The following is a 44,257-nucleotide window of genomic DNA, read 5'->3' as shown; positions in this document are numbered from 1 at the left end:
GCAGCGGCACCGGTCGCGCCTCCTGCGGGGCTTTCTTCGGATACCAGCCAGTGGCCGACGGGTGGAAAAGCCACGTAGCAAAGCTGTTGCGTCGGCGCCTGACCCGCCCGCGCACCCCGCGCCCCGCGCCCGCGCCCCGCGCCCGCGCCCCGCGCCCGCGCCCCGCGCCCCGCGCCCGCGCCCCGCGCGCCGCGTCATGATCGTGCTCGATCGTGGATGTAGTGGCCTCCGGGCGCCAGGAGGCCACTACATCCTGGTTGCAGCGCGATCACGACGCACGAGGATGGGTCGCGCCCCGGGCCGCCGGCCCCACGGCTTGTAGGTGGACAGCACCGTCGCGATGATCATCAGGCTGGTCGACACCGCGGGTGCGATCACCAGGTCGGCGCGATCCCGCGCCGGCAGGGCGGCGCCCACCGCACCGGCGTGCCGCAGATTCGGGGTCAGCAGGAAGAGCACCAGCCCCACCATCACCGTGGTGAGCACCAGCTTGACCAGCACCCAGCGGTAGCGCAGCAGGCCCCACGGAGTGAGCAGCGCGCTGGTGACGCCGATCAGCCAGACCAGCACGCTCAGCGGCGCGAACAGCACGGTGCCGACCAGTGCCGCGACCGGATACATCACGGCCGGGTCGGCGCCACGCTGCACGGCGATGCCGAGGGTGAGCAGCACCAGGTCGGCGCCGAGCCAGCCGAGCGAGGTGACCAGGTGCAGGGTGAGCAGCCCCTTGCGGGCGGTGGGCGGGATCCGTCGCATACCGCGATGCTGCCCGCCGACGCCGGCCGGGTCGTCCGACGGCCGGCGACATCAGGGGTACGCCCTGTGACGTAGCCGTGGTCGGTGCCCCCCATGTGTGAGAGGCACCGACCACGGATGGGTCAGTAGACCGACAGGTGCACGTGGTTGGTGTGGTCGCTGGACGGGTCGCCACCCGCCCCGCTGTACGACTTCCACCCGCTGCTGGGCAGCCAGATCTGCCTGTACCAGATCACGTACAGCACGGCGAGCCGATCGGCGTTGCGGATGAAGTACGCGGCCAGGTTGTTGCCGTAGGTCTTGTCGCCGCCGGTGGCGTCGCCGCCGAAGCCACCCTTCTGCGCGGCGAAGTCGCAGGCCCGGCCCTTCGGGTGTTCACCGGAGCCGCTGGGGCGGTGGCAGGAGACGTACCGGGTGAAGCCAGCGGCCTTGGCCTGGTTGAGCGCGTGCAGGGTGCGCGGGGTGATGCAGCCGCTGGCCGGCGTGGGGTCGTTGACGCTGCACGACTCCGACGGCCAGGAGCCGTCGGAGTTGCGCGGCGCGGCCGTCGCGTTGGCGGCGGAGGTGCCCCGGTTGGAGCCGGTGTCGGCGGTGGTCCGCGGCTTGGGCGTGGTGGCCACGGTCAGGGCCCGTTCGGCCTGCTCCTTGCGCTTGGCCATCACCGCGACCTGCTTGCGCTGTTCAATGATCTCGCCGTCCAGGGCGACCCGGGTGCGGTTGGCCTGGTCCTTGGTGGCAAGCAGGTCGCGCAGCACCCGGTCCTCGTTGGCGGCCACCGCCTCCAGCGCGGCGGCCCGATCCATGAAGCCCTCCGGGGTGTTGCTGTTGAGCAACGCCGACATCGCGCCGAGCCGGCCGGTGCGGTACGCCACGCCGGCGATCTCGCCAACCTTGCCGCTGCGCTGGTCGAGCTCGGCCTCGGTGGTCTTCAGTTGGGTGGCGAGCTGCTGCTGCCGCTGCACGGAGGTGTCCAGGGCGCGCTTCGCGTCCAGATAGCCCTTGCTGGCCGCGTCGAGCTGGGCCCGCAGGGCCGGGGTGCCGCCCTCTTCGTCGGAGTCGGGTGCGGCGGCGGCCCGCAGGCCGCTCGGGGGTGCGGCCGAGGCGGCGCCGGCCGGGAGCGCGACGCCGAGGGCGAACATCGCGACGATCAGGGCCGCCAGTCGGGCGGAGGGTGGTCGTGCTGGTGCCACTGCGCATGTCCTTCCGTCAGCCGCCGACCGGGTTAGCTGACGGGTTCGGGACGGAAGATCCCTACCGCTGACGCGGATGCACCCCAGGAACGTGGTTCCCCGGTTCGCCACTCGGGCGATTAGGCGGCGACCACCACCGGCGCCGGGAGGGCGCCGCCTGGTGGAGGCCGGGACCGAGCCTACCGGTGCCGCTGGGGCAGGTGCAGCCGATGTGACGGACGGTGCGTACGTCGTCACGATGAATACCGACGAAGCCGAACAAAGCTCTTGAAAGCTACCGTCACCACTCGACCGGGCCGCAGGCCCCGGAGGCGGCGCTGGGCTCGATCTGCAACGTCGCGTGCTCGATCCGAAAGTCGTCGTGCAGGGCCGTACGCGCCGCGGTGAGCACCGCGCCGACCTCCGCGCCGGGCGCCATGGTCAGGTGCGCGGAGGCCACGTCCATGCCTGAGGTGAGCGTCCAGACGTGCAGGTCGTGCACCTCGACGACACCGGGCACCGCGGCCAACCGGTCGTGCACGGCGGTCACCTGGAGGTGTTCCGGGGCGGCCTGCACCAGGATGCGGACGGCGGCGCGTGCCAGCCGCCAGGTACGCGGCAGGATGAACACGCCGATGGCGACCGCGACCAGTGGGTCGGCCCACCACCAGTCGGTGGCGGTGATGAGCAGTGCCGCGCCGATCACGCCGAGCGAGCCGAGCAGGTCGCCGAGCACCTCCAGGTAGGCGCCCTGGAGGTTGATGCTCTCCCGGGCTCCGACGCGGAGCAGGGCGAAGGCGACGATGTTCGCGAGCAGGCCGAGCACGGCCACCGCGAGCATCGGGCCGGCGATGACCTCGTGCGGGTCGCCGAAGCGGCGGATCGCCTCGATCACCACGTAGACCGCGACGCCGGAGAGCAGGACGGCGTTGGCGAGCGCGGCGAGCACCTCGAGTCGGTAGAGCCCGAAGGTGCGTTGCGGGTCGCCGGTGGCGCGCCGGGTTGCGGTGATCGCGGCGAGCGCCATCCCGATGCCGAGCACGTCGGTGAACATGTGCCCGGCGTCGGAGAGCAGGGCGAGTGAGCCGGTGTGCAGGGCGGCCACCGCCTCCACCACCATCAGGGTGGCGAGCAGGCCGAACGCTGCCCAGAGTCGGCCTCTGTGCCGGTGTGCGGCATTGGCGACCGATCCATGGTGGTGGTCATGACCTGCGCCCACGAGATACACCCTCCGCTGCCAGTCAGGACCCGGTCAAATGTATGCTCACATCGCTATGTGTGCAAGTGTACGGCAGGCGGCTCTCGCCGGCAGCCACCAGCACGGATCAGCCGGTCGGGTCGATGGTGGTGAGCCGCTGAGTGGCCCGGGAGAGCGCGACGTACAGGGTGCGCACCCCGGCACCCGGATCGGCCCGGATCTCGCTCGGTGCGACCAGCACCACCGCGTCGTACTCCATGCCCTTGGCCTCAAGGCTGGTCACCACCTGCAACCTTGGTGCGTCGAGCGCGCCGAGCCAACCGACGACCTCGTCGCGGCGGGGGACCGGCGTGATCACCCCGACGGTGCCCTCCACCTCGGCCAGCAGGCCGGTGGCCGCCTCCACGATCGCCGTCTCCAGCCCCGCCGCGGGCACCACCAGCTCGACCGGATCGACCCCGGTGGAGCGGACGGCGGTCGGCAGCGGCAGGTCAGGGTAGAGCCGGCGGATCTCCGCCGCCGCCACCGCGAAGATCTCCGCCGAGTTGCGGTAGTTGGTGGTGAGCGTGAAATCGTGCCGCTTGCGCCGACCCAGCGCCTGGTCCCGGGCGCGGTCCAGCTCGTCGGGGTGGCCGGTCCACGCGGTCTGCGCGGGGTCACCCACCACCGTCCAGGAGGCCAGGCGGCCACGTCGACCGATCATCCGCCACTGCATCGGTGAGACGTCCTGGGCCTCGTCCACCACCACGTGCGCGTAGTCCCGGTAGTCCGCCGGGCGCTCCCGAGCCGCCGCACGCGCGGCCCGCTGCCGGTCGCCGAGGGTGCTCAGCTCGCGTACGCCGCCAGCGAGCTGGAACGGGTCGCGCCGGGCCCGGGCCGGCTGCGCCGGCTTGCCGAGCAGCGCGTCCAACTCGTCCAGCAGTGCCACGTCGGCGATGGTCAGCCCGGTCGATTCGAGACTCCGGTACGCGGCGTTGAGCAGCCGGATCTCCGCGGAGGAGAGGATTCCCGAGGCGTACCGGCGCAGCCGGTCCGGCTGCGCCAACCAGCCGAGCACGTGCCGAGGGTGCAGCCGAGGCCACCACGCCTTGAGGAACTCCCGAAACTCCGGCCGCTCGGCGATCTCGGCCTCGAAGGCCCGCTGCTCCGGCAGTCGAGTGATGCCCACCTCCCGGGCCTGGGCCCAGAGCGCGGCGAACACCCCGTCGAAGCCGGCCCGGCGCACCTCGTTGCGTCGGGCGCCCCGTTGCAGCGCGCGGTCCCGGACCCGGTCCAGCGCGGCCCGGTCCAGCCGCAGCAGCGTGCCCCGGTAGAGCAGCCGCAGCTCACCCGGGCCGCCGGGCACCGCGTCACGGGCCGCCCGTTCCAGCACCTGCCGCATCCGCAGCGACCCCTTCACCGCGGCCACCTCGGGCGGATCGGTGCGGGTGGCGGTCATTCCCGGAAAGAGGGTGCCCAGCGAGTGCAGGGTCGCCGTGTCCTCACCGAGCGACGGCAGAACCGAGGCAATGTACTCGACGAAGACCGATGACGGGCCGACCACCAGGATGCCGCCGCCCGCGTACCGGCTGCGGTCGGAGTAGAGCAGGAACGCGGCCCGGTGCAGAGCTACCGCGGTCTTGCCGGTGCCCGGGCCGCCCGCGACGATCGTCACTCCGGAGCCGGGCGAGCGGATCGCCTCGTCCTGCTCCCGCTGGATGGTCGCCACGATGTCCCGCATGCCCCGGCCGGTGGCCTTGGACAGGGTGGCCAGCAACGCGCCGTCGCCGACGACCGTCATCCCCTCCGGGGCGGCGGTCGGGTCCAGCAACTCGTCCTCGATCCGGGTGACCCGCTCGCCACGGGTCTGGATCGTGCGGCGGCGCACCAGATCCAGCGATTGCGCCGGGGTGGCCTGGTAGAAGGCGGCGGCGGCCGGAGCCCGCCAGTCGACGACCAGCGTGGTGGCGTCCTCGTCCCGGATCCCGAGTCGCCCGACGTGCAGCACCTGACGGTCGCGCAGGTCCATCCGACCGAAGACCAGCCCCTCGTGCTCGGCGTCCAGGGTGTGCCGCCGCTGCGCCGCGTGGAAGACCATCGCGTCGCGTTCGACCAGCGCACCGAACGTGCCCACCCGGGCCATCCGGTAGCCGTCGCGCTCGGCGCGGACCGCCGAGCGCCGCAGTTCGGCCAGTCGGGCGTACACCCGGTCGAGGTGGCGTTGCTCGGCGGCGATCTCCTGCTCCAGGCCGGTCTGGTCGGTCAACGCATGCTCCTTCGAAGATCGCCGGCAAGCGGCGGGAACCGCGCGGGCCAACGCAGAAGGGTACGGCCTCCGGCCCGGCCCGGCGCGCCCGAGGTGCGGGAACGGGGTCAGACACCCGTCGTGGCGGGGGTCGCGCCGTGTGTGCGGGGCGGCTGTTCGGCGAGCACCCGACGCAGGACGCCGGTCAGGGCGGCGTTCACCTCGTCCGGGCGCTCCATCATGAGCATGTGCCCGGCACCCGGGCAGACGGTCAGCTCGGTGGCCGGCAGGGCCGCGGCGATCGACTCGGCGCACGGCGGTGGGGTCAGCCGGTCCCGGTCGCCGACCAGGGCGGCGGCCGGCAGGTGGGCCAACGCGGCGAGGGTGTCCAGCCGGTGCTGTGTGCCGATGGAGGCGCGGAACCCGCCGATCGAGCGCAGCGAGGCACGAGCCACCGCCGAGGTCACCAGGCGGATGTCGGCCGGCTCGCAGCGGTCGCCGAAGAGTATCCACCGGATGCTCGGTTGCAGCGCGTTCAGCAGTGCCCGGGGCGCTCGCCACGAGCCGCACCGGGCCAGCACGCCGGCACCGGTCGTCTCGGCCAGCCGGATCAGTCGGGTGATCCGCGGCGAGAGCCCGTAGGCGGTGTGCGTGTGCCCCTCGGCGGTGGTCGAGACGAAGACCAGTCCGGCCGTACGGGCGGCGAAGTGCGCGGGGTGGCGGTGGGCGTACTCCATGATCGTCATGCCGCCCAGCGAGTGCCCGACCAGGAGCACCGGCCCGGCCGGCGCCACCGCGTCGATCACCGCGACCAGGTCGTCGCCGAGCTGGGCCAGCGTGGCCGTGGGCAGCGCCATGCAGCTGGACCGGCCGTGCCCCCGCGCGTCGTAGGTGACCACCCGCACCGCCCCGTCGAGCGACGAGGCGGTGAGCGCGTCGACCTGCCGGTGCCAGGCGCGTCCATCCAGTGTCCAGCCGTGCAGCAGGATGGCGGTGACCTGGGCGTCCGTCGGCCCCGTCGCCTCGACGTTGAGCCGTACGCCGTCCGGCAGACCGACCTCGAACCGCTCCGGCATCGCCACCTCCCCAGGGCCGCCCGGCACCACCAGCACCTCCGATACCCGGCGGTAACACCGGCTACCCGCCAGGACACCGCGCCAATCGCGCCGTGGCCAACATTCCCGACCCCGCCCGTGGTCTCCGACGGCGGGCCAAGCTGAACGGCATGGTGTCGTCGGGATCGCCCATGGGCGGGACGTCGGGGCAGGGGCGGCAGGCCGGCGGCACGCCGCGCGCCGCGCTGGCCGATCTGCTCGCCGGCAACCGGCGGTTCGTCAGCGGCCAGCCGGTGCATGGACACGACGTGACGGCCGCCGCTGCCGCCTCCGGCGACCAGCAGCCATACGCCGTGGTGCTCGGCTGCATCGACTCGCGGGTGCCGCTGGAGGCGATCTTCGACCAGACCTTCGGCGCGATCTGCGTGATCCGTACCGGTGGGCACGTGCTCGATCGCGCGGTGTGCGGCTCGATCGAGTACGTGGTCGGTCAGCTCGGCGTACCGCTGGTCATGGTCCTCGGCCACGAGCGGTGCGGCGCTGTGGGTGCCGCGGTGGACGCGCTGCGCACCGGGCAGCGGCCCGGGGGCTCGCTCGCGTACCTGGTGGACGAGATCGCCCCGGCGGTGACCGAGGCGGGGATCGACGATCCGGCGGTGCATCCGCTGGCGATCCGCCGGCACGTCCGGCGCACGGTGCACACCCTGCGCGAGGACGACCTGCTGGCCGGACCGGTCGCCGCCGGTCGGGTCGCCGTGGTCGGCGGCCTCTACGACCTGGCCACTGGCGAGGTCGCTCTGCTCGACCCGGGCTGAACCGTCCCGGAACGCGAAACCGCCCGCCGGATCTCCCGGCGGGCGGTTCAGGTGATGCGGTGGGGGAGGGCTCAGCCCTCGAAGACGCCGGCCGCGACCAGGCGCTTCTCGGTGGCCTCCCAGCCGTCACCCGGGTGGGTGGCAGCCAGGTTGTTGATCTCCGCCCGGATCTTGGTGGCGTGGCCGGCGGCGGCCAGCACGCGGATCTCCTCGACGAAGGCGTCGGAGTCCGTGCGCAGGTGCGCGGTCTTGCCGTTGGTCAGGTTCCGCACGTAGGCGTGCTTGCCGCCGTTGAGCGGGATGAGGTACTTGAACTCGCCCAGCACGCTGAGGGCGCCACCCTGGCCAGCCTGGCCGGCCCGGACGGACGCGCGCGCGGTCTTTGAGGTGTTGCTCGCCACGGAGGTACTCCTTGCAAGACGTACGGGAGGACTGGACGTCCGGGGGCTGTGTGCGGGCCCCACTGAACTCGGCCCGCGAAGGTCTAACGCGGCAGAAGCCGCCGGTGGAACTGTACAGGACCACGACATCATGCTGGTCGTCGCGGTGTCCTGAGAGGTAACGGCGACCACCCGTCCGGCTATTCCACCCGGCGTTTTTTCCGATTCCCTGGCGCACCACCCGCCACAGGAGTAATCATGTGTTGCAGTAACCACCTGGGTGGACGAGGTCGTAGGGGAAGACGCACCTCGCTCTCCGGGAGGTCACCGTGCCAACGCGTGGCGTCGTATACGTCCACTCGACCCCACTCGCCGTGTGCTCGCACGTCGAGTGGGCGATCGCGCGCGTCCTAGCCGCGCCGGTCAACCTGCAGTGGACGGCACAACCCGTCGACCCCGGCGCACGCCGGGCCGAGTGCGGGTGGACCGGTCGTCCGGGAACGGGCGCCGATCTGGCTGCTGCCCTACGGCAGTGGCCCATGATCCGTTTCGAGGTCACCGAGGAGCCGAGTCCCGGCGCCGACGGTGAGCGCTTCATGTACGTGCCGGCCCGTGGTCTGTTCCGGGCCACCGTCGGCGTGGCCGGCGACATCCAACTCGGCGAGGACCGGCTGCGGGCCCTGATGGTCGCTTCCCGGGCCCCGGAGGCGTTGGCGCACGCCCTGGACAAGGCGCTCGGCACCGCGTGGGACGCGGACCTGGAGCCCTACCGGTACGCCGGCGACGGCGCCCCGGTGACCTTGCTCACGCGGGTCGGCTGACCCGGCGGCGTGCGAGTCGGCCACCAGCCAGCACGCTGTAGCTGGGGGCGTGCGGGCGGTAAGGTCAAGTTGCCCTGATAAGGGGGAACTGGTGGGATAGGTGGCGTGTCGAATCGCCCGTGGCGCGCCAGTGTCGCTGCCGCCGCCCTGACCGCTCTGCTCCTCTCCGGCTGCTCGGGTGCCCCGGACCGCCCCGCCCCGACGCCCGACCCGGCCATCACCTCCGCCGGCCCCAGCACCAGCACCCCCGCCGCGCCGCCGGCCGGTGACCCCGCCGCCCGTGCCGCCGCGCTGGTCGCCACGCTGTCCGACGAAGATCTGGTCGGCCAGGTGCTGATGCCATACGCCTACGGCGACTCGGCGACGAAGGTCTCCGCCGGCTCGGCGGCCGGTAACCAGGCGCTGGCCGGGGTCGACACACCCGCCGACATGATCACAAAGTACCGGCTGGGTGGCCTGATCCTGGTCGGATTCAGCGCCGACGATCCGACCAAGGGCAACCAGGAGACCACCAACGTCGACAATCCGAAGCAGGTGCACGAGCTCACCGCCGGGCTGCGTGTCGCCGCCGGTCGGCTCGCCGCCAGCCCCGCGCCACTCCTGATCGGCACCGACCAGGAGTACGGCGTCGTGACCCGGGTGACCGACGGGGTCACCGTGCTGCCCAGCGCCCTCGCGGCGGGAGCGGCCGGCGACCCGAAGCTCACCGAGGCCGCCTGGCGTGCCGCCGGCACCGAGCTGGCCGCCATGGGGATCAACGTCGACTTCGCCCCGGTGGCCGACGTGCTGGCCACCCGCAGCACCGTGATCGGCTCCCGGTCGTACGGCGCCGACCCGCAGAAGGCCGGGGCCCAGGTCGGCGGTGCCGTACGCGGCCTACAGGCGGTCGGGGTAGCGGCCACCCTGAAGCACTTCCCGGGGCACGGCCACAGCGCCGACGACTCGCACCAGGACCTGCCGTTGCTCACCCAGTCCGCCGAGGCGTTGCAGAGCGGCGCGTGGCCCCCGTTCACCGCCGGGATCGACGCCGGGGCGATGGCGGTGATGTCCGGCCATCTGGACGCGCGCGCGATCGACCCGGGGACCCCGGCGACCTTCTCGCACAAGCTGCTCACCGACGTGCTGCGCGGCCAACTCGGCTTCAAGGGTGTGGTGATCACCGACGGGATGAACATGCCACCCGCGAAGCGCTGGGCTCCCGGAGAGGCGGCGGTCCGAGCGCTGAACGCCGGTAACGACCTGATCCTGATGACTCCGAACGTCGGCCAGGCGTACGACGGGCTGCTCGCCGCGTTGCGCGGCGGGTCACTGCCCCGGGCCCGGCTGGTCGAGGCGGTCACCCGGGTGCTGACCATGAAGTTCCGGCTCGCGGAGCTGCCGGCGGCGCAGATGTCCACGCTCAACACCCCGGCTCACCGTGCGGCAGCCGACGCGCTGGCCGCCGCCGCCGTCACCGTGCTGCGGGGCACCTGCGGTGGCGCCGTACGCGGGCCGGTCACCGTCACCTCCTCCGCCGGTCGGGACGGCACCAGGACCGCGCTCACCGCCGCTCTGACCGCCGCCGGGGTGCCGGTCAAGCCCAGCGGCGGCACGATCGTGCACCTGGTGGGCTTCGGCGACGGCGCCAGCGACCTGCGCGCCGACGCGGCGGTCACGGTTGCCATGGACACCCCGTACGTGCTGGCTGACGCGGCGTCACCGACGCTGCTGGCCACGTACTCGTCCACCCGGGCGTCGATGACCGCACTGGCTGCCGTGCTGGCCGGCAAGGCCCGACCGGGCGGCCGGTCCCCGGTGGCCGTTACCGGCCTGCCCGCCACCACCTGCGGCACCTGACCCACTCCGACCGTTCCGGACCCGCGCGCGGAAAACCCCTCGCCACGGTTGGCACCGGCCTGGCAGCCTCGGTGCCATGGCAGCGCCACAGGGCTTTCGGTACGACCAGCGCGCGGACGGCACGGTGGTGATCACCCACCACGGGCGGGTGGCCGGCACGCTGCGCGGTGCCCGGGCAGCGGAGTTCCTCGCCGAGGTCGACGACGACCCGCAGTTGGTGATGGCCCGCTGGACCGGCAACTACCGCCACGGCAACGAGCGCACCGCGAAGCGGCACCCCCGCAACCGTGCCTGAACGAAGGAAAGGCCCCTTCTCATCGCCAGGCGATGAGAAGGGGCTTCCTGACTTCTGGAGCGGGATCTCAGGGCCGCGTGAAGACCAGCGCCACGTTGTGGCCGCCGAAGCCGAACGCGTTGTTCAACGCGGCGGGGATCTCCATGTGGCGCGCCTTGTGGGCGGCGACCTCCAGGGTGAGGCCGGGCTCCGGGTCGTCGAGGTTGATCGTCGGAGGGACGACACCGTCACGGATGGCCAGGATGGTGGCGATCGACTCCAGCGCGCCGGCGGCACCGAGCAGGTGACCGGTCATCGACTTCGTCGCGGCGAGCACCGGGTGGTCGCCGAGCGCCTTGTGCAGCGCGCTGATCTCCAGCATGTCCCCGACCGGGGTCGAGGTGGCGTGCGCGTTGACGTGCACGATGTCGCGCTTGGCCACGTCCGCGTCCGCGATCGCCTTCGCGATGGCACGGATGGCGCCCTCGCCCTCGGCGTGCGGCTGCACGATGTCGTACGCGTCGGAGGTGATGCCGGCGCCGGCGAGACGGGCGTACACCCGGGCGCCCCGGGCGGCGGCGTGGTCGGCCCGCTCCAGCACGATGACGCCGGCGCCCTCGCCGAGAACAAAGCCGTCCCGGCCCTTGTCCCATGGGCGGGAAGCCCGCTCCGGGTCGTCGTTGCGGGTCGACATGGCCCGCATCGAGCTGAACCCGGCGATCGGCAGCGGGTGGATGACCGCCTCGGTGCCGCCGGCCACCACCACGTCGGCGCGGCCGGAACGGATGATGTCCAGGCCCAGTGCGATCGCCTCGGCGCCGGTGGCGCAGGCGCTGGCCACCGCGTGCACGCCGGCCTTGGCGCCCAGCTCCAGCCCGACCCAGGCGGCCGGACCGTTCGGCATCAGCATCGGGATGGTGTGCGGGGAGACCCGCCGCGGCCCGGACGCCTCCAGGATGTCGTCCTGGGCGAGCAGGGTGGTGGCACCGCCGATGCCGGAGCCGACGCTGACGGCCAGCCGCTCCCCGTCGAGGTCGGAGCCGGCGAGGCCGGCGTCCGCCCAGGCCTGCTGCGCCGCGATGATCGCGATCGCCTCGGAACGGTCCAGTCGGCGCAGTCGGATCCGGTCCAGCACCTCGGATGGCTCCACGGCCAACTGGGCGGCGATCCGGACCGGCAGTTGCTCGGCCCACTCCTGGGTGAGGGCACTCACCCCGGAGCGGCCGGCGAGCATGGCGTCCCAGGTCGACGCGACGTCCCCGCCAAGCGGGGTCGTCGCGCCGAGCCCGGTGACGACGACGTCAGGACGACTCATGATCAGGACTGCGCCGAGATGTAGCTGACAGCATCACCGACGGTCTTGAGGTTCTGCACCTCGTTGTCCGGGATCTTGACGCCGAACTTCTCCTCGGCAGCCACCACGACCTCCACCATGGAGAGCGAGTCGACATCGAGGTCGTCGGTGAAGGACTTCCCCTCGGCCACGTCGTCCGGGTTCACCCCGGCAACCTCTTCGAGGATCTCGGCGAGGCCGGTGGTGATCTCGTCACGGGTCATTGCGGTTGGTTCCTTTCATCGGGGGTTGTCCGGCGGACGGCGTCGCCGACCGCCACTCCTCGACGCGTACGCGCCCGAGGGGGTCATCAGGGGCAGCGGACGACCTGACCGGCGTAGGTCAGGCCACCGCCGAAGCCGAACAGCAGCACCGGTGCGCCCGAGGGCACCTCCCGGCGCTCGACCAGCTTGGACAGGGCCAGCGGCACGCTCGCTGCGGAGGTGTTGCCGGACTCGACGATGTCCTTCGCGATGATCGCGTTGGGGATGTTGAGCCGCTTGACGATGCCGTCGATGATCCGGGCGTTGGCCTGGTGCGGCACGAACGCGGCCAGCTCCGACGGGTCGACCCCGGCCCGCTCACAGGCCTGCAGTGCGAGCGGCGCCAGCGCGGTGGTGGCCCAGCGGAACACCGACTGCCCCTCCTGCTGGATGTACGGGCGCCAGCCCTCGATGCGGACCGCGTCGCTCTTTTCCGGTGCCGAACCCCAGACCACCGGGCCGATCCCGGCCGGCTCGTCGTCGGCGGTGGCGGTGACCACCGCGGCGCCGGCGCCGTCCGCGAAGATGATGCAGGTGGAGCGGTCGGTCCAGTCGGTGAAGTCGGAGAGCTTCTCCGCCCCGATGACGATCGCGTTGCGCGACGAGCCGGCCCGGATGGCGTGGTCGACGATGCTCAGCGCGTAGGCGAAGCCCGAGCAGGCGGTGTTGACGTCGAACGCGCCCGGCGCGGCGATGCCCAGCTTGGCGGCGACCCGGCAGGCCACGTTCGGGCTGCGGTCGATGGAGGAGCAGGTGGCGACCACGACCAGGTCGATGTCGGCGGCGGTCAGGCCGGAGTTGGCCAGCGCCTTGCCGGCGGCGGCGGCGGCCATGTCGGCCACCGTCTCGCTGTCGGCGATCCGCCGGGTGACGATGCCGACGCGGTCGCGGATCCACTCGTCGTTGGTGTCGACGAGCTGGGCGATCTCGTCGTTGGTCACCACCCGGGACGGCTGGTAGTGCCCCATCGAGACGATGCGACTGCCAGTCATGAGAGACCTCCGATGCGGGCGATCAGGTCCCGTGCGGCCGGCAGGTCGTCCGGGGTGTTCAGGGTGACGATCTCCGGGGCGCCGTCGCCCTTGAGGTCCCGTTTGACCAGCCCGGCGAGGGTGCCGGCCGGTGGTAGCTCGATCACGCCGGTGACCCCGAGGCCGGCCAGCGTACGCATGCACAGGTCCCAGCGCACCGGCGCGGTGACCTGCCGGACGAGGCGCTGCACCATGTCCGGACCGTTGTCGACCGCGGTGCCGTCGAGGTTCGACAGCAGGATCCGGGCCGGGTCGGCGGAGGTGATGCCGGCGGCGACGGCGGCGAGCGCGGTCTCGGCCGGGGCCATGTACGGGGTGTGGAACGCGCCGGCCACCTGGAGTCGGATGATCCGGGCCCTGGCGGGTGGCTCGGCGGCGAGCTTGTCGAGCCCCTCCAGCGCGCCGGCGGCGACGATCTGCCCGGCGCCGTTGCGGTTGGCCGGGTACAACCCGTGCGCCTCGATCGCGGCGAGCACGTCGTCGGGGTCGCCGCCGAGCACGGCGGCCATTCCGGTCGGCTCCAGCGCGCACGCGGCGGCCATCTCCCGGCCTCGTACGCCGGCGAGGGTGATCGCGGCTTCGGCCGACAGCACACCGGCCACGGCGGCGGCACCCAACTCGCCGACGCTGTGGCCTGCGGTGAGCGCGACGCCGTCCAGCGGCAGGTGCTCGACCGCGAGCAGCGCCGCGGCGACCAGCAACGGCTGGGTGCGGGCGGTGTCCTTGATCTCGTCGGCGTCGGCGGCGGTGCCCAGATGCATCAGGTCGACCCCGGCCAGCGCCGACCACTCGCGCAGGCGCGCCTCAGTGCCGGTCAGGTCGAGCCAGGGAGTCAGGAAGCCGGGTTTCTGAGAACCCTGGCCGGGACTAAGTACGGCGAGCACGCCTATGACTCTCCCGGATACGCGTGGGTAAAGCGGTGCCGCCTCCGACCAAACCACACTAGAACCTTTGGAGGTTTCCTACAAAGATCGGCGGGGATCGTCCTCGGTTTGGGTGGTTTTCCGGGTGGCCGGGGTCATTGTCTGAGTCGGGACAGGTGAGGTCAGCGGGGCAACCGGATCCAACCGGCCCACGGTCAGCGCGACCTGAAGGGCGAACGCGTCCCGGGGAACCAGCGGCGAGAAGCCGGTGACCTCGGCGATCCGCCGCAGCCGGTAACGCACGGTGTTCGGGTGTACGAACAGCGCACGGGCGGCGCTCTCCAGCGTGCCGCCGGCGGCCAGGAACGCGTCCAGGGTCGCCAGCAGTTCGCCACCGGCGCGTACCAGGGTCGCGTACACGTCGTGCCGCAGCCGCCGACGGGCCTCCGCGTCGCCAGCGAGGGCCCGCTCCGGCAACAGGTCCGCGGCCGGCACCGGGCGGGGGGCGCTGGGCCATGCCGGCGCCGCCCGGAAACCGGACAGCGCGGCCCGCGCCGACTCGGTCGCCTCATCCAGGCTGGGCACGGCCGGGCCGACCACCACCGGGCCGTCCCCGAACGCGCTCAGCAGCTTGGCGGTGGCGGTCAGCGGGTCCGCCGCGCCACCCAGCACGATCACCAACCGGTCACCGTGGACCCCGCCGATCACCTCCACGCCGATCCGGCGGGCCTGCCGGTAGACCACGTGCAGCACCGCCGAGACCTCCCCGCCGGGCGACCGACCGACCGCCACCGCCACCGGCGGCGCGTCCGCCCAGCCGAGCGCGGCGGCCCGACTGGCCAGCACGTCCGGCGAGTCACCGCGCAACAACGCGTCGACCAGCAGGGCCTGCAACCGGGCGTCCCACGCGCCGCGTGACTCGGCGGCCCGTGCGTACACCCGGGCGGCGGCGAACGCGATCTCCCGGGAGAAGCGCAGCACCGCTTCGCGCAGTTTCTGCTCCTCGCCCTCGACGGCCAGGTGCGACACCTGCTCCTCGACCACGTCGATGGTCACCTTGATCAACGCCACGGTCTGCTGAAGGGTGATCGACCGGGCCAGCGCGATGGGGGCGGCGGCGAAGACCTCGTCGGAAACCTCCTGGGTGCTGTCCGCCGTGCCGCCCCCGTCGCGCAGCCACTGCACCAGCGACCGGGCGCCCGCCTGGGCCACCAGCATCACCCAGGAGCGCTGGTCGGCCGGCAGCGCCCGGAACCACGGCAGCGTCTCGTCCATCCGGGCCACGCTGGAGGTGGCCAACGCTCCCGCCGAACGTTCGATCCGGCGCAGCGTGGCCGCCAGCTCTCCACCGCCCGGCGTACTCACCGCCCTAGCCTGACACGTCGTGAGCAGCTCATCCACGCCGGCACCGGTCAGCGGGGCCGGGCCGTCCGCCACCGTCGGCGAGCCCGCCGACCCGTCTCACGGTTGCGGGGGAGTGGGCAGGCCCAGCTCCTGGGCCAGGATCGCGGCCTGCACCCGGCTGCGCAGGTGCAGCTTCGCCAGGATCCGGCTCACGTGGGTCTTGGTGGTGCTCTCCGCCAGCACCAGCCGGTCGGCGATCTGCTGATTGGACAGGCCCAGGCCGAGGCAGGCCAGCACGTCACGCTCGCGCGGGGTGAGTGTGCCCAGCGCGGCCCGGGTGTCCGCCGACGCGCCCGGCGCGGTGGCCGCGAAGGCGGTGATCAACCGGCGGGTCACCGCGGGGGCGATGAACCCGTCGCCGCGCGCCACCGTCCGCACGGCGGTCACCAGGCCATCGGCGTCGGTGTCCTTCAGCAGGAACCCGGCCGCGCCGGCACGCAACGCGCCGAAGACGTACTCGTCGAGGTCGAAGGTGGTGAGCACCAGCACGTCGGCGAGCCCTTCGGTGACGATCGCCCGGGTCGCGGAGATCCCGTCCCGGTGGGGCATCCGTACGTCCAGCACCGCCACGTCCGGGCGCAACTCCCGACACAGCCGCACCGCCTCGTCGCCGTCGGCCGCCTCGCCAACCACCTCGAGGCCCGGCGAGCCGCGCAGGATCAGGGCCAGACCGGCCCGTACCGCGGGCTGGTCGTCCGCGAGCACCACTCGTACGCTCGCGTCGCCCGGCGAGCGCACCGGCCCGGTCATCCGCCCTCCCCGGTGGGCAGCACGGCGCGGACCCGCCAGCGGCCGTCACGCGGCCCGGCGGTGAACTGGCCGGCCAGCAGCGTGGCCCGCTCCCGCATCCCGATCAGCCCCGCCCCGGCACCCGGCAGCCCTGCCCCGCCCCGGCGTACGCGATTCTCCACCGTCACCACCACCTCCGCCGGCCCGTACGCGATCGTCACCTTTGCCTCACCCGTGCCGTGCTTGAGCGCGTTGGTCAGCGACTCCTGCACGATCCGGTACGCGGCGAGGTCCACCCCCACCGGCAGCGGGCCCGGCGTGCCATCGGTGCGGAGCCGCACCGCGAGGCCGGCGGCCCGGAGCCGCTCGACCAACCCGTCCGCCTCGGCGAGCCGCGCGATGACCGCCTCTGGCAGCGCCGGACCGTCACCCTCCGGGGCCGACCGGCCGCTGGTCCCCGGCTCGCGCAGCACTTCGATCATCTGACGCATCTCCGCCAGGCCCTGCACGCTGCTTTCCCGGATCACCCGCAACGCCGACTCGACCTGGCCGCGATCGAGCCCGGGTACGGACAGCACGGCCGTGGCGTGGATGGCGACCGCGCTGAGGTGGTTGGCGACCACGTCGTGCAGCTCCCGGGCCATCCGGGCGCGTTCGGCGCTGACCGCCTGCCGGCGGTCCAGCTCGACCAGCCGGGCGGTCTGCTCAGCCCGGTCCCGCTCGGCGGCGGCCTGGTCGCGGTACTGCCGCACGCTGATCCCGGTCAGGACCGGCACCAGCCCGGCGAGCACCACCGGCACCCCGACGGCGACCCCGCGCCACTGGTCGAAGACGAGCACGCCGACCACCGCGCCGACCAGGCTCAACCCGATGGTCACCCGCAGCAGCCACGGCCACAGCCGGGGCGGGCCGTACACGCAGGCGTCGTAGAGCACCTGTGTGTAGATCAGGATCGTTCCCAGGGAGCCGCCGAGCGCGGTGTCCACGACCAGCGCCACGGTGCCGACGGCCAGGCTGGTGCGCGGGGCGACGCGGCGCAGGCCCACGGCCACGCACATCGTCAGCAGTGGCGGCAGGAACAGGGCCTGCGGCACGTCCGGGTGTGGACGGATCTGCGGTTGCCAACCGAGGGCGTACAGCACCAGGCCGCCGGCCAGCGACGCGCCGGCCAGCGCGAGGTCCCGGCCGCGGGTGCCGGAGCCGAGCCACGGTGGCGGTCGCATGCCCCCGATCCCACCACAGCCGTCGACCGTCGGACTCCGCCCCCGGGAGGACCCCGCCGGACCCGGCATGCGCCGAAAGGGGTACGCCGACCGCCCGCCGAACCGGCAAGAATGATCATCATGACTCCCACCGAGACCATGGCCACGCTCGCCCGCGAGATCGACACCACCTGCCGGCTGACCGGCACGTTCGTGCTCCGCTCCGGCCGGACCGCCGACGAGTACTTCGACAAGTACCGCTTCGAGGCGGATCCCCGCCTGCTGGACCGGGTGGCCGCCCAGCTGGCGCCCCTGGTGCCGACGGACACCGAGGTGCTGGCCGGGCTCGAGATGGGCGGGATCCCGGTGGTGACCGCGCTGGGCCGGCACACCGGGCTGCCCTGCGCCTTCGTGCGCAAGACCGCCAAGCCGTACGGGACGGCCCGGCTGGCCGAGGGGGCAGAGTTGGCCGGGCGGCGGGTGCTGGTGGTCGAGGACGTGGTCACCTCCGGCGGCCAGGTGGTCATCTCCACCGGCCAGCTACGCGAACTGGGTGCCCGGGTGGAGCACGCCCTCTGCGTCATCGACCGCGCCGAGGGCGGAACCGAGGCGCTCGCCGGTCACGGCGTGGCGCTGCGGGCGCTCTTCAGCCGGGCCGACCTGGAGGCTCACCGCACCCGCTGACCGCCGGTCTCCGCCCCGGCCGCGACCCTCGGGGTGAACGGCGCGAAAAGAAGCTGTTAACTGCGCAACTGGATCCCGCGCTCACCGTCGTCTTCGGGAACTGGCCGGTCCCGCCCCCAGGTACGCTGCGCGCGGCCCGTCGGTCCCGGCCAGTACGGTGACAGGGCACGTCCGGGGGGGACCGGCGGGTGAGGCGAGCGTGAGGAGACCGGGGATGGCGCACGGGGAGGCCGAGCACGGCTGCGCCCAGGGCGAGCCCTGCCGGCCGGGGCACCACGACCCGCAGGCGGCCGGCAAGCACCGCCGGCCGGTCGGCGGAGCGTCATCGCACCCGGTGGAGCCGCTCGTCGGCCGGGCCGACGACGAGACCACGCTCCCGCGCCAGCGCTCCGCAGAGCCCTCAGCCCTCGCCGAGCCCGACTCGGACGACCCGGCTGGTTGCCTCAGCGCACTTCCCGGCTGGGCCGGGGCGCATCGGCACGGCCCGGTCCGGCCGCGTCCACGGGCCACCCGCCGGGAGCGCCCACCGCGCCGTTGGTGCTGACCACCGCCGCCCGGTAGAGCCGTCCGTGCGGGCTGCCTGGCCGGCGCGGCTGATGCCCGTGGCCGACGCGGCGCAGGTCAGCGGGTGCGACGGGTCAGCGGGTGCGACGGGTCAGCGGTGCGACGGCGAATCAGCAGGGCGATCCCGGCGAGGCCGACCGTGATGGTCAGCATCACCCCGACGTTGAGCAGCAGCAGGTGCTGCAAGTCGCCGAGGGCCTCGTCGAGGTCCTTCGCGGGGTCGAGCGTGTCCTCCGGGAGCACCCGCTCGCCGCCGCCCACGCCGCCGCTGACCGTGTCGAACTGCCGCTCCAGCGGCGCACCGGCGGCGCGCAGGGTCTCCGACATGCTGAGTCGACCCAGGAACCACGCGGCGCTGGTCTTGCGGGCATCGGGCTGCTTCGCAGGCCGGAAGATCCGCGGGCCGCCGGCCGCCTTGGGATAGAGGTCGTACGTCTGCTTCGGCGTCTCCCCGGCGAGCACCACGACCGTGTACTTCGGACCGAGGTCGGCCGGCTTCGGGCCTTTCGGCATGCCGGTGCCAGTGAGGAAGTTGACCTGGTCGATGATCGCGCCCACCTGGGCAGGCTGCGTGTCCGCGCGCAACCGCAGCGGCGCGGTCAGACCCACGCCGGTGATGTCGACTCCGGAGGGTGCCGGCTTCGGCGCCGCCGATGCCGGGCCGGCGGTGCCGAGCGACAGTAGCGCCGTCGCCAGGGTGCCCGCCAACACGGTGGCCAACCGCCTCATCTGTCGGACCATCCCGCCTCCTCGCCCCGTTCGATGGATGGCTTCGTTGTGACGTCTGGACCGGTCCACCCGTGCGGCATCGACCTGACGGTCGGTCCACTCTTACAGACTCCGCAGAACGTCGATGAGTTGCAGCTTGTGGAACAGTAATTGGAACTATCTGCGATCTCTGCTCGACTAATGAGGAGCGGTTTGATCAGCGGGCGGATCGTACCCTTACGGAGGGGTTCATGGGGGGCAGGGTTACACGTACGGCGCGGGTTGTGCCAGTGGTGCTCGGCGTGGCGTTCGGTGTGTCGTTTTTGGCGCCTGCGACGCCGGCCGCCGCGCACAACTCACTGACCGGCAGCGATCCGCGCGACGGCGCCCGGGTGGCGAAGGCTCCCGCCCGGATCGAGCTGCGGTTCCTGGCCAAGCCGGCGCCGGCTACGACGAAGATCACAATATCGGGACCGGACAATGTGGTCGCCGGCGGCCCACCGGTCTTCGAGGGCAGCCGCGTGCGTGTGCCGTTCAAGCCGGCCGCGGCAGGGCTCTACATCGTCGCCTACCAGCTCGCGTCCTCCGACGGGCACCCGGTGAAGGGCGAGGTGCGGTTCACCCTCACCACCGGCACGGCCGCCGACCCGTCCGCGAGCCCGTCCGCCCTGCCGTCGGGCACCACCGCGACGCCGGGTGCTGCGGCTGGCTCCCGGTCGGCGGGGCCGGCCTCGGCGTCACCCGTCGCGGAGGGCACCAGCCCGACGGCGGTCGTGCCGCTGGCGCAGGAGCGCGCCGACTCCGGTCACCGCTGGTGGCTCTGGGCACTTGGCGCCCTGGTGCTGCTCGCGGCCCTGGTGAGCGGGCTCCTGCTGCGCCGCCGGGCCACCCGCGGCTGAGGTGCGGATGGCGGCGTCCGGCTGACGCCGCCACGCAGTCGTCGAGCGGGGCGGCGTCGGCCCGGCGGAGGCGTTCAGACCAGGCGGAGTCGGGCGGCGCGCATCCGGGTCAGGGTGCGCTCGCGACCGAGCACCTCCAGCGACTCGAACAGCGGCAGGCCCACGGTGCGGCCGGTGACCGCGACCCGTACCGGCGCCTGGGTCTTACCGAGCTTGAGACCACGCTCGGCGCCGACCGCCTCCAGCGTCGACTTCAGCGACTCGGCGTCCCAGGACTCCAGCGCGTCGAACGCCGCGATGGCGGCGTCCAGCAGCTCGGCGGAGCCGTCCTTCATCGTCTTGGCCCAGGCGGCCTCGTCGATCAGCGGCGAGGCCAGGAAGAGGAAGTCGACGTTCGGCACGATCTCGCTGAGCACCGTGATCCGGGTCTGGGCCAGCGGCGCCACGGCGGCGAACGCGTCGGCGTCGAACTCCTCGGGCTGCCACGGGGGCGGCGCGATGGTCCCGGTGCCGGTCAGCCACGGCTGGCAGGCGTCGATGAACTCGGCCACCGGCAGCGCGCGAATGTACTCGCCGTTGAACGAGCGCAGCTTCTTCTCATCGAAGAACGCCGAGGAGAGATTGACCTCGTCCAGCCGGAACTCGTCCTCGATCACCGACCAGGGAACGATCTCCCGGTCGCCGGAGGGAGCCCAGCCGAGCAGCATGAGGTAGTTGCGCATCGCGCCGGCGAGGTAACCCTCGTCGCGGTACGCCTCCAGGGCGACCTTGTCCCGGCGCTTGGAGAGCTTCTGCCGCTTCTCGTTGACCACCACCGGCACGTGCGCCCAGACCGGCGGCTTGACCCCGAGGGCTTCCCAGAGCAGCTGCTGCTTGGGGGTGTTGGGCAGGTGCTCCTCGGCCCGGATCACGTGGGTGATCCCCATGGTCATGTCGTCGACGACGTTGGCCAGCAGGAAGACCGGCGAACCGTCGCCCCGGGCGATGACGAAGTCCTCGATGAGCTTGTTCTCGAAGGTGGGCTCGCCGCGGATCAGGTCGACCACCACGGTCGTACCCTCGTCCGGCGTACGGAAGCGCAGCGCGTGCCCCGGTCCGGGGCCGAGGTCGCGGTCGCGGTGGTAGCCGTCGTAGCCCTGGTACTGCGAGCCGGTGCGGGCCTGCACGTCCTCGCGGGTGCAGTCGCAGTAGTAGGCGCGGCCCGACTCGTAGAGCCGGGCGGCGGCGGCCCGGTGCTCGCCGGCGTTCTGCGACTGGAAGTACGGGCCCTCGTAGCTGCCCCGGGAGATGCCGATCCAGTCCAGCGCGGAGAGGATGCCCTCGGTCCACTCGGGCTTGTTGCGCGCCGCGTCCGTGTCCTCGATGCGCAGCACGAACACCCCGCCCTGCTGCTTGGCGTAGATCCAGTTCTGCAGTGCCGAGCGGGCACCGCCGACGTGGAACATACCGGTCGGGGAGGGGGCGAAGCGCACACGTACCGTCACGTCCCCCAGCCTACGGGCGGCGGCCAGCGCATTGTCCGGCGGGCCGGTCAGGGAACTGAGCGGATCTTGACGACCAGGGCGCTGCCGATCAGGGTGACCACGGCGGTGACCGCGTAGAGCGTGGGGTAACCGCCCAGGTACACCACGAGCGGGGCGGAGAGCGCCGGGCCGAGCACCTGCGGCGCCGAGTTGGCGATGTTGATGACGCCGAGGTCCTTGGCCCGGTCGGTGGCCCGGGGCAGCACCTGGGTGATCAACGCGGCGTCCACCGAGAGGTAGACGCCGTAGCCGGCGCCGAGCAGCAGCGCGGCGACGATCGCCATGGGCCAGACCGGCGCGACCGCGAGCAGCAGCGCCGCCACCGCCATGATCAGCCCGGAGGCGATCACGTAGATCTTGCGGCGCCCGGAACGGTCCGACAGTCGGCCGGCGATCACCGCCGTCAGCATCATGCCGAGGGTGTAGAGCAGGATCAGCACCAGCAGACCAGCCTCGGGATCGGGGTGGCGCACCCCGTCGGTGAGGAAGTACAGCAGGTAGAGGGTGCCCAGCGCGTTGCCGAGCTGGACCAGGAACCGGGTGATCCAGGCCCAGGCGAAATCGGGGTGCCGGCGCGGGCTGATCCACATCGAGGCCAGCAGCGCCCGCGTCCGCAGCACCGGCCGATGCGTACGCGGCAGCGGTTCGTCGGGGGTGAACAGCGCGAACGGCAGCGACAGCAGCAGGATGGCCACGGCGATGGCCAGGTAGCCGGCGGCGTTGCCGGTGACCACGGCGGTGACCAGCACCGCGCCGAGCACCAGCCCGAGCGCCTGCGGGATGCCGACCCAACCCGACACACCGCCGCGCTGCGTCACCGGGACCCGGTCCGGGATCGCGGCGGTGAGGCTGGCCAGCATCGCGTTGAAGCAGACCTGTGCGGCGAGCCAGCCGAGGGCGACGCCGAGGATGGTCCGCTGCTGGGCCAGCAGCACCAGGGCCGCGGCGCCGAGCAGGGCACCGCCGGCGGTCCAGACGTGTCGGCGACCGAACTCCCGGCCGGCGACCCGCAGGCAGGTCCGGTCGGAGAGCGCGCCCGCGAGGGGGTTGGCGAGCACCGCGGCCAGCGCACCGAGGCCGGTGACCAGGGCCAGCATGTTCTCCTTGTTGCCGGGTGCGATCTGCTCGATCTGCTGCGGCAGCAGCACCTGGATGGGCGTGAAGAACGCCATCCAGACCCCGAGGTTCGCGGCGAAGATCAACCCGATCCAACCGCGCCGCACCGGCACGGTCGGCTCGGCGAGGGCGGCCGGCAGCGACGCCGGCGTCGGGTCGAGGGTGGTCACCGCGCCGACCCCTCCCGGGAGGCCGCGATCACGTCCCGCAGCCAGGTGTACGACGACTTCGGCGTACGGGCCTGGGTGGCGTAGTCGACGTGTACGAGGCCGAAGCGCTTGGTGAACCCCTCGGCCCACTCCCAGTTGTCCAGCAGCGACCAGATGAAGTACCCGCGCACGTCCACCCCGTCGTCGATGGCGGCCCGGACCGCCCGCAGATGCCCGTCGAGGTACGCGATCCGCTCCGGATCCGCCACCTGCCCGTCCGCGTCCGGTGCGTCGTCGTACGCGCAGCCGCTCTCGGTGATCTCGATGGGCGGCAGCGCGGCGCCGTACGTGTCGCGCAGCCAGCCGAGCAGCTCGTGCAGCCCGTCGGGGGCCACCGGCCAGTCGAAGGCCGTACGCGGGTAACCCTCCAGCGGGACGAGGTCGAACGGCAGTGGCGAGCCCTCCTCGGCGGCCCGTACGCCGGTGGGGTTGTAGTAGTTGACCCCGAGCACGTCGATCGGTGCGGCGATCGTTTCGAGGTCTCCGGGGTGGACGACGCTCGGGTCGAAGCCGGGCAGCTCCGGGTAGCCGCGGCCGAAGAGCGGGTCGGTGAAGAGGCGGTTGTGCAGCGCCTGGTACGCGGCACCGGCGGCCCGGTCGGCGTCGCGGTCACCGAGCACCCGCACCGGCGAGTAGTTGTTGGCGATCGCCACCGGGCTGGCGGTGCGGGTCCGCAGCGCGGCGACCGCGAGCCCGTGCCCGAGCAGTTGGTGGTGGGCGACCGGGAAGGCGTCGAAGAGCAGCATCCGGCCGGGGGCGTGCACGCCCATGCCGTAGCCGAGGCTCATGTGGATGAACGGCTCGTTGAGGGTGATCCAGAGCCGGACCCGGTCGCCGAGGCGGGTGGCGGTCGCCTCGGCGTACTCGGCGAAGCGGGCTGCGGTGTCGCGGTTCAGCCAGCCGCCGGCGTCTTCGAGGGGTTGGGGCAGGTCCCAGTGGTAGAGGGTGGCCACCGGGTCGACACCGGCGGCCAGCAACTCGTCCACCAGGCGGTCGTAGAAGTCCAGGCCGGCCGCGTTGGCCGGTCCGGTGCCGGTGGGCTGCACCCGGGGCCAGGCGATGGAGAACCGGTATCCGGAGACGCCCAACCCGGCCAGCAGCGCGACGTCCTCGGTGTGCCGGTGGTAGTGGTCGCAGGCCACCTCGCCGCTGCTGCCGTCGCTGATGCGGCCAGGGGAGTGCGCGAAGGTGTCCCAGATGGACGGACCGCGTCCGCCGGCCGTGGTGGCGCCCTCGATCTGATGGGCCGATGTGGAGACGCCCCAGCGGAAGCCGGTGGGGAACTGGGGCATCGGTGCGGTCGACATGCGCCCTCCCGGTCAACGTGAAACGTGCTCGGGACTTTAGGGCGCTCTCGATGAATGCGCCATAGGCCGGTATGGCGCAATCCGCAATGGTTGATCGGCGTGTCTTTTTCCGAACCCGTCCGGGTAAGTCCGATTTAGCGCATAGAGTGCCGATATCGTGGGATGTCCTCACCGGAGGAAAGACGGAAATGATCCTCGTGGAACGCAGTGCGCACGTGGCGGCGCCGATGGAAGTGGTCTGGGATGTCGTACAGCGGGCCGAGCAGTTGCCGGCCTGGCTGGCGGGGGTCCGCGCGGCCGAAGTGCTCTCAGGAGAGGGCTTCGGGCGGCGACAACTGGTCCAGGCGGGGCGCGGCTCGGCGCATGAGGCCGAGGTCATCGCCTATCAGGAGCCGACTCTGATCGGCTGGCGGGAACGGGCCAAGGGCGCCGGTGCTCGTGCGGAGGCGCGCACCGAGATCTACGTCCAGCTCACTCCCGACGAGGAGGAGGAGGGCGGGACCATCGTGCGGCTCATCGTGGTCCGCTGGCCGGCTGGCCCGGTCAAGGCGGCCCTGCTGCGCCTCGGGCTGCGTCGGGTCGGCGCCGACCTGGAAGACTCGCTGGCCCGGCTCACCGACCTGGCCGCCGTCGGCTGACCAGAGCCATCCTCCCGGCGTCACCCGCCCCGGCGGTGGCCCCGGTCCCCGCCAGGGACCCCGGACCGCCGCCGCCCCATCTCACCCGCCGTCCGCCCGGTCGATCGGGGAGTACGGGGCGAGGGTGCGGGTGCACCAAAAAGGGCCCGGCGCGGGTGCGCCGGGCCCTTCCTGGATGGTGCTGGATCAGCTGTCGCCACCGGTCTCGCCGACCGGGGCGGCGTTGACGTCGTCGATCGCGTACTTCTTGGCGGCCTCGGCCGGCACGGTGACCGCCACCGCGCCGCTGCGGGCCAACTGCCGCAGCGTGGCCACCACGATCGACTCGGCGTCGACGTGGAAGTGCCGGCGCAGCGCGTGCCGGGTGTCCGACATGCCGAAGCCGTCGGTGCCGAGCGACGTGTAGTCGCCGGGCACCCAACGGGCGATCAGATCCGGTACGGCCCGCATCCAGTCGCTGACCGCGACCTTCGGGCCGTCCGCGTCGGCCAGCTTCTGCTGGACGTACGGCGCCTTCGCCTCGGCGCCCGGGTTGAGCAGGTTGTACTCCTCGGCCTCCACCGCGTCGCGGCGCAGCTCGGTCCAGGAGGTCACCGACCAGACTTCGGCGGCCACCCCCCAGTCCGTGGCGAGCAGCTGCTGGGCCTTGAGCGCCCACTGCATACCGGTGCCGGAGGCGAGGACATTGGCCTTCGGGCCGTCGACCTGCGGTGCCGGCGAGTAGCGGTAGATGCCCTTGAGCAGGCCCTCCACGTCCACGTCGGCCGGCTCGGCCGGCTGCAGGGTCGGCTCGTTGTAGACCGTCAGGTAGTAGAAGACGTTCTCCTGCGCATCCCCGTACATCCGGTGCAGGCCCTGCTCCATGATGTGCGCGATCTCGAACGAGAACGCCGGGTCGTACGCGACCACCGCCGGGTTGGTGGCGGCGATCAGCAGCGAGTGGCCGTCCTCGTGCTGCAGGCCCTCACCGTTGAGCGTGGTCCGCCCCGCGGTGGCGCCGAGCAGGAAGCCCCGGGCCATCTGGTCGGCCGCCGCCCACAGCCCGTCGGCGGTCCGCTGGAACCCGAACATCGAGTAGAAGATGTACATCGGGATCATCGGCTCGTCGTGGGTGGCGTACGCCGAACCGGCCGCGGTGAACGAGGCGACCGAGCCGGCCTCGTTGATCCCCTCGTGCAGGATCTGCCCGGTGGTCGACTCCTTGTACGACAGGAACAGCTCCCGGTCGACCGAGGTGTAGCGCTGGCCGTGCGGCGAGTAGATCTTCGCGGTGGGGAAGATCGAGTCGAGACCGAAGGTGCGGGCCTCGTCTGGGATGATCGGCACCCAGCGCTTGCCGAACTCCTTGTCCTTCATCACGTCCTTGAGCAGGCGGACGAAGGCTTGCGTGGTGGCCACCTTCTGCTTGCCCGAGCCGCGCTTGACGTCGGCGAACCGCTCCGGACCGGGGATGGCCAGCCGCTTGGTGCTGGTCCGCCGGGACGGCAGGTAACCGCCGAGCTGCTCGCGCCGCTCCTTGAGGTACTGGATCTCCTCGGACTTCTCACCCGGGTTGTAGTACGGCGGCAGGTAGGGGTTCTCCTCCAGCGCCGAGTCCGGGATGTCCAGGTAGAGCCGGTCGCGGAAGGTCTTCAAGTCCTCCAGCGTCAGCTTCTTCATCTGGTGGGTCGCGTTGCGGCCCTCGAAGTGCGAGCCGAGCGTCCAGCCCTTGATCGTCTTCGCCAGGATGACGGTCGGCTGACCGGTGTGCTCGGTGGCCGCCTTGTAGGCCGCGTAGAGCTTGCGGTAGTCGTGCCCACCCCGCTTGAGGTTCCAGATCTCGTCGTCGCTGAGCGGGTCGACCATCTTGCGGGTACGCGCGTCGCGGCCGAAGAAGTGCTCCCGCACGTACGCGCCGGACTCCGCCTTGTAGGTCTGGTAGTCGCCGTCGGTCGTGGTGTTCATGAGGTTGACCAGCGCGCCGTCGGTGTCCGCGGCGAGCAGCGGGTCCCACTCGCGACCCCAGACGACCTTGATCACGTTCCAGCCGGCACCCCGGAAGAACGACTCCAGCTCCTGCATCACCTTGCCGTTGCCACGGACCGGACCGTCCAGCCGCTGGAGGTTGCAGTTGATCACGAAGGTGAGGTTGTCCAGCTCCTCGCGGGCGGCCAGGCCGATGGCGCCCAGCGTCTCCGGCTCGTCCATCTCACCGTCACCGAGGAACGCCCAGACGTGCTGCTGGGAGGTGTCCTTGATGCCGCGGTGCTGCAGGTAGCGGTTGAACCGGGCCTGGTAGATCGCGTTGAGCCCGCCCAGGCCCATCGAGACGGTGGGGAACTCCCAGAAGTCCGGCATCAGCCGCGGGTGCGGGTACGACGGCAACCCACCGCCGGGGTGCGACAGCTCCTGGCGGAACCCGTCGAGCTGGTGCTCGCTGAGCCGCCCCTCGAGGAACGCCCGCGCGTACATACCGGGGGAGGCGTGACCCTGGTAGAAAATGTGGTCGCCGCCGCCCGGGTGGTTCTTGCCCCGGAAGAAGTGGTTGAAGCCCACCTCGTAGAGCGACGCCGAACTGGCGAAGGTGGAGATGTGCCCGCCGACGCCGATCTCCGGGCGCTGCGCCCGGTGCACCAGCATGGCGGCGTTCCACCGGACGTACGCCCGGATCCGCCGCTCGACGTGCTCGTCACCAGGGAACCACGGTTCGCGTTCCGACGGGATCGTGTTGATGTAGTCGGTGGTGGTCAGGGGCGGAACCCCGACCTGGCGCTCACGGGCCCGCTCCAGCAGGCGCAGCATCACGTAGCGGGCGCGTTTGGCGCCGCGTTCGTCGATGACACCGTCGAGCGACTCAACCCATTCGCTGGTCTCTTCAGGGTCGATGTCCGGAAGCTGGCTCGGTAGGCCGTCGCTGATCACCGGGCGCTTGCGTTCCGTAGCCACAGGCGTTCCCTCGGTTGTGTGTGGGATAGGTCTCTAGCGCCATCCTGCCCCCTGGTGGCACCCGTCGTCACGTCTAGGGGCCCCGGACGCGACGCTGAACACAGGTACCCGTCGGTAACTTAGCGCGACGACGCCCCGATCCCGTCTTGTCCGCCCCCACTACCGTGCCGGGCATGAACGGGCGACAGGTGGTGGCAGGCGGCACGCTCCTGGCGGTTGGCACGCTCGCGGCGGTCCTCGCCGCGCCGGTGCTGCTGACCGGTCACCTTGCCTCGCTGCCGATCATGATCTTCGGCCTGGTCGCGGCGGTGTTCGGCGCGACCCAACTGCGCGGCGGCCTGCATGCTCCAGCGCCGCGCCGGGTGGCGCGTCGCCTGTCCGATCCGATCCCGCGGCGCGCCGAGACCAGCAGCCCGCCGACGCCCTACTACTCGACGAGCGACTACCCGGACACGTCGAGCCGCCGAGGTCACGACGAGGGCGGTCACGGTTCAGACGGTGATCAGCGTGGCGAGGGCTACGGCGGCGGGTCCGGCGGCGATTCGGGTGGCTGGTCCGGTGGCGACTCGGGCGGCGGGTCTGGCGGTGGCTCGGGTGGCGGGTCCAGCGGTGGCTTGGGTGGCGGGTCCGGCGGTGGCTGGTCCGGCGGTGGCTCGGGCGGCTGGTCCGGCGGTTGCTCGGGTGGCGGGTCCGGCGGTGGCTGGTCCGGGGGTGGCGATTCGGGTGGTGGTTGGTCTGGCGGTGGCGGCGGCGACTCCGGTGGTGGCGGCGGCTCCTGAATCCGTACCACTGCGGCAGAATGCGACGTATGCGCAGCGACGTGATCACTGTCCAGACCGGGTCCCGCCCGACCGTCCGGGACATCACCGCAGAGGCCCAGCAGTTCGTCTCCCGTGAGGGCGACGGCCTGCTGCACGTCTTCGTGCCGCACGCCACCGCCGGCCTCGCGATCATCGAGACCGGGTCGGGCTCCGACGATGACCTGCTCAGCGCGCTGGACGACCTTCTCCCCACCGAGGACCGCTGGCGGCACCGACACGGCTCGCCGGGCCATGGGCGCGACCACGTGCTGCCGGCTTTCGTCCCGCCGTACGCCACGCTGCCGGTGCTCGGCGGCCGGTTGGCGCTCGGCACCTGGCAGTCGATCTGCCTGGTCGACACCAACGGCGACAACCCCACCCGCCAGGTCCGCTTCTCCTTCCTCCCCTCCTGACCCGCCCCCTCCGCCCCCCCCGCCCCCTCCGCCCCCTCCGCCCCTCCCGCCCCTCCCGCCCCGGCCACCCCCGCCGCCCCCCGCCCCCAGCCCCGCCGATCTAGGGAAAATTGCCGTCAGTCGATCTCTATCGGCGGCAATATTCCCTAGATCGACGCGGAGGGCGGGGCGCGCGTGGGCGGGGCGCGCGGAGGGCGGGCGCGCGAAGGGCGGGGCGCGAAGAAGGGCGGACGCGGAGGGCGGGGCGCGCGAAGGGCGGGGCGCGAAGGGCGGGGGCGTGCGGAGGGCGGGGGCGTGAAGGGCGGGGCGTGCGGAGGGCGACGCCTGCCCCGTGACCCGAACCTGATCGCTGAGCTGGACGATCGGCGTGCTGCGTACGATGTGGCCGTGACGCAGGAGGTGGGTTCCGTAGCAGGTGAACCGGTGGATCGGGCTGGTCTCGCCGCCGACGTGGTGCGCCGGATGGCGCACGTGACCGCCGCTCTGCGACACCGGCAGGGCTCCGCGTTCGCTGAGCTGGGGCTCACCCCGGCGGCGGCCCGGGCGCTGCATGAGCTGGACCCCGATCACCCACAGCCGGCCCGCGACCTTGCCGGCCAACTGGGCTGCGACCGGTCGAACGTGACGGTGCTGGTCGACAAGCTGGAGCAGGCCGGGCTGGTCGAGCGTCGCACCGACCCGGCGGACCGTCGGCAGAAGACGCTGGTGGTGACCGAGAAGGGCCGTGGCGTACGGGACCATGTGATCGAGGTGATGTGCGACTCCCGACTCCTGTCCGGGCTGACCGACCGGGAGCTGAGCACCCTTCGTGACCTGGTCTGGAAGGTGTCCGACGGTGGCTGTCCGGAGCCCTGCGGGCCGGAGTGAGTCGACCCGCGCCGGCCGTGTCCCACTGGGCGACCATGGCTCGCGTCGGTAATGCTGTCCGACGTGACCACCCCGCAAGATCTCGACGACCGGTTCCGGGAGACGCTGGCGGCGCTGCCCGCCGCGGAGCGGCGGCGTGACCCCGCCGACCCGGTCAACGACGACGCCGCACTGACCGGCGCGCAACTGCTGGACCTGTTCGACGCGCAGGTGACCAGCCGGCAACTCGACCTGGCCGGCCGCTGGCTGCGCAGCTTCGGGGAGGGTTTCTACACCATCGGCTCGGCCGGGCACGAAGGCAACGCCGCCGTCGCCGCCGCGCTGCGCCCCACCGATCCGGCGCTTCTGCACTACCGCTCCGGCGCCTTCTACTGCACCCGCGCCGCGCAGATCGCCGCCGACCCGGAGCCGTCCGACCCGGAGCCGTCCGACGCAGGGCCGTCCGACGCAGGGCCGTCCGGGTCAGAGCTGTCCGGGTCAGGGTCGTCCGGGTCAGGGCCGTCCGGGTCAGAGCTGTCCGGGTCAGGGCCGTCCGGGTCAGGGCCGTCCGGGTCAGGGCCGTCTGGGTCAGGGCCGTCTGGGTCAGGGCCGTCCGACGCAGGGCCGTCCGGGTCAGGACCGTCCGAGCCAGGACCGTCCGGGTCAGGGCCGTCCGACGCAGGGCCGTCCGGGTCCGAGCCGGCTGTGACCGCGCCGCCTGTGAGCGCGCCGACCGCCGGTGGGTTCGCGGCGTACGCGGACGCGGCCCGGGACATGCTGCGCGGGATGGTCGCCTCAAGCCAGGACCCGATCGCCGGTGGCCGGCACAAGGTGTTCGGCCGGGCAGACCTGGCCATCGTGCCGACCACCTCCACCATCGCCTCGCACCTGCCCCGCGCGGTCGGGATGGGGCTGGCCGTGGAACGGCTGCGCCGGCTGGACAGCGCCGGGAGGCGTACCCGGGTCGGCAGCGGGCCGGGCGCCGCGCACGCCCCGTGGCCACCGGATGCCATCGTGGTCTGCTCCTTCGGCGACGCCTCGGTCAACCACGCCAGCGCCACCTCCGCCTTCAACACCGCCGGCTGGTACGACCACGCCGGGCTGCGCATCCCGGTGCTCTTCGTCTGCGAGGACAACGGGCTGGGCATCAGCGTCCGCTCGCCGGAGGGCTGGGTGGAGGCGACTCTGCGGGCCAAGCCGGGTATCCGCTACTTCAGCGCGGACGGGGCCGACCCGGTGCAGACGTACGAGGTGGCGGCGGAGGCCGCGGCCTGGGTGCGCCGGCACCGGCGGCCGGCCGTGCTGCACCTGCGTACCGTCCGGCTGATGGGGCACGCCGGGGCCGACGCGGAGTCGGCGTACCGCAGCCCGGCTGAGCTGGCCGAGGACCTGGACCGGGACCCGGTGGCCGCCACCGCGCGGCTGCTCGTCGAGGCGGGCGTGGCGACCGGCGAGGAGCTGCTGGCCCGGTACGACGAGACCGGCTGGCAGGTACGCCGCCTGGCTGAGGAGGTGCTGGGCGAGCCGAAGCTGGCCTCCGCGGCCGACGTGGTGTCGGCGCTGGCGCCCCGTCGTCCGATGCGGGTGGCGCGGGCGGTGGCCGACGCTGCGGCGCGGGCCAGCGGGCCGGGCGCGGGTGCCCGGGCGGAGGCGTTCGGCGGCAAGCTGCCGGAGCTGGCCGGCCCGTTGACCCTGGCGCAGAGCATCAACGCGGCGCTCGCCGACGGGATGCTCGACCACTCGCAGATGGCGATCTTCGGTGAGGACGTGGCCGCCAAGGGCGGCGTGTACGGGGTGACGAAGGGGCTGCGTGACCGCTTCGGGGCGGCCCGGGTCTTCGACACGCTGCTCGACGAGACGTCGGTGCTCGGGTTGGGCCTCGGCGCGGGGCTGGCCGGGATGCTGCCGGTGCCGGAGATCCAGTACCTGGCGTACCTGCACAACGCTGAGGACCAGCTGCGCGGCGAGGCGGCCACCATGCAGTTCTTCTCGCAGGGGGCGTTCCGAAACCCGATGGTGGTGCGGGTGGCGGGGCTGGCGTACCAGGAGGGGTTCGGCGGGCACTTCCACAACGACAACTCGGTGGCCGTACTCCGGGATGTGCCCGGTCTGGTGGTCGCGGTGCCGGCGCGGCCGGACGACGCCGCGCCCATGCTGCGGACCTGCCTCGCCAGCGCGGCGGTGGACGGCAGCGTCTGCGTGTTCCTGGAGCCCATCGCGCTCTACCACACCCGCGACCTGTATACCGAGGGTGACGGTGAGTGGCAGGCCGGCTATGCGGAGCCGGGCGCCTGGGTGGCCGGGCACGTGCCGATCGGGCGGGCCCGGGTCTACCGGGTCGGCTCGGCAGACGACCTGACCATCATCACCTTCGGTAACGGGGTGCGGATGTCGCTGCGGGCTGCGGCCGTCCTCGCCGAGGAGGGGGTGGGCACCCGGGTGGTGGACCTGCGCTGGCTGGCCCCGCTGCCAGTGGCCGACATCATCCGGGAGTCCTCGGCGACCGGCCGGGTGCTGGTCGTGGACGAGACGCGGCGTTCCGGCGGGGTCGGCGAGGGGGTGATCGCCGCGCTGGTCGACGCCGGATATGTCGGTGCCGCACGTCGAGTAGCGGGAGTTGACTCGTTTGTACCATTAGGTCCGGCAGCACGTCACGTTCTGGTCTCCGCGGAAGCCATTACCGAGGGTGCCCGTACGCTGCTGGCACGGTAAATTCCGTTCCACCCGGTGCGCCACTTGCGCGCGGACGCACAACTGTGTGGACTCTGCCTGACGGCGTCGCACCGACGCCGCGAGCAGGGACGAGATGAGGAGGCACGCGACAGTGAGCGCGACCGCTGGTCAGGCCGCCGACGGGGTACGCAGCCTGGCGGACCGGTTCGGGATCGAACCGGGGATGGTCGTCATGGAGATGGGGTACGACGATGACGTCGACCAGGATCTCCGGGACGCCCTGACCGACCGCTGTGGAGATCTGGTCGACGAGGACACCGACGAGGTGGTCGACGCGGTGCTGGTCTGGTACCGCGACGGCGACGGTGACCTTTTCGAGCTTCTCGTCGATGCCCTCGGCCCGCTGGCCGACAACGGGGTCGTGTGGTTGCTCACCCCGAAGGCGGGGCGTGACGGGCACGTCGAGCCGAGCGAGGTCGCGGAGTCCGCGCCCACCGCCGGCCTTCAGCAGACCTCGACCGTCAACGCCGGCCGGGACTGGAGCGGCGCACGTCTGGTGCTGCGCCGAGGGGCCAAGGTCAAGAAGTAGCCCCGCCGCTTCGCGCACCCGGCGGCCGAGACCGCCGGGTGGGCAGGCTGGGGCCGTTCCCCTGACTCGACCCGAGGAGAGCTCGCATGCTCATCGAGGTTGGTGCCGACGCACCGGACTTCGTGTTGAAGGACCAGAACAACCAGGAGGTTCGGCTCTCGGCCTTCCGGGGCCGGCGCACCGTGCTGCTGGTCTTCTACCCGCTCGCCTTCACCGGCACCTGCCAGGGCGAGTTGGGCGAGGTGCGAGACAACCTCGACGAGTACGTGAACGACGACGTCCAGGTGCTCACGGTCAGCGTCGACTCGGTCTACAGTCACAAGATCTGGGCCGACCGTGAGGGCTACCAGTTCCCCATGCTGGCCGATTTCTGGCCGCACGGCGCCGTCGCCGAGGCGTACGGGGTGTTCAACGACGTCGCCGGCTTCGCCAACCGGGGCACCTTCGTCATCGACAAGGCCGGCGTGGTCCGCTTCGCCGAGATGAACGGCCCGGGCGAGGCCCGCGACCAGCAGGGCTGGCGCAAGGCCATCACCGAAGCGACCGCCTGACCGGGGTACGCCCTGCGCCCGGGCCGACGGCGAGCAAGGTAAGCTTGCCAGCCACCGGCCCGCCGCACGGCGATCCGGGCGCGTAGCTCAGTGGGAGAGCACCCGCCTTACAAGCGGGGGGTCGCAGGTTCGAAACCTGCCGCGCCCACCCTTCACATCTGCCGACCCCAGCCGGCTGATCGAGGAGTACGCCCGGCACGTCGGTCACGCCAACCTGCTCCGGGAGTCGGTGGAGGTCAGGGCGGTGCGGAGTCGGTCCAGCTCGTGTTGCGTGCCGATGGCCGACCGGTGCTCGGGGTGCTCGACGTAGTGGCGGATCGTGTCCGCGAGGAAGGTCGGATCCACGTGCAGTGGGCCGGTCGGCAGGGGAGACGGGACGGGTGGGCCGCCCGGCGTAGCTGGCTGGCGCATGAGGGTGAGGTTCGCCCCGCTCCTGCGGGGCGCCGGTGGGCCACCGGGGAGCAGTCGGTCCCAGCGGAGAAAGGTGCGCCGGATCCGCCCCTGCTTGGTGATGCCGTCGCGGTTCAGGGTCAGTCGCGGCCGGTTCAGCAGCAGCACGGCCGCTGTGCCGGCCAGGACGACGGCCGGGATGGCGATGCTCAGCGCGATGTTGCCGGGTATCTCGGCGAGCCGCAGGCGGTCCTCGCCCGGAACCCGTTCGGTCAGCACGCCACCGGCGGCCAGCCAGCCGAGGAGGATCGACCAGGGGCTCATCCCGCGTGGACTGGCCGACGCGACGAAGCTCTCCGTCCCGACCGCCACCTCCCAGGTCGCCGGCCGCTGACGGACTCCTCTGGTGAGCAGGGCGTGACCGGCCCACGGCACCAGGAAACAGGCGGCCAGGACGGCCGCCCAGACCAGAAAGGCGACGCCGATCGGATCGATCCGCCAGGTCACCGGCTTGAACCACAGTTCGGCTCAGACCCGTAGGACGAGCGCGGCCACGACGAACGGCCAGATCAGCAGGCGCGCCACGCGGAGGGACATGCCCGGCACCGTAGACGGCCCGGTCAACCGGTCGGGGCTTGCCCCGGGTTGGCCCGGCGTGTCCCTCCGGGGTCGGCCGGACGCGAACGAGCGCTATGACTCTGAGGCATATTGATGCCTCAGAGTCATAACGTTCACCGCAGTGACACCGCCCAGACGGCGGGCCGTCGGCTGCCATGATGGGCGGGTGCAGGACACCGTCGCCGTCGCGCTGATCACCGCACTGTCCACGTTGGCCGCCGCGGCCCTGACCGGCTTCGTCGGCGCGTTCAGCACCCGTCGGCAACTGGCTCACCAGCTGACCGCTGCTCGGCAGGAGAACACCGAACGGCGGGCGACGCGTCGGGACGAGCTGCGGCGCGAGGCGTACGTCGGGTTCCTGAGTGCCTGCGACCAGGCGTACCGGCGGCTGGACCGGCGGTGGGTCGAACCCGGCGGGGACGAGCACACGCCCGGCTACGACGAGACGTACGCGGCGATGCGCGCCGTGGACGAGGCGTACAACCTGGTGTTGTTGGAAGGCCCGGCGGACGTCGCTGCGGCGGCCCGGTCCGTGCTGGTCAGCCTCACGACGGAGTACGCCGACCAGCGCCGGCTCGGCGACGAGCCGGGCGACGCGGTGGTCCCGCTTCGCGATCGGCACCGGGAACGCTGGCTGGCCGCCATCGAGGTACGGACGAATCGGCGCGTTGCGTTCGTCGACGTGGTTCGCCCCGTGTTGGATCGGGACGGGTGACGCGGACGAGCGGGAGGCCGGGTGAGCTACGCGCAGGTCAACGGGCTGCGGCTCTGGTACGAGTCGCACGGCACGGGGCGTCCGCTGGTGCTGTTGCACGGCGGCTACGGGTCGGTGGAGATGTTCGCCCCGATCGTGCCGACGCTGACCCAGCGGCGTCGGGTGATCGCGGTCGACCTGCAGGGCCACGGGCGCACCGCCGACGTCGACCGCCCGCTGCGCTACGAGACGATGGCCGACGACGTCGCCGCGCTGCTCGGGCACCTCGACCTGTCCACGGCCGACGTGCTGGGCTACTCGCTGGGCGGCGGTGTCGCGCTGCGTACCGCCATCCAGCATCCGGCGCTGGTGCGCCGGCTGGTGCTGGTCTCCACCCCGTGCAAGCGGGCCGGCTGGTACCCGGAGGTGCTGGCGGCCATGGCCGCCCAGGACGAGCGGGTCGGCGAGCAGATGCGGGGTACGCCACCGCATCAGCTCTACGAGCGCGTCGCCCCGCGCCCGCAGGACTGGCCACGGCTCTGGGCCAAGAGCGGTGACCTGCTGTGCCGTGACTACGACTGGTCCGCTGAGGTGGCCCGGCTGGTCATCCCGACGTTGCTGGTCTTCGCCGACGCCGACTCGATCCCTACCAGTCACGTGGCGGAGTTCTTCGGGCTGCTCGGCGGCGGGCATCGCGACGCCGGTGGGGACGGCACCGACCGTCCAACCGCCCGGCTGGCCGTACTGCCCGGGCACACGCACTACGACATCGTCGGCGCACCGGCCCTGCCAACCGCGGTGCTGTCCTTCCTCACCCACGAGGTCGGCGCGCGCGCCTGACCCGCCGGGTGGTGAGCCGGCGGGCCCGGTGTCTCAGCTGATGAAGTCCAATTTCCGCCAGCTCTGTTTCGTGCTGTTGGTCTGCGCACAGGACGCGAGGGCGGCACCTGGTCGGCGGTCAGATCCGCAGCGCCCTATCCTCGTGACGGAGCGTATTCGGGGAGTGTGATCGTGGAGCTGGCAGAGATCGACGCGGTGCTGTTCGACATGGATGGCACCCTGGTGTACTCCGACGCCGCCGTGGAACGGGCCTGGCGACGATGGGCGACCGAGTATGCCGTCGCGCCGGCGGCGGCGCTGGCGATCGCGCACGGCAGGCCGGCCGACCAGACCATTCGCCGGCTACTGCCCTCGCTCGACGACTCAGCGGTCGCAGCGGCGGCAGCACGGCAGTTGGCGTTGCAGTACGACGACCTGTCCGACGTGACGGCCACTCCGGGCGCCCACGAACTGTTGGCGGCGCTGGCCCGGCTGGGGTTGCCCTGGGCGGTGGTGACCAGCGCCGACGTCCGGCTGGCGGAGGCCCGGCTCGGCGCCGCTGGCATCGAGCCGCCCGTGCTGGTCACGGTGGAGGACGTGCGCGCCGGCAAGCCGGACCCGGAGGGCTACCTGCGCGCTGCCGCGCTGCTCGACGTGCCCGCAGCACGGTGTCTGGTCGTCGAGGACGCCGAGGTCGGGCTGCAGGCGGGGCGTGCGGCTGGCGCGATGACCGCGGCGCTGAAGGGACTCGACGGCGACCTGCGGCTGGCCGACCTGACGCAGCTCGCGTACGGGCTGGAGTCGGCCCCGACGGCACGCTGACCAGCAAGGTCAGGCGATGCGCTGGGCCAGCCAGGGGAGCAGCGCGTCAGCCTGGGCCTGTTGGAACGCGCGGACGGTCGGAATGCCCGGTGGCGGCGGACGCCGGGCGCCGTCCGTGAAGAAGCCGGCCAGCCCGGCGTACACGCCGGTGAGCGCGGCCGGGTCGACCCCGGCGGTGAGCGGCAGGCGGCGCAGCAGCGCCTCGGTGTCGTGCCCGCCGTCATGATCCCCCCACCGTCCACCCCCACGCTGCGCCCACCCACACCGACGGACAACCCATTTCCCGGCGGCCCGGAGCCGAGGTCGGGGTCCGGGCGGGTGGCAGCGTCGGGTTGGATCTGCTGCACTACCCGCTGGACGCTGACGCGCGGAGAGGTGGAGCCGGTGGAGTTGACGCTGACGCCGATGACCGACCAAAACCTGGCCCGGCTACGGAAACCGCTGGAGCAGGCGTACGCCGAGGACCTGGCGGCGCACCGGGGATTGACGCCGGAGGCGGCGCGGGAGCGGTCGGCCAACCAGCTACGGGAGCTGCTGCCGGCGGGCGCGGCGACCGAGGGGGCGCTGCTGCGGGTGGCCCGGGTCGACGACACCGAGGTCGGCTGGATCTGGGTGACCCTGCCCGGCACGGCCGGTGCGACTGACACAGCCGGCTCCCAACGTGCCTGGATCCACAACATCGAGGTGCATCCGGCGCACCGGGGACGGGGGCACGCACGCCGGATGATTCAGCTCATCGAAGCGGAACTTGCCCGCCTCGGGGTGCCCGAGCTGGGCCTGAATGTCTTCGGTACGAACACCGTGGCGATCGGGCTCTACCGGAGTCTGGGCTTCGAGGTGACCGCACAGCAGATGGCGAAGCGGATCGACCCGGCGAGCTGAGCCGGCGACGGCAGGCCCGGACCTCCCAGGGCGGTCCGCCGGCAGGACTGTTCACCTGCCCAGCGGGGAAACGGCGCGGACCGCACCTGGGGAGGAGCGACGGATGACGCACGGCGCCGGACTGACCATCGGTGTGCTCGGCTCGTACGGTGGGCGAAACCTCGGCGACGAGGCGATCCTCACCGGCCTGCTCGCCGATCTGCGTTCGCAGGAGCCGAATGCCCGGATCATCGTTTTCTCCCGTAACCCGGAGCACACCCGGGCCGCCCACCCGGACGTCGAGGCGGTGCCCTGGGAGGGCGTCAGCCGCACCGACTCCGCCCTGGTCCTGGCCCAGCTCGATCTGCTCATCCTGGGCGGCGGCGGTATCCTCTACGACCGGGAGGCCCGCCGCTACCTGCGGGTGGTCCGGGTCGCGCAGGAGCGGGGCCTGCCCCTGATCACGTACGCGGTGGGGGTCGGGCCGCTCAGCGACTCGGTGGACACCGGCATGGTCCGGGAGACGCTCGCCGGTGCGACCCAGGTGACCGTCCGTGACCAGGAGTCCCGGATGGTGCTGGAGGAGGCCGGGCTGCTCAACCCGATCACTGTCACCGCGGACCCGGCGTTCCTCCTGCAACCGGAGGAGTTCCCGGCCCACCTGCTGGCCGACGAGGGTGTGCCGGTCGGTAAGCGGCTGGTCGGGATCAGCGTGCGGGAGCCGGGGCGGGCCGCCGAACGCCTCGATGTGGACGGTTACCACCGGCTGCTGGCCCAGATCGGCGACTTCCTGGTGCACCGGATCGACGCGTACGTGCTGTTCGTGCCAATGGAGCGTGACGACATCCGGCACGCCCACGGGGTGCTGTCACACATGGTCGCCGCCGAGCGGGGCCGGATCCTGCACGGCACCTACTCACCGCAGCAGGTGCTCGGGCTCATGCGCCACTTCGACCTGGCCGTCGGCATGCGCCTGCACTTCCTGATCTTCGCGGCGATGGTCGGCACACCGTTCCTGCCCCTGCCGTACGCCGGCAAGGTCTTCGACCTGGCCCAGCGGCTCGGCGTGCCGGCGCTGCGCGGCGTGGAGCGGGAGGTCGAGGGGCCGCTACTGGCCGAGGTCGACCGGTTGTGGGACGAGCGGGAGCAGCGCGCCGAAGCCACCGCCCGACGAGTGGCGGAGGTGTGCGAGCAGGCGCGGGGCACCTCGGAGGTCACCCGTGGCGTGCTGGAGAGCCTGCGCAGCCAGACCCTCACCCGGGTCTGAACGGGCGGTCACACCGCCGGGCCGGTCCACCGGTAGCGCCACTCGCGGGCCTCTTCGCGGGCGGTCTCCAACTCGTAGATCTGCGCGTCGGCAAGCCCACCCGAGCCGAGGTGATGGTGGGTCAGCGGTGGACGACCGTTGCTGTCCAGTTCGACGGTGATGGTCTGCCCGTCCGCCGTGCCGCCGACGAGAAGGATCTGCACGGATGAAGCCATGCGCCCATCCTGCCTGCCGCGCGGGCGCCTCGCACCGGATAGCGGGGCAGCGGGGTGACCCGGTCCGTGACTAGGGTCGGCAGATGGAGCAGACGATCGATCCGACGCTCGGTCCGGTGCTCGCCCGCACCGGTGACGAGCGCACCGTACTGAACTCGTTCCTCGACTTTCACCGTGGCGTGCTGCTGCGCAAGCTGCGCGGTCTCTCCGACGCCGATGCCCGCCGCCGGCTGGTGCCCTCGGCGACCACACTCGCCGGGCTGGTCAAGCATCTGACCGTGGTCGAGCGGAACTGGTTCCCGACCCTGCTGGCGCCCGAGCCCGGCGACGTCTACCTCAACTCGGATGAGGACGTGGTGGCGGGCTTCACGCTCGACGAGCAGGACACCGTCGCCGGGCTCGCCGAGGCGTACGAGCGGGCCTGCGTCCGGTCCCGGGCGGTCGCCGCGAGCTTCGACCTTGACCACGTGGTGCCGCACCCGCAGCTCGGCGAGGTGTCTCTGCGCTGGATCCTGGTGCACCTCATCGAGGAGACGGCCCGGCACGCCGGTCACGCCGACATTCTGCGGGAGCTGACCGACGGCGAGACCGGCGCGATCTGAGCCGCCCGTGGTGACCCGCGCCCGTGGTGACCCGCGCGATCTTGCACTTCCTGCCCCGACATAAAGCACATCCAGCACAAAAACGCGACACCATCTGCAAGATCGAGCAGGGGTCGGGTTCGGGCGCAGCGGGGCCGCCTATCCTGGGCGCGGGCGGCGACGAGGGGGAGTAGGTGCTGGTCATCCACGGGCTGTGGTTGCCCGGCGACGGCTCGACCGCCGGGCTCGCCCTCTGGGCCGAGGACAGCGCCCCGCCGCCCGCGCCGGCCCGTGCCGGCCGGCCGCCCCGGGAGCGACCGCACCCGTTCGCGGCAGGGCACGCCGACCTGGCCGCCGTCCTCGCCGACGTCGCCGAGCCGGCCCGCCCGGACACCGCGCTGCTCACCCTGCCCACCCGGGCCGGGGCGCCGACCGACTCACCCGAGCTGATCCGGACCGCCGTCGCACCCGCGGCCCGCGGCCCGCTCAGCCTGGCCGGGTGGCGGGTCCCCGTGCTGGTGTACGCCCCGGACGACGCGCTGTCGCTGCTGCGCGCCCTGGACGAACTCCCGGCGGTGCCCGGGGCGACCCTGCGTCACCTCGCCGAGTTGGCCGACTTCGCCGCCGACCTGGTGACCCGTGGCCGCGTGCTCCCCGGCGTCCGCACGACGGCGGGTCAGCGGATGCCCGGCGATGCCGCTTCCTGGATGCCCGGCGATGCCGCTTCCCGGATGTCCGGTGATGCTGCGACGGCGCCGTCGGGCGTAGCGCAGTCGGGCGTTGGCGTGCCGGCGCGGGCGGTCTGGCGTCCGCTGCTGACCGGCACCGACGCGGGCTGGGCGCGGTCGCTGGCCCTGGCCCTGCCACCAGCCGCCCGAGCGGCCGTCGTGCCGGCCGCCGCCACTGCCACTGCCACTGCCGCGCAGGCTGCCCCGAGCGCCGCGCTGGACGTGACCGCCCCAGCCGCCCCCGCCACCCCTGCCCCCGCCTCAGCCGCCCCACCGGGAATCGGTCCGGGCGGCACCGAGCTGAGCGCCGCCGAGCTGGTCGCGGATGCGCTCGACGCGCTGACCGACGCCGCCGCGCGGGCTGCTCTGGCGACCACCACCCTGGCCCGGGGGCTGCGGCCGGGCGGCCCGGCGCCGGCCTGGTTGGCCGCGCTCGCCGGCCCTCAGCGTGACTTCACCGTCGACCCGGCGGCGTTGGCCACCCTTCAGGCCGAGCTGGACCTCTGGCAGCGCGACGCTGCCGGTGGCCCGGTGCGGGCCAGTTTCCGCCTGGTGGAACCGGCCCCCGACGAGGTCACCGAACCGATCCTGGCCACCCGCCCGGCGCCGGCCGACAGTGTGCCGGCCGACAGTGTGCCGGCGCCGGTGGAGCCGACTGGTGGCGGGCGCTGGCGGCTGGAGTTCGGGTTGCAGGCTGCCGACGAGCCCGGTCTGCACGTCGACGCCGGTCAGGTCTGGCGGGCGCCGCAGACGCTTGGCGGTCTGGCCGGCCGTGCGACCAGCCCGCAGGAGACCCTGCTCGCCGAGTTGGGCCGGGCCAGCCGGCTTTGGCCGGACCTGGACGCCGCGCTGCGCACCGCCGCCCCTGAGGCGATGGAGCTCGACGTCGAGGGGGCCCACCGGTTCCTCAGCGAGGGCGCCCCGGTGCTGCACGCTGCTGGTTTCGGGGTGCTGCTGCCCTCCTGGTGGCAGCGCCCGTCGGCGCGGCTCGGCGCCCGTCTGCGTGCCCGCAGCCGCACCGCGCCCGGCACGGTGGGTGGTGCCGACGCCGGTGTTGGGTTGGACGCCCTGGTCGACTACCGCTGGGAGATCGCGCTCGGTGACCAGCCGTTGTCCGCCGAGGAGTTGGCGGCGCTGGCCGAGATGAAGACCCCGCTGGTGCGGCTGCGTGGCCGGTGGGTGGAGCTGGACCCAGGGCGGCTCGCCGCCGGTCTGCGCCTGCTCCGCTCTGCCGGCGAGCTGACCGTCGTCGACCTGCTCCGCCTCGGGCTGGCCGACGGCGAGGCCACCGGGGCGCTACCGGTGCTGGAGGTTACCGCCGACGGGGCACTGGGCGACCTGCTCGCCGGTGCGGTCGAGCGACGGCTCACCCCGATGGACCCGCCGCCGGGCTTCCAGGGGACGCTGCGCCCGTACCAGCAGCGCGGGTTGGCCTGGCTGGCTTTCCTGCGCTCGCTCGGCCTGGGTGGTGTGCTCGCCGACGACATGGGGCTGGGCAAGACCGTGCAACTGCTCGCGCTGCTCGCCGGGGACCCGCCGGAGGCCGGACCGACCCTGCTGGTCTGTCCGATGTCGCTGGTCGGCAACTGGCAGCGGGAGGCGGCGCGGTTCACCCCGGGGCTGCGTGTGCACGTACACCATGGGGCGGAGCGGGCGCGGGGGGCGGAGTTCACGACGGCGGCGCACGGCGCGGACCTGGTCCTCACCACCTACTCGGTGGCCGCCCGCGACGCCGTCGACCTGGCCGGCATCGACTGGCACCGGGTGGTGGTGGACGAGGCGCAGGCGATCAAGAACGCGTCGACCCGGCAGGCCGAGGCGGTCCGTGCGCTGCCCGCTCGGCAGCGGGTGGCGGTGACCGGTACGCCGGTGGAGAACCGGCTCGCCGACCTCTGGTCGATCATGCAGTTCGCCAACCCGGGCCTGCTCGGGCCGGCCGCGACATTCCGCAAGCGGTTCGCCGAGCCGATCGAGCGACACGGCGACGCCGAGGCCGCCGAGCGGCTCCGCCGGATCACCGGCCCGTTCGTGTTGCGCCGGCTCAAGACCGACTCGTCGATCATCTCGGATCTGCCGGAAAAGCTGGAGATGGAGGTGCTCTGCAACCTCACCGCGGAGCAGGCCGCCCTGTACCGGGTGGTGGTCGACGACATGCTCACCCGGATCGAGACCAGCGACGGCATCGAGCGACGCGGCCTGGTGCTGGCCACCATGACCAGGCTCAAGCAGGTCTGCAACCACCCCGCCCAGCTGCTCCGCGACGGCTCAGCGCTGGAGGGCCGCTCCGGCAAGCTGGCCCGGCTGACCGAGATCCTGGAGGAGGTGCTGGCGGCGGGGGAGAGGGCGCTGCTGTTCACGCAGTACGCCGAGTTCGGCGCGATGCTGCGCGGCCACCTGTCGGCGCGGTTCGGCCGGGAGGTGCTGTTCCTGCACGGCGGGCTCGGCAAGGCCGAGCGGGACGCCATGGTGCAGCGCTTCCAGTCGGCGGACGGTCCGCCGCTGTTCGTGCTCTCCCTCAAGGCCGGCGGTACGGGCCTCACCCTGACCGCCGCCAACCACGTGGTGCACGTGGACCGGTGGTGGAACCCGGCGGTGGAGGACCAGGCCACCGACCGGGCCTTCCGGATCGGGCAGCGCCGACGGGTGCAGGTCCGTAAGTTCGTCTGCGCCGGCACCGTGGAGGAGAAGGTGGCCGCGATGATCGCCGACAAGCGCAACCTCGCCGAGCGCGTGGTCGGCACCGGCGAACAGTGGATCACCGAGTTGTCCACCGGCCAGTTGCGTGAGCTGTTCGCCCTGGAGGCCGGGGCGGTGGTGGAGTAGTGAGCGAGCGGAGCGCTGGCGTGAGTACGGACCGGTTCGCCGACTACGGGCGCCCCCGCCGGGTCGACGGGGGTCTGCGAGCACGCAGCGCCCGGGGCGCGATCGGCCAGTCCTGGTGGTCCCGGCGTTTCCTGGAGGTGCTGGAGTCGTTCGCGCTCGGCACCCGGCTGACCCGGGGGCGGTCGTACGCACGGGCCGGTCAGGTGCTCACGCTCGACATCACACCCGGACGGGTCAGCGCGGTGGTGCAGGGCTCCCGGCCGCAGCCGTACCAGGCGTCCATCGCGTTGAAGCCGTTCCCGGCCGCGCTCTGGTCCCGGATCGAGACGGAGCTGGCCGGGCAGGCGTTCTTCAGCGCCCGGCTGCTCGCCGGGGACCTCCCCGACGAGCTGGAGGAGCTGTTCGTCGCCGCCGGCGCACCGCTCTTCCCGGCCGGCGTGGACGAGCTGACCCAGCGGTGCAACTGCCCCGACTTCGCGGTGCCGTGCAAGCACCTCGCGGCGACGTTCTACCTGCTCGCCGAGGCGTTCGACGCGGACCCGTTCGAGCTGCTGCACTGGCGCGGCCGGTCCCGCGCGGAGCTGCTCGATGAGCTCCGCGCCCGACGGGCCGAGACCACCGGTGCCGCCCCGCCATCCGAA

Annotated in this window: 41 protein-coding genes, 1 tRNA gene, 2 pseudogenes and 1 riboswitch (1 of these 45 only partly in view); of the genes and pseudogenes, 23 read left to right on the top strand and 21 right to left on the bottom strand. The window is 72.6% G+C overall.

Annotated elements, in window-relative coordinates; translation table 11 throughout:
* Positions 1-246 precede the first annotated feature (246 nt).
* The 5 genes from ABZS37_RS24860 to ABZS37_RS24840 all read right to left on the bottom strand — a co-directional run bounded on the left by ABZS37_RS24860 (position 247) and on the right by ABZS37_RS24840 (position 6,423).
* Positions 247-756 carry a hypothetical protein gene (locus tag ABZS37_RS24860; RefSeq protein WP_355172632.1) on the bottom strand — a complete coding sequence of 170 codons (510 nt, stop codon included), beginning with the start codon at positions 754-756 and terminating at the stop codon, positions 247-249.
* Positions 757-878: 122 nt separating this feature from the next.
* Positions 879-1,895, bottom strand: a complete 1,017-nt coding sequence (locus tag ABZS37_RS24855; protein ID WP_355172642.1) for a hypothetical protein — start codon at positions 1,893-1,895, stop codon at positions 879-881.
* Positions 1,896-1,951: 56 nt separating this feature from the next.
* Positions 1,952-2,082, bottom strand: a riboswitch (cyclic di-AMP (ydaO/yuaA leader).
* Positions 2,083-2,226: 144 nt separating this feature from the next.
* Complete coding sequence (locus ABZS37_RS24850) at positions 2,227-3,144, bottom strand: cation diffusion facilitator family transporter (RefSeq protein ID WP_355172630.1); 918 nt, start codon at positions 3,142-3,144, stop codon at positions 2,227-2,229.
* A 106-nt stretch (positions 3,145-3,250) separates the two neighbouring features.
* Positions 3,251-5,368: an AAA family ATPase gene (locus ABZS37_RS24845; RefSeq protein WP_355172628.1), complete on the bottom strand. Its 2,118-nt coding sequence runs from the start codon at positions 5,366-5,368 to the stop codon at positions 3,251-3,253.
* 107 nt (positions 5,369-5,475) lie between these two features.
* The gene (locus ABZS37_RS24840; RefSeq protein ID WP_355172626.1) at positions 5,476-6,423 is read right to left on the bottom strand and encodes an alpha/beta hydrolase; all 948 of its coding nucleotides are present in this window, start codon (positions 6,421-6,423) and stop codon (positions 5,476-5,478) included.
* Positions 6,424-6,593: 170 nt separating this feature from the next.
* On the opposite strand from ABZS37_RS24840, the gene ABZS37_RS24835 reads away from it, so the two are divergent.
* Entirely contained in the window at positions 6,594-7,217 is a 624-nt protein-coding gene (locus ABZS37_RS24835; protein ID WP_355172624.1) for a carbonic anhydrase, read from the top strand.
* Positions 7,218-7,288: 71 nt separating this feature from the next.
* On the opposite strand, the gene ABZS37_RS24830 is transcribed toward ABZS37_RS24835, so the two are convergent.
* A complete protein-coding gene (locus ABZS37_RS24830) occupies positions 7,289-7,618 on the bottom strand; it encodes a hypothetical protein (RefSeq protein WP_099856326.1) in 330 nt (109 codons plus the stop codon).
* Between the two features lie 308 nt (positions 7,619-7,926).
* Here ABZS37_RS24830 and ABZS37_RS24825 point away from each other — a divergent pair, with 308 nt between their 5' ends.
* The 3 genes from ABZS37_RS24825 to ABZS37_RS24815 all read left to right on the top strand — a co-directional run bounded on the left by ABZS37_RS24825 (position 7,927) and on the right by ABZS37_RS24815 (position 10,549).
* Positions 7,927-8,418 (top strand): DUF3145 domain-containing protein, encoded by a 492-nt coding sequence (locus ABZS37_RS24825; protein ID WP_354996833.1) that lies wholly within the window; start codon positions 7,927-7,929, stop codon positions 8,416-8,418.
* 105 nt (positions 8,419-8,523) lie between these two features.
* A complete protein-coding gene (locus tag ABZS37_RS24820) occupies positions 8,524-10,254 on the top strand; it encodes a glycoside hydrolase family 3 protein (protein ID WP_355172622.1) in 1,731 nt (576 codons plus the stop codon).
* 76 nt (positions 10,255-10,330) lie between these two features.
* Complete coding sequence (locus ABZS37_RS24815; RefSeq protein WP_355172620.1) at positions 10,331-10,549, top strand: hypothetical protein; 219 nt, start codon at positions 10,331-10,333, stop codon at positions 10,547-10,549.
* 67 nt (positions 10,550-10,616) lie between these two features.
* Here the strand turns inward: ABZS37_RS24815 and fabF are convergent, their stop codons facing one another.
* The 7 genes and pseudogenes from fabF to ABZS37_RS24780 form a co-directional block, all read right to left on the bottom strand.
* Positions 10,617-11,843, bottom strand: coding sequence for a beta-ketoacyl-ACP synthase II (gene fabF, locus ABZS37_RS24810; protein WP_355172618.1), 1,227 nt, complete (start codon positions 11,841-11,843; stop codon positions 10,617-10,619).
* A gap of 2 nt (positions 11,844-11,845) precedes the next feature.
* Positions 11,846-12,085 (bottom strand): acyl carrier protein, encoded by a 240-nt coding sequence (locus ABZS37_RS24805; protein ID WP_354996837.1) that lies wholly within the window; start codon positions 12,083-12,085, stop codon positions 11,846-11,848.
* An 86-nt stretch (positions 12,086-12,171) separates the two neighbouring features.
* Positions 12,172-13,116, bottom strand: coding sequence for a beta-ketoacyl-ACP synthase III (locus ABZS37_RS24800; protein WP_355172616.1), 945 nt, complete (start codon positions 13,114-13,116; stop codon positions 12,172-12,174).
* A gap of 14 nt (positions 13,117-13,130) precedes the next feature.
* Positions 13,131-14,039 (bottom strand): annotated as a pseudogene (locus ABZS37_RS24795) (ACP S-malonyltransferase); the annotation flags it as partial.
* A gap of 78 nt (positions 14,040-14,117) precedes the next feature.
* Positions 14,118-15,455 carry a helix-turn-helix domain-containing protein gene (locus ABZS37_RS24790; RefSeq protein WP_355172614.1) on the bottom strand — a complete coding sequence of 446 codons (1,338 nt, stop codon included), beginning with the start codon at positions 15,453-15,455 and terminating at the stop codon, positions 14,118-14,120.
* 24 nt (positions 15,456-15,479) lie between these two features.
* On the bottom strand, positions 15,480-16,172 hold the full coding sequence (locus ABZS37_RS24785) for a response regulator transcription factor (protein WP_355172612.1): 693 nt from the start codon (positions 16,170-16,172) through the stop codon (positions 15,480-15,482).
* Positions 16,169-17,374: a histidine kinase gene (locus ABZS37_RS24780; protein WP_355172610.1), complete on the bottom strand. Its 1,206-nt coding sequence runs from the start codon at positions 17,372-17,374 to the stop codon at positions 16,169-16,171. Before ABZS37_RS24780 ends, ABZS37_RS24785 begins: the two co-directional genes overlap by 4 nt.
* Positions 17,375-17,494: 120 nt before the next feature.
* Here ABZS37_RS24780 and pyrE point away from each other — a divergent pair, with 120 nt between their 5' ends.
* Both pyrE and ABZS37_RS24770 read left to right on the top strand, forming a co-directional pair.
* Positions 17,495-18,037 (top strand): orotate phosphoribosyltransferase, encoded by a 543-nt coding sequence (pyrE, locus tag ABZS37_RS24775; RefSeq protein ID WP_355172608.1) that lies wholly within the window; start codon positions 17,495-17,497, stop codon positions 18,035-18,037.
* Positions 18,038-18,251: 214 nt separating this feature from the next.
* Positions 18,252-18,581: a hypothetical protein gene (locus tag ABZS37_RS24770; RefSeq protein ID WP_355172606.1), complete on the top strand. Its 330-nt coding sequence runs from the start codon at positions 18,252-18,254 to the stop codon at positions 18,579-18,581.
* A gap of 77 nt (positions 18,582-18,658) precedes the next feature.
* Here ABZS37_RS24770 and ABZS37_RS24765 read toward each other — a convergent pair whose 3' ends face one another.
* Positions 18,659-19,342 carry a hypothetical protein gene (locus ABZS37_RS24765; protein WP_355172604.1) on the bottom strand — a complete coding sequence of 228 codons (684 nt, stop codon included), beginning with the start codon at positions 19,340-19,342 and terminating at the stop codon, positions 18,659-18,661.
* Between the two features lie 269 nt (positions 19,343-19,611).
* On the opposite strand from ABZS37_RS24765, the gene ABZS37_RS24760 reads away from it, so the two are divergent.
* Positions 19,612-20,208 (top strand): copper resistance protein CopC, encoded by a 597-nt coding sequence (locus ABZS37_RS24760; RefSeq protein ID WP_355172602.1) that lies wholly within the window; start codon positions 19,612-19,614, stop codon positions 20,206-20,208.
* Between the two features lie 74 nt (positions 20,209-20,282).
* Here ABZS37_RS24760 and gltX read toward each other — a convergent pair whose 3' ends face one another.
* The 3 genes from gltX to ABZS37_RS24745 are packed head-to-tail and all read right to left on the bottom strand — an operon-like array spanning position 20,283 to position 24,363.
* Entirely contained in the window at positions 20,283-21,692 is a 1,410-nt protein-coding gene (gene gltX, locus ABZS37_RS24755) for a glutamate--tRNA ligase (RefSeq protein ID WP_355172600.1), read from the bottom strand.
* 47 nt (positions 21,693-21,739) lie between these two features.
* Positions 21,740-23,017, bottom strand: coding sequence for an MFS transporter (locus ABZS37_RS24750; protein WP_355172598.1), 1,278 nt, complete (start codon positions 23,015-23,017; stop codon positions 21,740-21,742).
* Positions 23,014-24,363: a GH1 family beta-glucosidase gene (locus ABZS37_RS24745; RefSeq protein WP_355172596.1), complete on the bottom strand. Its 1,350-nt coding sequence runs from the start codon at positions 24,361-24,363 to the stop codon at positions 23,014-23,016. The genes ABZS37_RS24750 and ABZS37_RS24745 overlap by 4 nt, the downstream gene beginning before the upstream one ends.
* Before the next feature lie 188 nt (positions 24,364-24,551).
* On the opposite strand from ABZS37_RS24745, the gene ABZS37_RS24740 reads away from it, so the two are divergent.
* Positions 24,552-25,001 carry an SRPBCC domain-containing protein gene (locus ABZS37_RS24740; protein WP_354996851.1) on the top strand — a complete coding sequence of 150 codons (450 nt, stop codon included), beginning with the start codon at positions 24,552-24,554 and terminating at the stop codon, positions 24,999-25,001.
* A 186-nt stretch (positions 25,002-25,187) separates the two neighbouring features.
* On the opposite strand, the gene aceE is transcribed toward ABZS37_RS24740, so the two are convergent.
* Entirely contained in the window at positions 25,188-27,926 is a 2,739-nt protein-coding gene (gene aceE / locus ABZS37_RS24735; protein ID WP_355172593.1) for a pyruvate dehydrogenase (acetyl-transferring), homodimeric type, read from the bottom strand.
* Positions 27,927-28,099: 173 nt separating this feature from the next.
* On the opposite strand from aceE, the gene ABZS37_RS24730 reads away from it, so the two are divergent.
* The 7 genes and pseudogenes from ABZS37_RS24730 (at position 28,100) to ABZS37_RS24700 (ending at position 33,946) form a co-directional block, all read left to right on the top strand.
* Positions 28,100-28,705 (top strand): hypothetical protein, encoded by a 606-nt coding sequence (locus ABZS37_RS24730; protein ID WP_355172591.1) that lies wholly within the window; start codon positions 28,100-28,102, stop codon positions 28,703-28,705.
* Between the two features lie 29 nt (positions 28,706-28,734).
* Entirely contained in the window at positions 28,735-29,139 is a 405-nt protein-coding gene (locus tag ABZS37_RS24725; RefSeq protein ID WP_355172589.1) for a YjbQ family protein, read from the top strand.
* Between the two features lie 462 nt (positions 29,140-29,601).
* The gene (locus tag ABZS37_RS24720) at positions 29,602-30,006 is read left to right on the top strand and encodes a MarR family winged helix-turn-helix transcriptional regulator (protein ID WP_355172640.1); all 405 of its coding nucleotides are present in this window, start codon (positions 29,602-29,604) and stop codon (positions 30,004-30,006) included.
* 180 nt (positions 30,007-30,186) lie between these two features.
* Positions 30,187-32,697: pseudogene (locus ABZS37_RS24715) on the top strand (thiamine pyrophosphate-dependent enzyme); the annotation flags it as partial.
* A gap of 112 nt (positions 32,698-32,809) precedes the next feature.
* Entirely contained in the window at positions 32,810-33,247 is a 438-nt protein-coding gene (locus ABZS37_RS24710; protein ID WP_354996856.1) for a DUF3052 domain-containing protein, read from the top strand.
* A gap of 86 nt (positions 33,248-33,333) precedes the next feature.
* Positions 33,334-33,798 (top strand): peroxiredoxin, encoded by a 465-nt coding sequence (locus tag ABZS37_RS24705; RefSeq protein ID WP_355172587.1) that lies wholly within the window; start codon positions 33,334-33,336, stop codon positions 33,796-33,798.
* Between the two features lie 76 nt (positions 33,799-33,874).
* Positions 33,875-33,946: transfer RNA gene (locus tag ABZS37_RS24700), tRNA-Val, on the top strand.
* 56 nt (positions 33,947-34,002) lie between these two features.
* On the opposite strand, the gene ABZS37_RS24695 is transcribed toward ABZS37_RS24700, so the two are convergent.
* Positions 34,003-34,695: a hypothetical protein gene (locus ABZS37_RS24695; RefSeq protein WP_355172585.1), complete on the bottom strand. Its 693-nt coding sequence runs from the start codon at positions 34,693-34,695 to the stop codon at positions 34,003-34,005.
* Between the two features lie 277 nt (positions 34,696-34,972).
* Here ABZS37_RS24695 and ABZS37_RS24690 point away from each other — a divergent pair, with 277 nt between their 5' ends.
* The 3 genes from ABZS37_RS24690 (at position 34,973) to ABZS37_RS24680 (ending at position 37,141) form a co-directional block, all read left to right on the top strand.
* Positions 34,973-35,521 carry a hypothetical protein gene (locus ABZS37_RS24690; protein ID WP_355172583.1) on the top strand — a complete coding sequence of 183 codons (549 nt, stop codon included), beginning with the start codon at positions 34,973-34,975 and terminating at the stop codon, positions 35,519-35,521.
* Between the two features lie 21 nt (positions 35,522-35,542).
* Positions 35,543-36,340, top strand: a complete 798-nt coding sequence (locus ABZS37_RS24685) for an alpha/beta fold hydrolase (protein ID WP_355172581.1) — start codon at positions 35,543-35,545, stop codon at positions 36,338-36,340.
* A gap of 171 nt (positions 36,341-36,511) precedes the next feature.
* Positions 36,512-37,141 carry an HAD-IA family hydrolase gene (locus ABZS37_RS24680; protein WP_355172579.1) on the top strand — a complete coding sequence of 210 codons (630 nt, stop codon included), beginning with the start codon at positions 36,512-36,514 and terminating at the stop codon, positions 37,139-37,141.
* Between the two features lie 9 nt (positions 37,142-37,150).
* On the opposite strand, the gene ABZS37_RS24675 is transcribed toward ABZS37_RS24680, so the two are convergent.
* Positions 37,151-37,285, bottom strand: a complete 135-nt coding sequence (locus tag ABZS37_RS24675) for a hypothetical protein (protein WP_355172577.1) — start codon at positions 37,283-37,285, stop codon at positions 37,151-37,153.
* 240 nt (positions 37,286-37,525) lie between these two features.
* Between ABZS37_RS24675 and ABZS37_RS24670 the strand changes: the two genes are divergently transcribed.
* Entirely contained in the window at positions 37,526-38,023 is a 498-nt protein-coding gene (locus tag ABZS37_RS24670) for an N-acetyltransferase (protein ID WP_355172575.1), read from the top strand.
* Positions 38,024-38,126: 103 nt separating this feature from the next.
* Positions 38,127-39,269 (top strand): polysaccharide pyruvyl transferase family protein, encoded by a 1,143-nt coding sequence (locus ABZS37_RS24665; RefSeq protein WP_355172573.1) that lies wholly within the window; start codon positions 38,127-38,129, stop codon positions 39,267-39,269.
* Between the two features lie 8 nt (positions 39,270-39,277).
* Here ABZS37_RS24665 and ABZS37_RS24660 read toward each other — a convergent pair whose 3' ends face one another.
* The gene (locus ABZS37_RS24660; protein WP_030488784.1) at positions 39,278-39,484 is read right to left on the bottom strand and encodes a hypothetical protein; all 207 of its coding nucleotides are present in this window, start codon (positions 39,482-39,484) and stop codon (positions 39,278-39,280) included.
* 83 nt (positions 39,485-39,567) lie between these two features.
* On the opposite strand from ABZS37_RS24660, the gene ABZS37_RS24655 reads away from it, so the two are divergent.
* The 3 genes from ABZS37_RS24655 to ABZS37_RS24645 all read left to right on the top strand — a co-directional run.
* A complete protein-coding gene (locus tag ABZS37_RS24655) occupies positions 39,568-40,086 on the top strand; it encodes a DinB family protein (RefSeq protein ID WP_355172571.1) in 519 nt (172 codons plus the stop codon).
* Between the two features lie 173 nt (positions 40,087-40,259).
* Positions 40,260-43,616, top strand: a complete 3,357-nt coding sequence (locus ABZS37_RS24650) for a DEAD/DEAH box helicase (RefSeq protein ID WP_355172569.1) — start codon at positions 40,260-40,262, stop codon at positions 43,614-43,616.
* 20 nt (positions 43,617-43,636) lie between these two features.
* Positions 43,637-44,257, top strand: partial view of an SWIM zinc finger family protein gene (locus tag ABZS37_RS24645; RefSeq protein ID WP_355172567.1) — the 5' portion only. Its footprint extends 288 nt past the window's final position; only the first 621 of its 909 coding nucleotides appear in the window; it begins with the start codon at positions 43,637-43,639; its stop codon lies beyond the right edge, outside the window.

It is taken from the genome of Micromonospora sp. NPDC005413 (assembly GCF_040606435.1).
Taxonomy (GTDB): domain Bacteria; phylum Actinomycetota; class Actinomycetes; order Mycobacteriales; family Micromonosporaceae; genus Micromonospora.
The sequence above is the reverse complement of the archived record's forward strand: the minus strand, read 5'-3'. Positions and strand labels throughout refer to the sequence as shown.

What these genes read in the sequence shown, in the direction of transcription:
- ABZS37_RS24860 (WP_355172632.1), bottom strand. Translation starts at nt 756, where the DNA reads ATGCGACGGATCCCGCCCACCGCCCGCAAGGGGCTGCTCACCCTGCAC.
- ABZS37_RS24855 (WP_355172642.1), bottom strand. Translation starts at nt 1,895, where the DNA reads ATGTTCGCCCTCGGCGTCGCGCTCCCGGCCGGCGCCGCCTCGGCCGCA.
- ABZS37_RS24840 (WP_355172626.1), bottom strand. Translation starts at nt 6,423, where the DNA reads ATGCCGGAGCGGTTCGAGGTCGGTCTGCCGGACGGCGTACGGCTCAAC.
- ABZS37_RS24835 (WP_355172624.1), top strand. Translation starts at nt 6,594, where the DNA reads ATGGGCGGGACGTCGGGGCAGGGGCGGCAGGCCGGCGGCACGCCGCGC.
- ABZS37_RS24815 (WP_355172620.1), top strand. Translation starts at nt 10,331, where the DNA reads ATGGCAGCGCCACAGGGCTTTCGGTACGACCAGCGCGCGGACGGCACG.
- fabF (WP_355172618.1), bottom strand. Translation starts at nt 11,843, where the DNA reads ATGAGTCGTCCTGACGTCGTCGTCACCGGGCTCGGCGCGACGACCCCG.
- ABZS37_RS24805 (WP_354996837.1), bottom strand. Translation starts at nt 12,085, where the DNA reads ATGACCCGTGACGAGATCACCACCGGCCTCGCCGAGATCCTCGAAGAG.
- ABZS37_RS24800 (WP_355172616.1), bottom strand. Translation starts at nt 13,116, where the DNA reads ATGACTGGCAGTCGCATCGTCTCGATGGGGCACTACCAGCCGTCCCGG.
- ABZS37_RS24785 (WP_355172612.1), bottom strand. Translation starts at nt 16,172, where the DNA reads ATGACCGGGCCGGTGCGCTCGCCGGGCGACGCGAGCGTACGAGTGGTG.
- ABZS37_RS24780 (WP_355172610.1), bottom strand. Translation starts at nt 17,374, where the DNA reads ATGCGACCGCCACCGTGGCTCGGCTCCGGCACCCGCGGCCGGGACCTC.
- pyrE (WP_355172608.1), top strand. Translation starts at nt 17,495, where the DNA reads ATGACTCCCACCGAGACCATGGCCACGCTCGCCCGCGAGATCGACACC.
- ABZS37_RS24770 (WP_355172606.1), top strand. Translation starts at nt 18,252, where the DNA reads ATGGCGCACGGGGAGGCCGAGCACGGCTGCGCCCAGGGCGAGCCCTGC.
- ABZS37_RS24765 (WP_355172604.1), bottom strand. Translation starts at nt 19,342, where the DNA reads ATGGTCCGACAGATGAGGCGGTTGGCCACCGTGTTGGCGGGCACCCTG.
- ABZS37_RS24745 (WP_355172596.1), bottom strand. Translation starts at nt 24,363, where the DNA reads ATGTCGACCGCACCGATGCCCCAGTTCCCCACCGGCTTCCGCTGGGGC.
- ABZS37_RS24740 (WP_354996851.1), top strand. Translation starts at nt 24,552, where the DNA reads ATGATCCTCGTGGAACGCAGTGCGCACGTGGCGGCGCCGATGGAAGTG.
- ABZS37_RS24730 (WP_355172591.1), top strand. Translation starts at nt 28,100, where the DNA reads ATGAACGGGCGACAGGTGGTGGCAGGCGGCACGCTCCTGGCGGTTGGC.
- ABZS37_RS24725 (WP_355172589.1), top strand. Translation starts at nt 28,735, where the DNA reads ATGCGCAGCGACGTGATCACTGTCCAGACCGGGTCCCGCCCGACCGTC.
- ABZS37_RS24720 (WP_355172640.1), top strand. Translation starts at nt 29,602, where the DNA reads ATGGCGCACGTGACCGCCGCTCTGCGACACCGGCAGGGCTCCGCGTTC.
- ABZS37_RS24705 (WP_355172587.1), top strand. Translation starts at nt 33,334, where the DNA reads ATGCTCATCGAGGTTGGTGCCGACGCACCGGACTTCGTGTTGAAGGAC.
- ABZS37_RS24665 (WP_355172573.1), top strand. Translation starts at nt 38,127, where the DNA reads ATGACGCACGGCGCCGGACTGACCATCGGTGTGCTCGGCTCGTACGGT.
- ABZS37_RS24660 (WP_030488784.1), bottom strand. Translation starts at nt 39,484, where the DNA reads ATGGCTTCATCCGTGCAGATCCTTCTCGTCGGCGGCACGGCGGACGGG.
- ABZS37_RS24655 (WP_355172571.1), top strand. Translation starts at nt 39,568, where the DNA reads ATGGAGCAGACGATCGATCCGACGCTCGGTCCGGTGCTCGCCCGCACC.